General features: G+C 65.1%; 48 protein-coding genes, 1 tRNA gene and 1 pseudogene (1 of these 50 only partly in view). 25 read left to right on the plus strand and 25 right to left on the minus strand.

The annotated features are described in order from the left end of the window. Positions 1–91 precede the first annotated feature (91 nt). Positions 92–1,516, plus strand: a complete 1,425-nt coding sequence (locus CF70_RS01650) for a FapA family protein (RefSeq protein ID WP_349675095.1) — start codon at positions 92–94, stop codon at positions 1,514–1,516. 305 nt (positions 1,517–1,821) lie between these two features. On the opposite strand, the gene CF70_RS01655 is transcribed toward CF70_RS01650, so the two are convergent. Beyond that, complete coding sequence (locus CF70_RS01655) at positions 1,822–2,361, minus strand: hypothetical protein (RefSeq protein ID WP_035859478.1); 540 nt, start codon at positions 2,359–2,361, stop codon at positions 1,822–1,824. A gap of 548 nt (positions 2,362–2,909) precedes the next feature. On the opposite strand from CF70_RS01655, the gene CF70_RS01660 reads away from it, so the two are divergent. After that, complete coding sequence (locus tag CF70_RS01660) at positions 2,910–3,596, plus strand: HAD family hydrolase (RefSeq protein ID WP_051647963.1); 687 nt, start codon at positions 2,910–2,912, stop codon at positions 3,594–3,596. A gap of 364 nt (positions 3,597–3,960) precedes the next feature. On the opposite strand, the gene CF70_RS01670 is transcribed toward CF70_RS01660, so the two are convergent. From CF70_RS01670 to pepN, 3 genes are all read right to left on the minus strand, one after another. Further along, positions 3,961–4,036, minus strand: a tRNA-Thr gene (locus CF70_RS01670). 347 nt (positions 4,037–4,383) lie between these two features. Continuing rightward, positions 4,384–5,400 carry a class 1 fructose-bisphosphatase gene (locus tag CF70_RS01675; RefSeq protein WP_035859480.1) on the minus strand — a complete coding sequence of 339 codons (1,017 nt, stop codon included), beginning with the start codon at positions 5,398–5,400 and terminating at the stop codon, positions 4,384–4,386. A gap of 123 nt (positions 5,401–5,523) precedes the next feature. After that, complete coding sequence (gene pepN, locus CF70_RS01680; RefSeq protein ID WP_035859481.1) at positions 5,524–8,223, minus strand: aminopeptidase N; 2,700 nt, start codon at positions 8,221–8,223, stop codon at positions 5,524–5,526. Between the two features lie 300 nt (positions 8,224–8,523). Here pepN and CF70_RS01685 point away from each other — a divergent pair, with 300 nt between their 5' ends. Next, entirely contained in the window at positions 8,524–9,129 is a 606-nt protein-coding gene (locus CF70_RS01685) for a DUF4136 domain-containing protein (RefSeq protein WP_035859540.1), read from the plus strand. Positions 9,130–9,393: 264 nt separating this feature from the next. Beyond that, positions 9,394–11,715, plus strand: a complete 2,322-nt coding sequence (locus CF70_RS01690; protein WP_035859482.1) for an NADP-dependent malic enzyme — start codon at positions 9,394–9,396, stop codon at positions 11,713–11,715. A gap of 149 nt (positions 11,716–11,864) precedes the next feature. Here CF70_RS01690 and CF70_RS01695 read toward each other — a convergent pair whose 3' ends face one another. From CF70_RS01695 to CF70_RS01720, 6 genes are all read right to left on the minus strand, one after another. Further along, the gene (locus CF70_RS01695; protein WP_035859483.1) at positions 11,865–12,110 is read right to left on the minus strand and encodes a hypothetical protein; all 246 of its coding nucleotides are present in this window, start codon (positions 12,108–12,110) and stop codon (positions 11,865–11,867) included. A 500-nt stretch (positions 12,111–12,610) separates the two neighbouring features. Beyond that, complete coding sequence (locus tag CF70_RS01700) at positions 12,611–13,696, minus strand: porin (RefSeq protein WP_035859484.1); 1,086 nt, start codon at positions 13,694–13,696, stop codon at positions 12,611–12,613. Between the two features lie 167 nt (positions 13,697–13,863). Then, positions 13,864–14,382: a 2-oxo-4-hydroxy-4-carboxy-5-ureidoimidazoline decarboxylase gene (gene uraD, locus CF70_RS01705; RefSeq protein ID WP_035859485.1), complete on the minus strand. Its 519-nt coding sequence runs from the start codon at positions 14,380–14,382 to the stop codon at positions 13,864–13,866. A 44-nt stretch (positions 14,383–14,426) separates the two neighbouring features. Continuing rightward, the gene (gene puuE, locus CF70_RS01710; RefSeq protein WP_035859543.1) at positions 14,427–15,377 is read right to left on the minus strand and encodes an allantoinase PuuE; all 951 of its coding nucleotides are present in this window, start codon (positions 15,375–15,377) and stop codon (positions 14,427–14,429) included. A 49-nt stretch (positions 15,378–15,426) separates the two neighbouring features. Beyond that, positions 15,427–16,833, minus strand: coding sequence for a nucleobase:cation symporter-2 family protein (locus tag CF70_RS01715; protein ID WP_035859486.1), 1,407 nt, complete (start codon positions 16,831–16,833; stop codon positions 15,427–15,429). Between the two features lie 149 nt (positions 16,834–16,982). Further along, entirely contained in the window at positions 16,983–17,726 is a 744-nt protein-coding gene (locus tag CF70_RS01720) for a GntR family transcriptional regulator (protein WP_035859487.1), read from the minus strand. Between the two features lie 315 nt (positions 17,727–18,041). Here CF70_RS01720 and uraH point away from each other — a divergent pair, with 315 nt between their 5' ends. Both uraH and CF70_RS01730 read left to right on the plus strand, forming a co-directional pair. Further along, positions 18,042–18,395: a hydroxyisourate hydrolase gene (gene uraH / locus CF70_RS01725; RefSeq protein WP_035859488.1), complete on the plus strand. Its 354-nt coding sequence runs from the start codon at positions 18,042–18,044 to the stop codon at positions 18,393–18,395. A gap of 30 nt (positions 18,396–18,425) precedes the next feature. Further along, positions 18,426–19,628, plus strand: a complete 1,203-nt coding sequence (locus CF70_RS01730; protein WP_035859489.1) for a urate hydroxylase PuuD — start codon at positions 18,426–18,428, stop codon at positions 19,626–19,628. Positions 19,629–19,810: 182 nt separating this feature from the next. Here CF70_RS01730 and CF70_RS01735 read toward each other — a convergent pair whose 3' ends face one another. Both CF70_RS01735 and CF70_RS01740 read right to left on the minus strand, forming a co-directional pair. After that, positions 19,811–20,422 carry a c-type cytochrome gene (locus tag CF70_RS01735; protein ID WP_035859490.1) on the minus strand — a complete coding sequence of 204 codons (612 nt, stop codon included), beginning with the start codon at positions 20,420–20,422 and terminating at the stop codon, positions 19,811–19,813. A 2-nt stretch (positions 20,423–20,424) separates the two neighbouring features. Next, positions 20,425–22,173 (minus strand): pyrroloquinoline quinone-dependent dehydrogenase, encoded by a 1,749-nt coding sequence (locus CF70_RS01740; protein ID WP_035859491.1) that lies wholly within the window; start codon positions 22,171–22,173, stop codon positions 20,425–20,427. 267 nt (positions 22,174–22,440) lie between these two features. On the opposite strand from CF70_RS01740, the gene CF70_RS01745 reads away from it, so the two are divergent. The 12 genes and pseudogenes from CF70_RS01745 (at position 22,441) to CF70_RS01790 (ending at position 34,850) form a co-directional block, all read left to right on the plus strand. Next, entirely contained in the window at positions 22,441–23,106 is a 666-nt protein-coding gene (locus tag CF70_RS01745) for an ankyrin repeat domain-containing protein (protein ID WP_051647964.1), read from the plus strand. A 243-nt stretch (positions 23,107–23,349) separates the two neighbouring features. After that, complete coding sequence (locus CF70_RS01750) at positions 23,350–23,736, plus strand: response regulator transcription factor (protein WP_035859492.1); 387 nt, start codon at positions 23,350–23,352, stop codon at positions 23,734–23,736. 173 nt (positions 23,737–23,909) lie between these two features. Then, positions 23,910–24,470, plus strand: a complete 561-nt coding sequence (locus CF70_RS01755; protein WP_035859493.1) for a YSC84-related protein — start codon at positions 23,910–23,912, stop codon at positions 24,468–24,470. Between the two features lie 139 nt (positions 24,471–24,609). Next, on the plus strand, positions 24,610–25,083 hold the full coding sequence (locus CF70_RS01760; protein ID WP_035859547.1) for a YMGG-like glycine zipper-containing protein: 474 nt from the start codon (positions 24,610–24,612) through the stop codon (positions 25,081–25,083). Between the two features lie 55 nt (positions 25,084–25,138). Continuing rightward, entirely contained in the window at positions 25,139–25,291 is a 153-nt protein-coding gene (locus CF70_RS36435) for a hypothetical protein (RefSeq protein WP_160172221.1), read from the plus strand. 65 nt (positions 25,292–25,356) lie between these two features. Further along, complete coding sequence (locus CF70_RS01765; RefSeq protein WP_035859494.1) at positions 25,357–26,610, plus strand: efflux RND transporter periplasmic adaptor subunit; 1,254 nt, start codon at positions 25,357–25,359, stop codon at positions 26,608–26,610. Positions 26,611–26,623: 13 nt separating this feature from the next. Then, positions 26,624–29,860, plus strand: coding sequence for an efflux RND transporter permease subunit (locus CF70_RS01770; protein WP_035859495.1), 3,237 nt, complete (start codon positions 26,624–26,626; stop codon positions 29,858–29,860). 1 nt (position 29,861) lies between these two features. Then, positions 29,862–31,340 carry an efflux transporter outer membrane subunit gene (locus CF70_RS01775; protein WP_081861987.1) on the plus strand — a complete coding sequence of 493 codons (1,479 nt, stop codon included), beginning with the start codon at positions 29,862–29,864 and terminating at the stop codon, positions 31,338–31,340. Next, positions 31,337–32,605 (plus strand): paraquat-inducible protein A, encoded by a 1,269-nt coding sequence (locus tag CF70_RS01780; protein WP_035859496.1) that lies wholly within the window; start codon positions 31,337–31,339, stop codon positions 32,603–32,605. Before CF70_RS01775 ends, CF70_RS01780 begins: the two co-directional genes overlap by 4 nt. Continuing rightward, positions 32,589–34,052, plus strand: a 1,464-nt coding sequence (locus CF70_RS01785) for an intermembrane transport protein PqiB (RefSeq protein WP_235184846.1), incomplete at its 3' end; no start/stop codon positions are given. The genes CF70_RS01780 and CF70_RS01785, both read left to right, overlap by 17 nt. Before the next feature lies 1 nt (position 34,053). Then, positions 34,054–34,260, plus strand: a pseudogene (locus CF70_RS37255) (mammalian cell entry protein); the annotation flags it as partial. A gap of 41 nt (positions 34,261–34,301) precedes the next feature. Next, the gene (locus tag CF70_RS01790; protein ID WP_255350627.1) at positions 34,302–34,850 is read left to right on the plus strand and encodes a PqiC family protein; all 549 of its coding nucleotides are present in this window, start codon (positions 34,302–34,304) and stop codon (positions 34,848–34,850) included. A 21-nt stretch (positions 34,851–34,871) separates the two neighbouring features. Here the strand turns inward: CF70_RS01790 and CF70_RS01795 are convergent, their stop codons facing one another. Next, entirely contained in the window at positions 34,872–35,573 is a 702-nt protein-coding gene (locus CF70_RS01795) for a potassium channel family protein (protein ID WP_063830423.1), read from the minus strand. Between the two features lie 360 nt (positions 35,574–35,933). Here CF70_RS01795 and CF70_RS01800 point away from each other — a divergent pair, with 360 nt between their 5' ends. Then, positions 35,934–36,695: a hypothetical protein gene (locus CF70_RS01800; protein ID WP_035859499.1), complete on the plus strand. Its 762-nt coding sequence runs from the start codon at positions 35,934–35,936 to the stop codon at positions 36,693–36,695. A 1-nt stretch (position 36,696) separates the two neighbouring features. Here CF70_RS01800 and CF70_RS01805 read toward each other — a convergent pair whose 3' ends face one another. The 3 genes from CF70_RS01805 to CF70_RS01815 form a co-directional block, all read right to left on the minus strand. Next, a complete protein-coding gene (locus CF70_RS01805) occupies positions 36,697–37,572 on the minus strand; it encodes a transporter (protein ID WP_035859500.1) in 876 nt (291 codons plus the stop codon). Positions 37,573–38,109: 537 nt separating this feature from the next. Then, complete coding sequence (locus tag CF70_RS01810; RefSeq protein ID WP_051647965.1) at positions 38,110–38,784, minus strand: response regulator transcription factor; 675 nt, start codon at positions 38,782–38,784, stop codon at positions 38,110–38,112. Further along, a complete protein-coding gene (locus CF70_RS01815) occupies positions 38,781–40,307 on the minus strand; it encodes a two-component system sensor histidine kinase NtrB (RefSeq protein ID WP_051647966.1) in 1,527 nt (508 codons plus the stop codon). The genes CF70_RS01810 and CF70_RS01815 overlap by 4 nt, the downstream gene beginning before the upstream one ends. Before the next feature lie 683 nt (positions 40,308–40,990). Here CF70_RS01815 and CF70_RS01820 point away from each other — a divergent pair. From CF70_RS01820 to CF70_RS01840, 5 genes are all read left to right on the plus strand, one after another. Continuing rightward, positions 40,991–42,133 (plus strand): patatin-like phospholipase family protein, encoded by a 1,143-nt coding sequence (locus tag CF70_RS01820; RefSeq protein ID WP_035859501.1) that lies wholly within the window; start codon positions 40,991–40,993, stop codon positions 42,131–42,133. Positions 42,134–42,158: 25 nt separating this feature from the next. Further along, the gene (locus CF70_RS01825; RefSeq protein ID WP_035859502.1) at positions 42,159–42,899 is read left to right on the plus strand and encodes an acetoacetate decarboxylase; all 741 of its coding nucleotides are present in this window, start codon (positions 42,159–42,161) and stop codon (positions 42,897–42,899) included. 211 nt (positions 42,900–43,110) lie between these two features. Next, positions 43,111–43,407, plus strand: a complete 297-nt coding sequence (locus CF70_RS01830) for a hypothetical protein (protein WP_035859503.1) — start codon at positions 43,111–43,113, stop codon at positions 43,405–43,407. An 82-nt stretch (positions 43,408–43,489) separates the two neighbouring features. After that, on the plus strand, positions 43,490–44,329 hold the full coding sequence (locus CF70_RS01835) for a DUF2092 domain-containing protein (RefSeq protein WP_235184847.1): 840 nt from the start codon (positions 43,490–43,492) through the stop codon (positions 44,327–44,329). A gap of 11 nt (positions 44,330–44,340) precedes the next feature. After that, positions 44,341–45,123 (plus strand): hypothetical protein, encoded by a 783-nt coding sequence (locus tag CF70_RS01840; RefSeq protein WP_035859557.1) that lies wholly within the window; start codon positions 44,341–44,343, stop codon positions 45,121–45,123. Between the two features lie 6 nt (positions 45,124–45,129). Here the strand turns inward: CF70_RS01840 and CF70_RS01845 are convergent, their stop codons facing one another. From CF70_RS01845 to CF70_RS01860, 4 genes are all read right to left on the minus strand, one after another. Next, entirely contained in the window at positions 45,130–46,470 is a 1,341-nt protein-coding gene (locus CF70_RS01845) for an SLC13 family permease (protein WP_035859505.1), read from the minus strand. Between the two features lie 35 nt (positions 46,471–46,505). Continuing rightward, on the minus strand, positions 46,506–47,543 hold the full coding sequence (locus CF70_RS01850) for an amino acid ABC transporter substrate-binding protein (RefSeq protein WP_035859506.1): 1,038 nt from the start codon (positions 47,541–47,543) through the stop codon (positions 46,506–46,508). Between the two features lie 147 nt (positions 47,544–47,690). After that, positions 47,691–48,788 carry a beta-propeller fold lactonase family protein gene (locus tag CF70_RS01855; RefSeq protein WP_035859559.1) on the minus strand — a complete coding sequence of 366 codons (1,098 nt, stop codon included), beginning with the start codon at positions 48,786–48,788 and terminating at the stop codon, positions 47,691–47,693. Positions 48,789–48,917: 129 nt separating this feature from the next. Further along, positions 48,918–51,236 (minus strand): TonB-dependent receptor, encoded by a 2,319-nt coding sequence (locus CF70_RS01860; RefSeq protein ID WP_035859507.1) that lies wholly within the window; start codon positions 51,234–51,236, stop codon positions 48,918–48,920. 301 nt (positions 51,237–51,537) lie between these two features. On the opposite strand from CF70_RS01860, the gene CF70_RS01865 reads away from it, so the two are divergent. After that, positions 51,538–52,395, plus strand: a complete 858-nt coding sequence (locus CF70_RS01865; RefSeq protein WP_081861991.1) for an NADPH-dependent F420 reductase — start codon at positions 51,538–51,540, stop codon at positions 52,393–52,395. Positions 52,396–52,422: 27 nt separating this feature from the next. Here CF70_RS01865 and CF70_RS01870 read toward each other — a convergent pair whose 3' ends face one another. From CF70_RS01870 to xdhB, 5 genes are all read right to left on the minus strand, one after another. Next, positions 52,423–53,523, minus strand: coding sequence for a fatty acid desaturase (locus tag CF70_RS01870; RefSeq protein WP_035859508.1), 1,101 nt, complete (start codon positions 53,521–53,523; stop codon positions 52,423–52,425). A 175-nt stretch (positions 53,524–53,698) separates the two neighbouring features. Further along, the gene (guaD, locus tag CF70_RS01875; protein ID WP_035859509.1) at positions 53,699–55,030 is read right to left on the minus strand and encodes a guanine deaminase; all 1,332 of its coding nucleotides are present in this window, start codon (positions 55,028–55,030) and stop codon (positions 53,699–53,701) included. Between the two features lie 62 nt (positions 55,031–55,092). Beyond that, positions 55,093–56,139 carry an adenosine deaminase gene (locus CF70_RS01880; RefSeq protein WP_035859510.1) on the minus strand — a complete coding sequence of 349 codons (1,047 nt, stop codon included), beginning with the start codon at positions 56,137–56,139 and terminating at the stop codon, positions 55,093–55,095. After that, on the minus strand, positions 56,136–57,170 hold the full coding sequence (gene xdhC, locus CF70_RS01885) for a xanthine dehydrogenase accessory protein XdhC (protein ID WP_035859511.1): 1,035 nt from the start codon (positions 57,168–57,170) through the stop codon (positions 56,136–56,138). Before xdhC ends, CF70_RS01880 begins: the two co-directional genes overlap by 4 nt. A 69-nt stretch (positions 57,171–57,239) precedes the next feature. Further along, positions 57,240–57,467, minus strand: partial view of a xanthine dehydrogenase molybdopterin binding subunit gene (xdhB, locus tag CF70_RS01890; RefSeq protein WP_035859512.1) — the 3' portion only. Its footprint extends 2,136 nt past the window's final position; the window shows 228 of its 2,364 coding nt (coding positions 2,137–2,364); the start codon falls outside the window, past its right edge — the gene reads right to left on this strand; the stop codon is at positions 57,240–57,242.

The raw sequence follows: 57,467 nt of genomic DNA on the forward strand, positions 1-57,467 counted from the left end.
GGTACTGGCCGGTGGCGGCTGGGCCGAGGCCAGGATGGACGCGGCCGCGATCGGCGCCTTTCTCGCGCAATGCCAGCGTGCCACGGAGGGCATGCCGGTAGAAGCGTTGATCGGCCAGTTGACGGACGGCTACTTCGAACTCAGCGTCAGCAGCGACAACCTGAGCGTACGGCTTAACCTGCTGCCGCCGCAGGGCGGCCGCGCGGTCACGCGGGACGACATCCGCACCGCGCTGGCCGAGCGCGGCGTTGTTGCGGAGCCGGACCGGGAGGTGCTGCGCGGCGCGGTCGAGGCGGGCCTGTGCGACGGACTGGAAATCGCCACGGGACGCGCCGCGCTGCCCGGCACGCCGGCTCGCTTCGAGAGCCTGCTGGCGCCGCGCAAGCCGCTGGTGGCAGAGGATGAAAGCGGCCGCATCGATCTGCGCGACCTGGGATCCTTATTGCTGGTCAACCCAGGTACGCCGCTGATGCGGCGCATCCCGGCGCGTCAGGGTACCGATGGCGTAGATGTCTTCGGCAAGACCGTGGCAGCCGTACCCGCCGCCGATCCGCCGTTCGCGCAAGGCCTGACCGGGGTGGCGCCCGATCCTGCGGATCCGGAGGTCCTGCTGGCGGCTATTTCCGGCTCGCCGGTGTTGTCGGCGCAAGGCGCCAGCGTGAACCCGGTGGTCGATGTCGAGGCGGTGGACATGCACTCAGGCAATGTCACGTTCGACGGCACCCTGCGTGTCAACGGCGACATCAAGACCGGCATGACCGTGCGCGTGACCGGCGACGTGATCGTCAGCGGCACCATCGAGGCCGCCCATGTGGAGGCGGGCGGCAACGTGGTGGTGAAAGGCGGCATCATCGGCAAGGCCGAAGGCACTCACCAGGGCACCGACAACGCCGCCACCGAGGCGCGGGTACGCTGCAAGGGCTCGCTGCATGCGCGCTTTATCGAAAGCGCGGTGGTGGAGGCCGGCACCGAGGTCAAGGTGGAAAGCGGCATTCGCCAAAGCGATGTCGCGGCCGGGAGCAGCATCGTCGCCGGCAGCCCCAAGGGCGGCCAGGGCAATATCACCGGGGGACGCTGCCGGGCGCAACTGGCCGTGCGTACCGCCATCCTCGGCGGCTCCGCAGGCGCGGCCACCATCGTGCAGGTCGGAACCAACCCCTATGCCGAAGCCGAGAAGGCCGAGGCCGAGGCCCAGCGCCAGAAGCTGGAAGCCGAGCAGGGCAAGGTGCAGCAACTGGTCAGCTTCTTCGCCAAGCATCCCGAGAAAGCCGTCGGCGACCTGCGCGAGAAGGCGCGCGCCACGCTGTTCAAGCTCACCCGCGACTCGATCGAACTCGATGCCAGGCTGGCCAAGCTGGCCGAAAAGCTGCGCCCGTCTCCTGAAGCCGTGATCGAGGTAAGCCGGCGTATCCATGGCGGGGTCAGCCTGCACATCGGGCAGAAATCGATGAAGATCATGGAGGACAAGCCGGGCGGCCAGATCCGGTTGGTGGACGATCGCATCGCGCTGGTCTGAAACCCGCTGCCTGGCGGCGTTTTGCGCTCCGCCGGCAGCTGGCTGCTGGTTGGCCGTGCCAGGGGCATGACCATCTCCATCTGGTCAGGTCGCGCGCAAGTCTCGCGGCTCATTTTGCAGAAATTTCTCCTTGTAGATTAGGAAAGGGCTGGCACGTCGGGGCACGGCTACTCGCTAAAGTAGCCACATACCGCTCCTCCCCGGGGTGGTATCCCCGATGAGGGCCCAAGCCCTTGGCCCTCTTTTCATGGCGCTGCATGCTTTTGTATGCGGCGCTTCTTTTTTGCGGCTTCCGCTCCGCAGTGCTACCAGACCCGGATCTTGATCTGCAGCGAAATACAGCCGTCCACCTTGCCCCGCATGGTTGGGACATAGATCAGGTTCGCACCCAGGCGTCCGTATTCGATGCTGATGACCGGCGCGGCCATCGGGGACCAGCCGCCATGATTGATGTCCGGGTACCCGCGCACCGCGCCGGCCATCGCGCCGATCCGGAGCGGGCCCAGGTGCAAGGGCTGCCAGGAGAGGCTCGCGTAAGTGGAGTGTTCGCGCATGCTGTTGCGGTACTCGCCGGCGGACAAGGTGAAATCCTCGCTCACGCGGAAATCGGCGCCGACTCCCCAGTTGTATGCGTTGTAGTGCGCCGTGTGATTGAAGTGATACGAGAGAAACCCTGCGTTCAGCCAGACCTGCGGGCTGAAGGCGGGCGCCGGGGCCTCCGGCGGCGTCGCATCGTCCGCGCGCACGGGTATGTTCCACATGGATGCGCACAAGGCAAACACCATGAGCAGTCCGCGCGGAAAAAGGCGATATCCCGCCGCGCCAGGGACTGGATAGGCATCCATGGCTGCTTCCTTTCTTGTTTTTCGTGGCTGTGGGCGGGCTGGGCGCGTATCAGTCGACGCGTGGGTCCAGCCATCCTGCGCGAGTCCGGCATGGTGCCGGCAGCCCTAGGTGGCGGCGGTATGCATGGTGTTCCCCCGGTTGTGTGGCAATTGCGAACTTGTGCCGCGTGCCTGCCGGCCGGTTCGTCATATTTCGCGGCCACCCGGTCGGGCGGTCCGTGGTTGTACTTATCGTGATACCAGTCTGGTGCTCCGGCGCGTCCGATTCAATCCGTCGAACGCTCTAAGCCTATGGAGGGGATTGGAGGGCAAGCGGTTGTCAACGTCCCGGCCTGCAGGAGCGTTCCGCGCGCCGGACGGGCCAGGATGTGGCAACAAGTATCGGGATTGAAATTAAATGAATATTTTCAAAGGTAATTTCAATCGATTTGCCTGGTCGCAATCTTTCTTCGGCGTGTATGTTTTGCCTGGTAGTGCAATTGGCTCGCCAGGCAGGCCTGGCGATCCCAGGCACGCCGGAGCTGGAATCTGAGTGGGAATGGAATCACATGACCGAATCGCCTGCCTGCTATCGTAACGAGCTGCCTGCGCGGGTTGCGATCTTCGACCTGGATGGGACGATCATCGATGCCGCCGCGGATATTGCGGCGCAGATCAATCTGCTCCTGCAGGCAAGACGCCTCCAGCCTTTGACAGTCGCCGAGGCGACCACGCTGCTCGGAGACGGGCTCAGGGTCTTTGCTTCGCGCGCGTTTCAACTGCGCGGCGCCGAGATCGGGGATGACGAATCCTCGTCGTTCATCCAGGGCTATCTGGATGCACCCGTAGTGCAGACGCGGCTATATCCGGAGGTAAGGAAGGTACTGGCTGAACTGACTGGAGAGGGGTGGCGCCTGGTGGTATGCACCAACAAGATCGAGGCCGCAGCGATCCACATTCTTGAGGAACTCGGCGTTCTCTCATTCTTCGACATAGTCTGCGGCGCCGATACGGTCCCATGCTGCAAGCCGAGCCCGGTGCACCTTCAACATGCCCTGGCGCGTGCCGGCCTGCTGCAGCAGCGTGCTGTGATGATTGGCGACAATCGCGTGGATGTGCTGGCTGCCAGGGCGCTCGGCATACCGTCGGTGTTCGCCGGGTGGGGTTACGGGCACCGCGATACGGGCAAGGAAGCCACAATAGCCGCAGCCCGCTTTGGCGACTTGCCGCCGGTCCTCGCGTTGGTGGCGGGCTGAGCGGCAGGCGCGGGCGAGCCCACTGGCTTCCCGGCGCCGCGCCTGCGCGTATGCTGGCCGCGCCGGCGCGAGCGCTTCGGTTTTACTGATTCTTCAGCGCCGGGAGCACCCGTGTTTCAACCTCTCTGATCCAGGCATCCTTGCAATCGCCGTAGGCGTGCGAGTCATTGGGGGGGCAGGCGCTGGCATCGTGCCTTCTCCTGATCGTTGGCCCGAGCGACGTCGGCGTTCTGGCGAAGGCAATCCCGAAGCGCAAGGTGCCGGACGAGATCCTGCAAGGCGGCCAAGACCGTACCACTGGCTACATGAAGCCCAGAAACAACAAAGCCCAACCGCGATGGCTGGGCTAGGTGCTTGAATCTGTTGGTGCCGAAGAGAGGAATCGAACCCCCGACCTTCTCATTACGAATGAGCTGCTCTACCGACTGAGCTACTTCGGCCACATCGTTCGTAAGACAACCCGAACGAGCCCGCAATAATAGCAGCGTTTATTTTTCCTGTGAACCCCTACGCCAAAAAATTCCTCGGAGCGCACTGCGGTTGCCGCCTCAGGGTGGCGCCGCGGCCATTCGGGTGGCGTTCTTGGCGCAGGCCAGCACGATCACCGCGGTGGATGCCGCGGAGTTTATTCACGATGCAGCGGCCGACCGCACCAACCGTCTGCGACGACGTCGGCCACATGCGGGCGCGTTGTCCGTTGGCGTGAGGGGCAGGGACAAAGCACAAAAAAAAACGGGACCAGCGATTGGCCCCGTTCCTTTCAATGCGTACTGCTTGCTGCCGGCAATCAGCCTGCCGTCTTCTCTTCCTGGTGATAGCGCGTGACGCGTTCCACCTCGTTCTTTGACCCAAGGATCACCGACACGCGCTGGTGCAGTTTCTCCGGCTGGATGTCCAGGATGCGCTCAACACCGTTGGTGGCCGCGCCGCCGGCTTGCTCGACCAGCATGGCCATGGGGTTGGCTTCGTACATCAGGCGCAGCTTGCCGGGTTTTTCCGGTTCGCGCTTGTCCCACGGGTACATGAAGACGCCGCCGCGCGTGAGGATGCGGTGTACGTCGGCCACCATCGAGGCGATCCAGCGCATGTTGAAGTTCTTGCCGCGCGGGCCTTCGTCGCCGGCCAGGCATTCGTCGATATAGCGGCGCACGGGCGGGGCCCAGTGGCGCATGTTGGACATGTTGATCGCGAATTCCTTGGTGTCTTCCGGGATCTTCACGTCGGATTGCGTCAGCACGAAGCTGCCGGCTTCGCGGTCCAGCGTGAACATGTGCACGCCGTTGCCGACCGTCAGCACCAGCGTGGTCTGCGGGCCGTACACGGCGTAGCCGGCGGCGACCTGGCGGCTGCCGGCCTGCATGAAGTCGGTCTCGGTCACGGTCTGGCCCGGCTTGGGCATGTGCAGCACCGAGAAGATGGTGCCGATCGACACGTTCACGTCGATGTTGGAAGAGCCGTCGAGCGGATCGAACAGCAGCAGGTATTCGCCTTTGGGATAGCGGTTCGGGATCTCGTAGAAGCTGTCCATTTCCTCCGAGGCCATGGCGGCGAGGTGGCCGCCCCATTCATTGGCGTCGAGCAGGACTTCGTTGGCGATCACGTCCAGCTTTTGCTGGGTTTCGCCCTGCACGTTGCCGGTGCCGGCCGAGCCGAGGATGCCGGCGAGGGCGCCCTTGCTGACGGAATTCGAAATGGCCTTGCAGGCGCGTGCCACCACTTCGATCAGCAGCCGCAGTTCGGGCTCGATCGTGTTGTGCTTGCGCTGCTCCTCGACCAGGTAGCGGGTGAGGCTGATGCGACTCATGGGGATTCTCCTTGAATGGCGGCAATTCTACATGGGCGTCAGCCCGGCCGGCCACTGGGGCGGGCCCGCGGCCTGCCGGTGGCGGGCGGGGGGCCGCCATCCGCCACCAACCGCTGTGCCGTGCTATGCCGCCAGCGCCTTGCTGACGATCTCGCGGACGTCGCGCGACAGGTCGCTGGCCGCGGCCACCTGCTCCAGCGCCGCGCGCATGCGGTCGCGCAGCGGCAGGGCATATTTCTGCCAGCGGTCCATGACCCGCGCCAGGCGCGAGGCCACCTGCGGGTTGATGGCGCCGAGCGCCAGCACCTGCTCGGCCCAAAAGGCATAGCCCGAGCCGTCCTCGGCATGGAACTGCGCCGGGTTGGCCGCGCAGAAGCTGAAGATCAGCGAGCGCGCGCGGTTGGGGTTGCGCAGGTTGAAGGCCGGATGCTGCATCAGCGCGCGCACGGTATCGATGGTGTGCTTGCCTGCGTGGCCGGCGGCCTGCGGCCCGACGGTGCCGCGCTGCATGCCTTGCAGCGAGAACCATTTGTCGATCACCAGCGCGTCCTGCTCGAAGCGCTGGTAGAAATCCGCCAGCGCGGCTTCGCGCCCCGGCGCGAAGGTGTTCACCATCGCGCTCAGCGCGGCGAAGCGGTCCGTCATATTGTCGGCGGCCTGGTACTGCGCCTCGGCCAGCGCCTGCATGGCGGCGTCGCCGCTGTCGGCCAGGTAGCCCAGCGCCAGGTTGCGCAGTGCGCGCTTGCCGGCGGACACGGCGTCCGGGCTGTAGGCGCCGGGCGTGGCATTGGCTTCGAAGGCGGCCAGCCAGTCGGCCTTCAGCGCGCGCGCCAGCGCTTCGCGCATGAACTGGCGCGCGCGGTGGATGGCGGCCGGATCGGCCACGCCCATGCGCTCGGCGAGGTAGGCCTCGGCCGGCAGCGTCAGCGTCTGTTCGCGGAAGGCGGGGCTGAGTTGCGCATCGTTGAGCACGGTGCGCAGTGCCGCCACCAGTGCCGGGTCGAGCTTGAGTTCGTGGCCTGCCTGGGACTGCGCCACCAGTTGCAGCAGGGCACGCGTGGTCAAGCGCTGGCCGGCTTCCCAGCGGTTGAACGGATCGCTGTCGTGGGCCAGCAGGAAGGTGAGCTGCGCCTCGCTGTAGTCGGCATCGACGATGACCGGCGCGGAGAAGTCGCGCAGCAGCGACGCCAGCGGAGGCTCGGCGCCGCGCGGCAGGTTGACAAAGCGGAAGCTCTGCTCGGCTTCGGTGAAGTCCAGCACGCGCGTGGTGGTGCCGGGCTGGCTTTCGCCTTCGAGCTGCAGCGGCAGGTCTTTCCCGTCGGCGTCGATCAGGCCCAGCGCAAAGGGGATGTGGAAAGGCAGCTTGTCCGGCGTGCCGGGATGCGTTTCGATGCCCACCTTGGGGCAGCTTTGCGACAGCGTCAGCGTCAGGCTGCCGTTGGCGCCGTCCCAGGCGGTGCGCACGGCAACCACCGGTGTGCCGGCCTGGCTGTACCAGCGGCCGAACTGGGTCAGGTCGCGCCCGTTGGCGTCGGCCATGGCCGCACGGAAATCGTCGCAGGTCACGGCCTGCCCGTCATGGCGCCGGAAGTACAGGTCCATGCCCTTGCGGAAACCATCGCGGCCCAGCAGGGTCTGGTACATGCGCACGACTTCGGCGCCTTTTTCATAGACCGTCACGGTGTAGAAGTTGTTGATTTCCTCGTAGCTGTCGGGACGCACCGGGTGTGCCATGGGGCCGGCGTCCTCGGGGAACTGCACCTGGCGCAGCATGCGCACGTCCTCGATGCGCTTGACCGCGCGGCCGGATTCGGAGCCCATCATGTCGGCCGAGAATTCCTGGTCGCGGAATACCGTCAGGCCTTCCTTGAGCGAGAGCTGGAACCAGTCGCGGCAGGTCACGCGGTTGCCGGTCCAGTTGTGGAAATACTCGTGCCCGACCACCGATTCGATATTGCCGAAGTCGGCGTCGGTGGCGGTCTGGGCGTTGGCCAGCACGTACTTGGTGTTGAAGATGTTGAGGCCCTTGTTCTCCATCGCGCCCATGTTGAAGTCGCCCACCGCGACGATCATGAAGCGGTCGAGATCCAGCTCCAGGCCGAAGCGCCGCTCGTCCCAGCGGATCGAGTGGATCAGCGAATCCATGGCGTGGCGCGTCTTGGGCAGGTCCTGCGGCTCCACCCAGACCTGCAGCAGCTTTTCCTTGCCGGAGGCGGAGGCGATGCGTTCCTCGATGCACTCCAGTTTGCCCGCTACCAGCGCGAACAGGTAGGCGGGTTTCTTGAACGGGTCTTCCCAGACGGCTTCGTGGCGCCCGTCCGGCAGCTCGCGCTCGCCGATCAGGTTGCCGTTGGACAGCAGCACGGGGTAGGCCGCGCGTTGCGCGCGCAGCGTGACCCGGAAGGTCGACATCACGTCGGGGCGATCCAGGTAATAGGTGATCTTGCGGAAGCCCTCGGCTTCGCACTGGGTGAAGAAGTTGCCGTTGGACACATAGAGCCCGGACAGCGACGTGTTGGCGGCCGGCTGGCAGGCGGTGACGATTTCCAGCGTGCCTTGCGCGGGCAGTTCGGGCAGGGTCAGGCTGTCCGCTTCCTGGCGCGCGCCATCCAGCGGCTTGCCGTCGAGGCTGACGCCGACCAGTTCCAGTTCCTCGCCGGCCAGCACCAGCGGGCCCGGTCCCTGGCGGGTGAAGCGCAAGGTATTGGTGACCACCGTGCGGGCGGGATCGAGTTCAAGCACAAGGTCGACGTGCTCAAATGCGAAGGCCGGCGGAGTATAGTCTTTGCGGTGGACGGTAACGGGCGTGTCGGTGCGCAGCATGGAAGAATCCTGTCCTCTGTGGGCCACTTTGGGCGGCTTGGTCGCCGTGGGCACGGCGGGAGGGAGGGGCGCAGCCCCTGCCGGGCCGCGCGCCCAGGCACTGAAAAACCCATTGTAGCCAAGCGGCGGGATGACGGCTTGGATGCGCCGCGCCGCCGCGGAATTTCGCCTGCCCGGCACGGTCTGAATCACGTGGCTAACAACAATCGGTGTGGGGGCATCATGACCGGACTATGGTTTTGCAGGAAATGGAGCCGGCTGGCCGGCAGGGGTTTGCGCGGCAGCAGGCTGGCGGCGGGCATGGCCCTGCTTGGCGTGGCGCTGCTGTCCGGCTGCGCCAGCACCATCACCACGGAGGTGACGGCCTTCAGCCAGGGCAACTGGCAGAACGATCCGCCACGCACCTATGCCTTTGATCACGGGGCAGGCAAGGAGGGCCGGTTCGAGGACCAGACCTACGAGCAATGGCTGGCGCAGGCGTTGACGGGGGTCGGCTTCGAACAGGTGGCGCGCCCGCAGGCGCACTACCTCGTCAATATGGAATACGACAGCAACGCGGGGCTGATGCGGGTGCAGGAGACCGTGTACCCGGATCCCTGGTATGGCGGCCCGTACTGGGGGCCTTACTACCGCCCCTGGGGACCCTGGGGCTGGGGTGGTCCGGGCTACTGGCCGCCGCAAACGATCGTGCGCGATGTGCCGGTGACGCAGTCCACGCTGCGCGTGTTCTTCAAGGATGCGGCTACCGGGCGCCGCGTGTACCAGGTTACCGCGCAACACCGCGACGAGAACGCATCCCTGCAGGCGGCGATGCCGTACCTGATCCGCAGCGCCTTCGTGCAGTTTCCTGGCGAGAGCGGCCGGTCCCGGCGGGTGACATTGCCGCTGGATCCGAATGACAAGTAGACATGAGGCAAACGGAGGAGGCTGGGCATTGCCCGCGCGCGGGTAAAAACTGAATTGTCCGGCGAAAGGCCTTAAAACCCTGGATGCACCTCTGGGAGGGGCTTCGCGCCGGGCTTGCGTGAGCTAGAATGACGGCTCGATTTTTCGGCCCGAGCCGCCGGCGCCCGTTTTTGAAAGCTGCAATGGAAGATTCCGGCAAGCACGCCGGATACGACCGGCGCGGCCCCGGCGGGCACTGGCTGGGCCACTTCCTGGACGAGCATAATGACCAGCAAGACCGGCGGTGATGCACCGCAACATGCCCCCAATAGTCCTGAAGCGCAATTGCGCCTGGCCGCGCTGGAATACCACCGCAGCCCGACCAAGGGCAAGATCCAGGTAAACGCGACCAAGGCACTGTCCAACCAGCGCGACCTGTCCCTGGCCTACTCGCCCGGCGTGGCTTACGCCTGCGAGGAAATCGCCAAGGATCCGGCGATGGCCGCCGAGTACACCTCGCGCGGCAACCTGGTGGCTGTGATCACCAACGGTACCGCCGTGCTTGGCATGGGCGATATCGGTCCCCTGGCCGGCAAGCCGGTGATGGAAGGCAAGGGCTGCCTGTTCAAGAAATTCGCCGGCATCGACGTGTTCGACATCGAACTCGATGCGCGCGACCCGGACAAGATCGTCGAGATCGTGGCGGCGCTGGAGCCTACCCTGGGCGGCGTCAACCTCGAGGACATCAAGGCGCCCGAGTGCTTCTACATCGAGAAGAAGCTGCGCGAGCGCATGAATATTCCCGTCTTCCACGACGACCAGCACGGTACCGCCATCATCTCGGCGGCGGCACTGCTCAATGGCCTGAAGGTGGTGGGCAAGGATATCGCCAAGGTCAAGCTGGCGGTATCGGGCGCCGGCGCGGCGGCCATTGCCTGCCTGGACACCATGGTGAGCCTGGGCGTGACCCGCACCAATGTCTCCGTGGTGGATTCCAAGGGCGTGATCTATGTCGGCCGCGACGCCAACATGGAGCCCAACAAGGCCCGCTACGCACAGGAAACCTCGGCCCGCACCCTGGCCGACGTGGTCAACGGCGCCGACGTGTTCCTGGGTTGCTCGGCTGCCGGCGTGCTGACCGCCGAGATGGTCAAGACCATGGCCGACAAGCCCATCATCCTGGCGCTGGCCAACCCGGAACCGGAAATCCGCCCGGAAGTGGCCAAGGCCGCCCGCCCGGACTGCATCATCGCCACCGGCCGTTCGGACTACCCGAACCAGGTCAACAACGTGCTGTGCTTCCCGTACATCTTCCGCGGCGCGCTCGATTGCGGCGCCACCAAGATCACGGAAGAAATGAAGCTGGCCTGCGTCAAGGCCATTGCCGAGCTGGCCGAAGCCGAGCTGAACGACGCCGTTGCCGCCGCCTACGGCGGCCAGGAGCTGAAGTTTGGCCCCGACTACATCATCCCGACGCCGTTCGACCAGCGCCTGATCGAGAAGATCGCGCCGGCGGTGGCCAAGGCCGCTGAAGAATCCGGCGTGGCCACGCGTCCCATCAAGGACCTGGAAGCCTACCGCCAGCAGCTCACCCAGTACGTCTACCATACCGGCCTGATCATGAAGCCGGTGTTCACGGCCGCCAAGGCCGCGCCCAAGCGCGTGGTCTACGCCGAGGGCGAGGAAGAGCGCGTGCTGCGCGCGGTGCAGACCGTGGTGGACGAAGGCCTGGCGCGCCCGATCCTGATCGGCCGTCCGCACGTGATCCAGATGCGCATCGAGAAAGCGGGCTTGCGCCTGAAGGCCGGCGTGGACTTCGAGCTGATCAACCCGGAAGACGATCCGCGCTACCGCGCCTACCACGAGGCCTACCACGCGCTGCGCGGCCGCGACGGTGTGACGCCCGACATGGCCAAGGTGGCGCTGCGCCGCTCCAATACGCTGATCGGCACCATGCTGATGCATATGGGCGACGCCGACGCGCTGCTGTGCGGCACCGTGGGCCGCTTCGAAGCCCACCTGGAGCACGTGCGGGACGTGATCGGCCTGGCGCCGGGCGCCAAGGTGTTTGCCGCGATGAACGCGCTGATGCTTGAGAAGTACACGCTGTTCATCACCGACACCTTCGTCAATGACGACCCCACCGCCGAGGAACTGGCCGCCATCACGCAGCTGGCTGCCGAGGAAATCGCGCGTTTCGGCCAGCATCCGAAGGTGGCGCTGATGTCGCACTCGATGTTCGGCTCGTCGAACCGGCCGTCGGCCCGGAAGATGCGCGCGGCCCAGGAGATCCTGGCCCGCGAGGCGCCGCACCTGGAGGTGGAAGGCGAGATGCAGGGCGACGCCGCCCTGGTCGAGGACGTGCGCCGCCACTTCCTGCCGGGCACCAAGCTGGCTGGCAGCGCCAACCTGCTGGTGATGCCGACGCTGGACGCGGCCAATATCGCCTTCAACCTGCTCAAGATCACGGGCGGACAGGGTGTCACCATTGGTCCGATCCTGCTGGGCGCGGCCAAGCCGGTGCACATCCTCAACCCGCAAGCCACCACGCGCCGCATCGTCAATATGACGGCGGTAGCGGTGGCGGAAGCCAACGCGGCGCGTTGATCCGCGGTGCGGCGGCGCAGCAATACCGCCGCCGGAGCGCACATGCCGCCAGGCATCGCGCAATGAAAACGGGGCTCCTTGGGAGCCCCGTTTTTTGTGACCGGCTTGTCCTGCAGTTCCGCCGGCCCGGAAAAGCTGTGCTTTCTTAGCTACTGCAGCAGGTTGTACTGCTCCCGCATCACGACGATGATGGACTTCGCCGCTGCCAGCCGGGTGGGCAGGTGATCATCGGGCTCGCGCGGAAAATCGACTTCCGCGCTCCAGTTGCAACCGGTGTGGTCGGGTTGGTGCCCACGCATGGCGTGGAGCTCGCATTCGCCGCACTCCGGATTGTTGTTCAGGAACTGGTTCAGGATGGCCATCAACTCCGACCGGGTCTTTGCATCACGACGCATGTGTCACCTCGTCCGTTGCCGTCTTGTTGCCTGGAACCTAAATCTAGGCAGGCATCGGCGGCCTCGCCAATTGAATCGGACTATTAAGCAGCGGCTTTCGATCCCGAATTGCCGGTAGTTTGCCTCTATCGCGCTGCAGCAATTTCCTGTTGCGGCGCGATATATCGATGACATTGACTGGCCAGGCGGACCCGCCAAGTGGTGGCCGCCGGAAATCCGGCGGCGTGAATGGCGCTCGGGCAACCTCAACCACTTCCTGTAACGGCCGGCGCGGCTTTTGCAGCCAGGCCTTTGCGGCCAGTTTCCCGGCATCGGTGAATCGCGCCTCTCCTGACTGCGTGTACCCATGCGCGGGCCTCAACTTGCGTGAGGCTCAAGCGGAATTTGCATCCTGTCCGGTTCTTATTCCTGGCAGCCCGGTTCGAACGGTATCCGGCACACCAAAAAAAACCCGCCACCAGGGCGGGTCTTCAATTCCCGTCGACAAGTCAAGGCAAGCGTCAGAACTTGTGACGCACGCCTACACCGAAGGTGTCGCCGTGCGACAGGCTGGTGATCTTGTCGTAGAAGTAGGCGGCGTAGACGTCGGTGCGCTTGGACAGGTTGTAGTCGTAAGCGACCGCCACCGTGTTGCGCTTGAAGTTCGCGACCGAGTTCTCGGTCTTGTCATAGGCGTAGGACGCCAGGACGTTGCCGGCGCCGATGGGCACCGAGAGGCCGAACTGGCCGTTGGCGTGCTTGATGTCGCCGTTGGGGTTGTTGTTGAGCTCGGTCTTGATGTACTGGCCTTGCGCGAACAGCTTGACGACCTTGAAGTCGTAGCTCAAGCCGCCCTGCACCGCGTTCTGCTTGCTGAAGCCAACCAGCAACGGATTGGCCGAAGCGGTGACGTCACCCGGCGTGCTGTCGAACTTGACCTGCTGGAAGGCCAGCGTGGCAGCGAACGGGCCGTTGAAGTACATCAGGTTGCCGCCCCACTTGTTCTGGCCGGTCGAACCTGCTTTCTCGCCGAAGGAGTAGATCACGTTGGCGGTCAGGCCGCCGAAGTTCGGCGTGCTGTACAGCAGCGAGTTGTTCCAGCCCGAATCGCCGATGATGCCCGGGTCGGCCACGTTGGCTGTGGCGGCGCCGAAGTAGGTGTGGAACACCATCGGCGAGAACACGTAGGAGTCGATCAGCGGGTTGAACAGGATGGTCGACACGAAGTAGGGCGTGGTGTTGCGGCCCAGCTTGAGCGCGCCCAGCTTGTCGTTTTGCAGGCCCACGAAGGCATTGCGGCTGAACATCGAGTCGCCGTCGAAGCGGCCCTGCTTGCCGGTGTCGGTGCGGAAGAAACCGTTCAGGTCGAAGATGGCCTTGGTGCCGCTGCCGAGGTCTTCGGTACCCTTGATACCCCAGTACGAGGTTTGCATGCCGCCCGAATTGGCGACATAGGCGCGGTCGGCCGCGCCGACGTTCTTGACGCCGCCAACGAACATGTCGGCCTGGCCGTACAGCGTGACACTGGATTGCGCCATGGCCGCGCCGCTGAAAAGGGCGGCGGCCGTCGCTGCCAGCTTGAGGGCCGGCTTGATCTGCTTCTGCATTGATGAGTTCTCCGTGGTTGATCCGTTGCGTTCTTTGTGTACTGGGTCCCTGACGGGTTCTATTCGTTTTGATTGCTACTGGCGTGCCCAGGGATAGGGTGTTGCGGGCTCGGCCCGGGCACTGCCTGCTACATCGGTAAGGGGTAACGCAAACTGCTTTTTTTGGTTCAGCCGGATACTAAGTCGTTCAGGCGGAACTGCGCAATCCGATGGATCTGGTTGATGCAAGTTTGCAACTCCGCGGCCGGATCGTTTTCCACGCGCCTTGCGAACTCGCCGATGATGCCGGCGCGGTCATAGCCGCGTACGGCCAGGATGAAAGGAAAACCGAATTTCTCGTTATAGCGGCGGTTGAACGCTTGCAGCTGCTCGAATTCCTCGGCGGAGCATTGATCGAGGCCGGCACCGCTTTGCTCGCGGGTCGACTCGGCGGTCAGCTCACCGCGCACGGCGGCCTTGCCGGCGAGTTCCGGGTGGGCGCGCACCAGCTTGATCTGGGCGGCGTCGCCGGCGCCGTCCACGATGGCGCGCATGGCATCGGCCAGGGTGGCGGCGTTGGCGAAGGGGCGCTGCGTGGCGGCGGCATCGGCCACCCACGGAGAGTGTTCATAGATGCCGCCGAGCACCTGGACAAAGTCGGCGGCCGGCAGGGCATTGAGTTGATCTAGGGAGTAGGTATTGCTCATGGATTGGCTTATCGCTTGGTCGCTTGGTCGCCTGGTCGATTGGCTCAGGCGCGGTTCTTTGCGGAGTAGGGATGGGTCTCGGCCCAGTGGCGCGCGATGTCCACGCGCCGGCAGATCCAGACCTTGTCGTGGCCCTGCACGTAGTCGAGGAAGCGCTGCAGCCCGCGCATGCGCCCCGGCCGGCCCAGCAGGCGGCAGTGCATGCCGACCGAAAGCATCTTGGGGCGGTCCAGCCCCTGCGGGTCGCCTTCGGCGTAGAGCACGTCGAAGGCGTCCTTCAGGTACTGGTAGAACTGCTCGCCGGTGTTGAAGCCTTGCGGCGTGGCGAAGCGCATGTCGTTGGAGTCGAGCGTATAGGGCACCACCAGGTGGGGCTTCTTCTCGCCGCCGGTGACTTCCACCTCGGTCCAGAAGGGCAGGTCGTCCCCGTAGTAGTCCGAGTCGTACAGCAGGCCGCCGTGTTCCACCACCAGGCGGCGCGTGTTGGGGCTGTCGCGGCCGGTGTACCAGCCCAGCGGCAGCGAGCCGGTCAGTTCCTTGATGATCTGCATGCCGATGCGCATGTGCTCACGCTCGGTGGCTTCGTCCATGCCCTGGTAATGGATCCAGCGCCAGCCGTGGCAGGCGATCTCATGGCCGAGTTCGACGAACGCCCGCGTCAGTTCGGGATGGCGCTGCAGCGCCATCGACACGCCGAAGATGGTCAGCGGCAGCCCGCGCTGCTCGAACTCGCGCAGGATGCGCCAGACCCCGGCGCGCGACCCGTACTCGTATACGCCCTCCATGCTCATGTGGCGGTCGGGGTAGGCCGCCGCGCCGATGATCTCCGACAGGAACTGCTCGGAGCCGGCATCGCCGTGCAGCACGTTGTTCTCGCCGCCCTCTTCGTAGTTCAGGACGAACTGCAGCGCAAGGCGCGCGCCGCCCGGCCAGCGGGCGTGCGGCGGCTGGCTGCCGTAACCGATCAGATCGCGTGGATAGTTGTTGTTTGTCATCAGGGTCATGATTCTTCAGGAAGACTGTGCCGGCCGCCGCCGGCAGGACTTATTCCGTGCCGTGCGTATTGGCAGCGGCGTTGCGCATCGCCTCTTCGCGCGACTGGATGCCGTTGAAGAAGACGTTGAGCACCACCGCCACGATGGTCCCCAGCACGATGCCGCTATGGGTGAACGGGTCGGTCCACTTGGGCAGGTACTGGAAGAAGGTCGGCGCCAGTGTCGGGATCATGCCGAAGCCGATCGAGATGGCGACGATGAACAGGTTGAAGCGGTTGCGGTTGAAATCGCAGGAGCCGAGGATGCGGATGCCGGTCGCGGCCACCATGCCGAACATCACGATGCCGGCGCCGCCGAGCACGAACTGCGGTACCGAGGCCACGATGTGCGCCATCTTCGGGAACAGGCCCAGCGCGATCAGGATGATGCCGCCGGCCGCCGCCACATAGCGCGAGCGCACGCCGGTCACGGTCACAAGGCCCACGTTCTGCGAGAACGAAGTGTAGGGGAAGGTGTTGAACACCCCGCCGATCACGGTGCCCAGGCCGTCGGCGCGCAGGCCGCGGGTCAGGTCTTCATTGGACAGGCGCTTGCCGGTGATATCGGCCAGCGCGAGGAACATGCCGGTGGATTCCACCAGGGTGATCAGCATCACCACGCACATCGACAGGGTGGCGGCAACGTCGAACTTGGGAATGCCGAAGTGCAGCGGGGTGATGACCGCGATCAGGCTGGCTTCATCGAGGCCTTCGAAGGAGACCTTGCCCAGCGCCATTGCCACCAGCGTGCCGATCACGATGCCGAGCAGCACCGCGCAGTTGGAGATCAGGCCGCGCCCGTACTTGCTCAGCAGCAGGATCGCCACCAGCACCAGCGCCGCGATGCCGAGGTTGCCCAGGTCGCCGTACGCCAGGTTCGGCACGTCCTTGACCACGCCGTCGATCACGGCACGCGTGGTGGGCTGGCCGCCGGCGGCCCAGTTGATGCCCACGCGCATGAGCGATACGCCGATCAGCGTGATCACCGTGCCGGTCACCACCGGCGGGAACAGGCCGAGCATCCGCCCCATCAGCGGCGCCACCAGGATACCGAACACCCCCGCGGCGATCACTGCGCCGTAGATGCCGAGCAGGCCGACATTGGGATCGGAGCCGATGGCGATCATCGGCGCCACCGAAGCGAAGGTCACGCCCATCATCACCGGCATGCGGATGCCGAACTTCCAGAAGCCGAAGGCCTGGATCAGCGTGGCCAGGCCCGCCGCGAACAGGTCGGCGTTGATCAGGAAGGCGAGCTGGTCCTTGGGCAGCTTGAGCGCGCCGCCAATGATCAGCGGCACCGCCACGGTACCGGCGTACATCACCAGAACGTGCTGCAGGCCGAGCGCAAGCAGCCGGCCCGAAGGCAGCCGCTCGTTGGTTAGATCCGTGGGGACCGTGGTGCTAGCGCTAGTCATGGGTGTGTCTCCTCTCCTTTGGATTTGATGGGAACGCTGCCGGGCGGGGGGGCTCTCGGTATGTGATTCCGGCGGCGCGCCTCATCGGGGACGCGTTGTCATGAGCAGGAATCGGGCCTTGGCCGCGGGTTGGCAGCGGGAACAGCTTGCTAGGTGGAGTGACCCAGCACGCTGCGAAGATCGAAATTGCCCGGTTCGTCCGGCTGGACGCGGTCGGCGCAGGCGCCGAGGTGGTGCGCCATGCGGCTCTGGGCCAGGGCGGCGTCGCCCTGTTCCAGTGCATCGAGAATCTCTTCGTGCTCGTCGAAGGAGCAGGCGTTATTGCCTGGCGCCTCGACGCTGGCAATCATCAGCGTGGTGCGCGAGACCAGCCTGCGCATCATGGTGACCAGCAGCGCGTTGCCGGAGAGCTCGGCCAGCGCGGTATGGAACTCGGCCGACAGGCGGATCCATTTGGGGCGCTCATTGGTGAGGAAAGCCTGGCGCTCGGCCTCCACCATCTTGCGCAGCGGCGCGATCACGCGCTTGACGTCGCGCATGGCGGCAAGCTTTTCCAGCACGGCGCGCTCCAGCATCTGGCGCAGTTCGAACATGTCGTGCGCTTCGTCGGTGGAGGGGCTGGCGATAAAGGCGCCGCGGTTGGGCTCGAGATCGACCATGCCGTCGGCGGCCAAGTGCGCCAGTACCTTGCGCACCGTGTGGCGCGCGGTGGCATAGATTTCGCACAGCGAATGCTCGGTCAGCTTGGTGCGCGGCGGCAGCCGGTGCTCCATGATCGCGTCATAGATCTCGTGATACATGCGCTCCTCAACGGAGCCCTTGCGAGCGGGCTTGATTTCGGTCGGGGCGGCGGTGTCATCGGCACCGCCAATCAGCTTGAGACTCTTGGACATCTTGGCGCCAGCGTATTGGTGAGGAGGGGGAGCGGCGCGCCGCCGGCAGCGGGTAAAAGCAGGGTGGCGCGCCCCAAAAATTGTTGACAATTATTTGGTTATGGCGGCAATATTGTCAACAAAACCGAGCTAGGTTTTCGACAACTCAGGGTAATTCCCGAGTTGCCATACGGAGTGGTGCAAAGCATTGTCGCCCTGCACCAGTCCAGCGCCGGGATGCGTTAGAAATACGTACCGAGCGGGCACCATTCCCACAAATGGTGCTAGTGAAGGCAGCGGCGCCTCTCACAACCCAAAGCCCTAAGGAAGAACAGGATGGGACGCTTGACCACTCATGTACTCGACACCGCAGCCGGCACACCCGGCGCCGGCATGTCGATTACCCTGCATAAAATTGTCGACAATCGCAAGGAGACGCTGAAGACAGTCGTCACCAACCACGATGGCCGTTGCGACCAGCCCCTGCTGGACGGCGACACCATGGCCGCCGGGGTGTACGAACTCGAATTCGGTGCCGGCGATTATTTCCGCACCCAGGGCACGAAGTTGCCCGAGCCAGCTTTCCTCGACGTGGTGACGCTGCGTTTCGGTATTGCCGATACCGCCGCGCACTACCACGTGCCGCTGCTGGTTTCCCCCTGGTCGTACTCGACCTACCGCGGCAGTTGAGCGCGGTACGGGAAACAAAGGAGACAAGACATGGAAGGCTATATCCTCGACTGGGCCAATATGCTGCTGCGGTGGGTGCACGTGATCACCGCGATCGCATGGATCGGTTCCTCGTTCTATTTCGTCTGGCTGGACAACAGCCTGACCCGCCCCGATGACCCCGACCTGCAGGAGAAAGGCGTGGGCGGCGAGCTATGGGCGGTGCACGGCGGCGGCTTCTACAACCCGCAGAAATACCTGAGCGCGCCCAAGACATTGCCGGAGAACCTGCACTGGTTCTACTGGGAGTCCTATTCCACCTGGATGACCGGTTTCGGCCTGCTGGTGGTGCTGTACCTGTTCAACGCCAGCACGTTCCTGGTCGACAAGAACGTCATGGACATGTCGGCGGGCGCGGCGATCGGGTTTGCGCTGTCTTACCTCGGCGTGGGCTGGGTGGTCTACGACTGCATCTGCCGCGTGTTCGGCAAGAGCGACCGCACCGTCGGCATCCTGGTGGCGATCTACGTCGCGCTGGCTGCTTATGTGGCCTGCCACGTGTTCTCGGGCCGCGCGGCGTTCCTGCTGACCGGCGCGATGATCGCCACCATCATGAGCGCCAACGTGCTGGTGTGGATCATTCCCGGCCAGCGCAAGGTGGTTGCCGCGCTGCGCGCCGGCGATCCGGTGGATCCGGTGCATGGCAAGAACGCCAAGCAGCGCAGCGTGCATAACACCTACTTCACGCTGCCGGTGCTGTTCGCCATGCTGTCGAACCACTACAGCATGACCTACAGCTACAGGTACAACTGGGCCGTGCTGGTGCTGATCATGCTGGCCGGCGTGCTGATCCGCCAGTTCTTCATCCTCAAGCACAAGGGCAAGATCAACGTAGCCTGGCCTGCCGCCGGTGTCGCGGTGCTGGCCGTGGTCGCGGTCATGATCGCGCCGCAGCCGCGCGAGACGGTGGCGAACAAGGAAGGCGCTGCCGCGCAGGTGAGCTTTACCAAGGTGCAGGAGGTGATCAACTCGCGCTGCGTCCAGTGCCATGCCGCCGCGCCGAAGATGATGCCGGCCGCCGCCAAGGGCATCAAGCTGGACACGGCCGACGAGATCAAGGCGCACGCGCAGCTGATCTATCAGCAAGCGGTGCAGCAGAAGGCCATGCCGCTTGGCAACGTCACGCAGATCACGGACGACGAACGGGCGCTGCTGGGCCAGTGGTTCGAGGCCGGCGCCAAGACGACCAACTGATCCGCCAACTGATTGACGGGGATCCTCGCGGATCCCCACTGACCGAGCATCGGTGATCGACGGTCCGGTGGCCGTGCAGCTTGCGGCCGGAGGTCCGGACTGACGAGGGTTTGAACGGGGCGCATGCCCCGTTTTTTTGTTTCCGCACGGTGGGCCAGGGGCAGGGGGCAGGGGCCAGGGGCCTATTGCAGGTTCGCTATGTAGTTGGCGAGGTTCTGGATATCCGCGTCTGACAAGCCACGCGCCACGCTGGTCATGTTGCCGGCGTCATTGGTGCGCTTGTGCGCGCGGAAGTCTTCCAGTTGCTTGACGATATAGGCGTACTGCTGTCCGGCCACGCGGGGAATTTCATTCTGCCCGCTGAAGCTGCCGAGATGGCACATGGTGCAGAGCACCTCTTCGGACTTCTTCCTGCCGGCTTCCACTTTTTGCCCGTCTGCCTTGAACTGGGAAGAAATGGGTTTCTGCGCCGCGAAATAATCCGCCAGGTCCAGCATATCCTCGCGCGATAGCGGCGTGGCCATCGGCGTCATCGGCGGGTGGCCGCGGCGGCCTTCCTGGAAGTCCCTTAGCTGCACGTAGATGTAGCGCGCGGTCTGGCCGGCGAGCACCGGATAGCCCGGATTGCCGGGGTTTCCCGTCGGCCCGTGGCACGCCACGCAGGTTTCCGCCTTGCGCTTGCCGGCCTCGGGGTCGGCGCGCGCGATGCCGGCCGCGCATGCCAGCAACACGCACAGAACAAGCGCCATCCCCGGCAGCGCAAACTGCCGGGGCCGTCCGAGGGCGCTGCGCATGCCTATTGCACCGCGAACACCAGCACGGTGTTGCCGCGCTTGAAGTCCAGTTGCGTGTTGCCGCCCGCCGCTACCGCGATGTACTGCTTGCCGCCCACCATGTAGGAAACCGCGGGTGCGTTGACCCCGGCGCCGCACTGGTACTCCCACAGCTTCTTGCCCGTGCTCGCGTCGAAGGCCCTGAACAGGCCGTTGCCTTCCCCGTTGAACACCAGCCCGCCGGCGGTGGCCAGTACGCCGCCGATCAGCGGCTGCTCGGTCTTAAAGTCCCAGGCAACCTTGCCGGTATCGATATTGACGGCGGAGAGCTTGCCCCATTGCGCCTCGGACGGGATGGTCTTGAACGCGCCGCCCAGCCATAGCTTGCCACCGGGGTAGGGCGTCGCTTCCACCTGGTAAGTCATGGGCTGGTGCAGGTTGGCGGCATAGGCCAGCCGCGTCTTCGGGTCGAATGCCATCGGCGACCATTCCACGCCACCGTTGGCGCCCGGCAGCATGCGCGCGCCGGAGGCGGTGGGCAGCGTCCACATGTTCTCCTGCGGGATCATGGCCTGGGAGAAGCGGATCAGATGGCCATCGCGGCGGTCATGCACATAGATGTGGCCGGTCTTGCCGCCGTGGATCACGCCGGGAATCATCTGGCCGCTCTTGTCGCGCACGTCGACCAGGATCGGCGGGCTGGCGGCGTCAAGGTCCCACACGTCATGGGCGACATATTGGGAGTGCCATTTGTAGGCGCCGGTATCCAGGTCGACTGCCACCATCGAGTCGGTATAGAGGTTGTCTCCGGGGCGGATGGCGCCATACAGGTCGGGCGATGGGTTGCCCACCACGAAGATCGCCATCTTGTTCTTGCGGTCGATCGCCGGCGGCATCCAGACGCCGCCACCAAGGGACTTGTAGAAGTCGCCGCCCTTGTCGGCCAGTTGCTTCTTCTCCGCAGCGATGTCGCGCTTCATGTCGCGGCCCGTCGCGTCCATGGTGGCCCAGACGCCTTCATGCCCTTTCTCGGGGATGGTGTAAAAGGTCCACAGCAGCTTGCCGTCGGTGACGCTGTAAGCCTTGAGGAAGCCACGGATGCCGTACTCCCCGCCGTTGGTGCCGATCAGGATCTTGTCGTCCACCACGACCGGCGCCATGGTTTCCGAATAGCCCCGCTCGGGATCGGCGATCTGGGTTTCCCACAGCAACTTGCCGGTCCTGGCGTCGAGCGCGACCAGCTTGGCGTCGAGCGTGCCCATATAGAGACGGTCGCCGCTGACTGCCACGCCGCGATTGTTCGGGCCGCAGCAGAAAGTCGTGATCGGACCCATCTTGTGCTTGTAGTGCCAGAACTCCTTGCCGGTCGCGGCATCGATCGCATAGACGTGGTTGTAGGAGGTGGTCAGGAACATCACGCCGTTGACCACGATCGGCGCCGTCTCCATGGACTCGAGCACGGCGGTCTGGAACTGGAAGGCCGGCTTGAGCCTGGCGACGTTTTTGGTGTTGATCTGGCTGCCCGGGTAATAGCGGGTCTGCAGGTAGGAGCCGTTCGAGTGCAGCCAGTCGTTCGCGTTGCCGCCGGCGGCATCGAGTTGCGCCTGCGTAACCGATGGCAGGGGCCTGGTCATGGCGGCGCCGGTTGTCGTGGCAGCACCCTGGATTTCGTCCGCGCCGAAGGCGACGGTCGCAACGGACGCGGCGCAGGCGGCAAAGGCCAGGAGTAGCAGGGGGAGGGTCAACCGGGAGTGGCTGCGTGCTGAGAGCATGGGGAGCTCCTTTCTTGCATTCATTTGTGCCCCCCGGCTTTCCCAGGACAAAAGCATGTGCGCGTTGCGCACCGAGGCGGCCCGGGGTCAAAAGCAGTATAGGAAAGAGTGCAGGCAAAACAACCTTGTATCGCAATCGCCTGCATAACTGCCGCGCCGCAGCACGCGCTCGGACGTTCCTTGAATTTGCGCGCCTTACGCACCACACTTAGCCGGAAAGCGTGCAGCGATGAGGCTGGCAACATATGCGTGGCGGGGGAGACGGACATGGACGGACGCACAGGATGGCGCGCGGGGATCGCCGCGCTGCTTTGCGGCATTGGCATGTTGTGGCTGCCGGCAAGGGCAGACGACGACATCGGCCTCAATGCCCGCTTGCTCGCGGCCGCCAGGGCGGGCGACGCCGCGGGCGTGCGTGCCACGCTGCAACAAGGCGCGGCGGTGGACGCGCGCAACCGCATTGGCGATACCGCATTGCTCACCGCCAGCAAGCGGGGCCTGACCGAGATGGCGCGCACGCTGGTCGAGCACGGTGCCAATGTCAGCCAGGCCAATGTGCAGGGCGTCACGCCGCTGATGGCCGCGGCCTTTGGCGGCTATGAGGAGATCGTGGCGATGCTGCTGGTGCGCCATCCTGATCTGACAGCCACGGATCGCGTAAACAAGAGCGCCATGGTCTATGCGGCAGGCGAGGGCCACGCAGGGGTGGTGCGGCAGTTGCTGGATGCTGGCGTGGACGTCAACGCCACCTACGGCAACGGGCTCACCGCGCTGATGTGGGCGGCCGGCTACGACCGGGCCGATACGGTGCGCCTGCTGCTCGCCAAAGGTGCCAGGCAGGATCTGCGCGACAATCGCGGACTGACCGCGCGCGAGATCGCGGAGCAGGTGCACGCGTCGAAGGTGGCGAGCTTGCTGGACGCGCCGCGCTGAGCGCCTTGCTTGCGGCGCGGCAGGCCCGGCACCCGATGCCGGCCTGGCCCCCTGTCATGCCGGGATCCCGCTACCGCCTCGTCAGACCGCCTTACGCCGCGGTGCTGGCGGCGCCGGGATGGCGTCCGCATCCTCGCGCGTAGTTGGACCAAAGTCCAATATCTGCGGTCTTCCAACTGTCGTAGTCTTAATCGAGCGTCGAATCAGGTGGGGCCCTGCGGTGCCTGTATGGGGAATTTCGCCATGAGCAAAGTCAAACCGTTCGTCGCCGTGGTTGATGACGACGAATCGGTGCGTCGTGCCATCAAGCGGCTTTTGCGCTCCATCGGGCTGTCGTCGGAAACGTTCAAAACCGGGGATGAGTTCCTGGATATGTTCGATTCCATTCCTTCATATCGCCCGGGCTGTGTCGTGCTCGATGTGCAGATGCCCGGTCTGAACGGGCTTGAGGTCCAGCGGCGGCTCACGGGCAGCGGCATCCCGGTGATCTTCATCACGGCGCATGACGAAGCCGGTGTCCGCGAGCAGGCATTGGCGGCTGGAGCGGCGGCCTATCTGCGCAAGCCGTTTAACGATGAGATCTTTATCAAGGCCGTGCGCACGGCCATCGATTCGACTTCCGATGGGTGAGGAACGCCAGCCGGCTTCGAGCGCCCGGCGAGCGGCTATTGGTTATTGGCTATTGGACCAAGGTCCAATTGCTTTGGCGGGACCCGGATATCACTATGGATGTGACCCGGAAAGAATCTCAGGTGGGAATGCGCTTTACGCCATGTCGTAGTTTTCTGAATGGAGCACGCATCATGATCAAGTACCTTCGGCTCATTCTCGCGATTCCGGTCTTGCTGGTCGCGGTAGCCTGTTCGACCCAGCAGACGTCAACCGTGGGCAATGACCCGCAGCTGGAAGCGGCCGCGCGTGCGGCCCTGACAAAGCTGAATGAGACGAATCCCAGGACCAAGAACCTCCTGACCGCGGCGAAGGGGGTTCTGGTGTTCCCCGACATCATGAAAGCGGGCTTCCTCGTGGGCGCGCAAGGTGGCAACGGCGTGATGTTTGCTCCGGATGGCACGGTGCTGGGGTACTACAACGCCACGGCGGTCTCGTACGGCCTGCAGGCAGGCGCCCAGACCTTCTCACTGGCAATGTTCTTCATGAACGACAAGGCTCTGAGCGATCTCAACGATAGCGACGGGATGTCGGTCGGCGTCGGGCCGAGCGTTGTCGTGGTGGACGAGGGCGTTGCAAAATCCATGACCAGCCAAAACCTGACATCGGACGTCTACGCCTTCATCTATGGGCAGCAGGGATTGATGGCCGGCCTCGGCTTGCAAGGTCAGAAGATCACAAAGCTCAGTCGCTGAGGCGGATCGTGGCGCCCGTTCAGTCGGGGCGCCACTTTCAGCAAGCGCGCGTCGTGTCTGTTCAGTGCGGCGCGCGTTAGCTGCGCGTGGCGACAGACGAGTGCGCCGTTTGGTCAGGAAGTATTGGGAGTTCCACGCCATGCTACGAATGCAGCGAGTCTCAACCGGTCTGATCGCGTGGATGCTGGCGTTCGGTGCTGCCGCGCAGCAGCCCATTATCTATCCGGCTAAAGGGCAGAGTCCGCAGAAGCAAAACTCGGATACGGCCGATTGCCAGTTGTGGGCGAAGCAGAATACGGGGGTGGATCCGGTGGCCATCGCGCAGCAATCCGGTCAACCGAGCGCCCCGCAGCAACAAGGCGGCCGGGTCAGGGGGGCGGCAGGCGGCGCGGCGGTAGGCGCAGCGGTGGGTGCGATCGCGGGCGATGCCGGCAAGGGTGCGGCGGCTGGCGCGGTCACGGGGACAGTGGTCGGCGGCACGCGTCAGCGCCGCAGCAACCAGGCCGCGGCCGAACAGCAGCAAGCGGGCCAGCAGCAGGCTTCTCAGCAGATGGCGACATTCAACCGGGCGGTGGCGGCATGCATGACAGGCCGGGGATACACAGTGCAGTAGAGCAGCAGAGCAGTGGAGCAGTAGAGGGCAGGGCCGGAGAGTTGGGGATCCACAGATGACGACGAAACCAGGGCGAACCGCGTCTGCGACCGCATGGCGCAGTGACGCGGCGGCGATCGTGCTCGACAAGTTCCTCAGCGCAATGGCGCTGACGCGGGTGAATCGGGGGGACGCGCTTGTGTTGCCCGGCAACGGCATGCCGCCGTAGCTGGCTGCGGATCTGGCTTGCTTGCGTTGTGTTCCAGGAGTCCGAGTTCCCAATGGGAGACTCAAATGGTGATCTCACCTTCGCGGATCGTAAACGTCGGTTGCAGGCAAGCGCGCAACCGTGCCCGCCTGCTGGCCGCGTTTTCCGGTGCGACTTTAGTGCTGCTTGCCGGTTGCCATAAGCCGGCGAACGAGTTGCCGCGCGCGGCAATCGAAGTGACGGTCGTGACTGTCGCGCAGCGTGATACGCCGGTCGAATTCGAGTTCACCGCCCAGACGCAAAGCTCGCGCGAGGTCGAGATTCGCGCACGCGTCGATGGCTTCCTGGAGAAGCGCGTCTATACCGAGGGCGCGCTGGTGCGTGCCGGGGAGACGCTCTTCCTGATGGACGCCAAGCCATTCGAAGCGGCGCTCCAGTCGGCAAAGGGCCAGCTCGCGCAGCAGCAGGCCAGGCTCACGGTGACCAAGGCCAATCTGGCACGCGTGATTCCGCTAGCTGCGCAGAATGCTCTCAGCCAGAAGGACCTTGACAACGCGACGGGCAACGAGAAGGAGGCCGAGGCCGCCGTGATCGCCGCCCAGGGCGAGGTCCGGACCGCGGAACTCAACCTGAGCTACACGACGATCAAGTCCCCGCTCCTGGGTGTGTCGAGCTTCGCAAGGCAGCAGGACGGCAGCTATGTGACCGCGGCCGCGACGGGCCTGCTTACCTATGTTTACCAGCTTGACCCCATGTGGGTGAACTTCAGCATCTCCGAAAATGAACTGCTGTCCTATCGCGACCAGGTCGAGAAGGGCCAGTTGCGGTTTCCTCCCAACAATGACTTCGAGGTCACGGTTGTGCTTGCCGATGGCAGCCTGTTCCCTGACCGCGGCCGTATCAACTTCACCAATCCGGCATTCAACACACAAACCGGAACCTTCCTCGTGCGGGCCTCGTTCGCCAACCCGCAAGGCACCCTGCGCCCCGGACAGTTCGTGCGCGCCCGGGTTGCCGGCGCGGTGCGCCCGAATGCGATTCTCGTGCCACGACGTGCCGTGCTGCAGGGTTCCAAGAGCCATTTCGTCTGGACTGTCGACAAAGATTCGAAAGGCCATCAACGGGTTGTCGAACCCGGGGAATGGAACGGTGATGACTGGTTCATCAACGCGGGCCTGAAAGCCGGCGAGCGGATCGTCGTCGACGGCGCCATTCGCGTCGTCGCCGACACGCCGCTGAAAATCACTCAGGCGCCGGCCCAGAAAGCCGCCGCCGATACGCCGCGCAGCGAAGAGCAAAGCCTGTCGCGGCGTCAGTCTGACACTAGCGCGACGAACTGACCGGGCAGGCGAAATGAACATTTCCCATTTCTGCATTGACCGGCCGATCTTCGCGTCGGTCATTTCGATCGTAATCACGCTCGGCGGCGCGCTGGCGATGCTCAACCTGCCCATCGCGCAGTATCCCGACATTACGCCGCCGCAAATTACCGTCTCCGCCACGTACCCCGGTGCTACCGGGGACGTGGTGGCAAACAATGTCGCGGCGCCGATCGAGCAGCAGGTCAACGGCGCGGACAACATGATCTACATGAACTCTTCGAGTTCATCGACCGGCAACTTCACCCTTAACGTCTTTTTCGAGATCGGCACCAACCCCGAGCTTGCCCAGGTCGACGTGCAGAACCGGGTGAACCTGGCGCTGCCGCAATTGCCTTCGTCGGTTCAGGCGCAAGGCATCCAGGTGCAGAAAAAATCCTCGGCGTTCATGATGGTCCTCGCCATCTATTCGCCCAGCGAACGCTACGATGCAACCTACATCGCCAACTACACCAACATCTACGTGCTGGATGCGCTAAAGCGCATACCCGGCGCCAATCAGTCGAGCATCTTCGGTACGCCCGATTACGCGATGCGTATCTGGCTCAAGCCTGACCGCATGGCGCAGCTCGGTATCACGGCCTCCGACGTGCAGAAGGCCGTCGCCAACCAGAACCAGCAGTTCGCGGTCGGCAGCATCGGCCAGTCGCCAACCGGCGCGGCAGTCGAGCAGTCGTTCGCGGTAACCACCACCGGCCGCCTGAGCAATCCGGCCGAGTTCGAGAACATCATCCTGCGCGCGGCGAGCGGCGATGCCGCGATGGTGCGTCTCAAGGACATCGGTCGTGCCGAACTCGGCAGCAAGGACTATTCGATCCGCAGCAAGTTCCAGGGCAAGCCGGCGACGGTGATCGCCGTCTATCAGCAGCCGGGCGCCAATGCGCTCGACGTGTCCAACCAAGTGCGCAAGACGCTGGCGGAAATGAAGAAGTCGTTTCCGGAAGGGCTTGAGTACGAAGTCGCGATGGACACGACCGAGTTCACCCGTGCGTCGATCTCGGACGTCATTCACACCTTCTTCGAAGCGCTCGTGCTGGTGGTGATCGTCGTGTTCGTATTCCTGCAGAGCCTGCGCGCCACGTTGATCCCGGTGCTGGCGGTCCCTGTGTCGATTGTCGGTACCTGCATGGGCATGATGGCGCTCGGGTTTTCGATCAACATGCTGACCTTGTTCGGCATGGTGCTCGCGATCGGCATCGTGGTGGACGACGCCATCGTGGTGATCGAGAACGTCGAACGGAATATGAGCGTTCACAAGCTGAATCCGACGGACGCCGCCAAGCGGGCCATGGACGAAGTCACGGGGCCGGTGATCGCCATCGTGCTTGTGCTGTGCGCGGTATTCGTGCCGGTGGCGTTCCTTGGGGGCATTACCGGACAACTGTACAAGCAGTTCGCCATCACCATTGCGATCTCGGTGGTGTTCTCGGGGCTGGTCGCGCTCACGCTGTCGCCTGCGCTGGCGGCGTTGCTGCTGAAACCCGGACACCATGAAAAGAAGGGCTTCTTCAAGTGGTTCGAGAATGCCTTCGCGCGGATGACCGCTGGCTATACGAACCTGGTGAAGATGGTCATCAAGCGCTTCGCGGTGGCCCTGGTGCTGTTCGTCGGCATGATCGCGCTTGCGGTTGTCATGATGCGGTCGATCCCGACTTCGTTTCTGCCACCCGAGGACCAGGGCTATCTGCTCGGGGCGGTGATCATGCCGGACGCGGCGAGCCTGGATCGCACCGGGGCGGTGTCCCAGCATGTCACCGACTACTTCATGAAGCAGCCGGCCGTGGGCAGCGTCACGGTGGTCGACGGCTATAGCCTGCTCGACAGCCAGAACAAGAATAACGCCGGGGCGTTCTTTATCGGTTTCAAGAGCTTCGACGAGCGCTATAAATTCGCCAACATCAAAACGCAGAACGCGCGCGCCGTGCTGATCGACGCCTACGAGCAACTCTCGAAGGTAAAAGAGGGGATCATCCTGCCGGTCAATCCGCCTTCGATCCCGGGGCTAGGTACGACCGGCGGCACGGAGATGTGGATCCAGAGCAAAGGGGACGGTACCATCCCGCAACTCGCGGGCGTGGTGAATGACTTCATCGCCAAGGCGAAGCAAAGGCCCGAACTGGCCCGTGTCACGTCGACATTCAATGCAGCGGCACAGCAGCTGCTGGTCAACGTGGACCGTGAAAAGGCGGAAACGCTGGGGGTGCCGGTCGAGGAAGTGTACAGCGCGATGCAGACCATGTTCGGCTCGCTGTACGTCTCGCAGTTCAATCGTTCGAGCCGGCTGTGGCAGGTCATTCTGCAGGCGGAGCCGTCCTATCGGCTCAAGCCCGGGGATCTCGACCAGATCTTCGTGCGCGGCAAGACCGGCAACATGGTCCCGATAAAGGCCGTGGTGACCACCAAGTTCGTCACCGGTCCGGATCTGGTGACGCGTTTCAATAATTTCCCGGCGGTCAAGATTACCGCCAATGCGGCCCCGGGATACAGCTCGGGGCAGGTCCTTTCCACGCTGCAAGAGGTGGCGGACGAGGTGATGCCCAACGACTACGGGGTGGGGTGGAGCGGCGAGGCGTACGAAGCCCTGAAGGCCAGCAGCTCGTCGGCGCTTGTGTTCGTGTTCGGCCTGGTCATGGTGTTCCTGATTCTCGCGGCGCAGTACGAGAAGTGGAGCTTGCCGGTGGGCGTGCTGATGGCGGTGCCGTTCGCGCTTTTCGGCGCGTTGCTTGCCATCCTGCTGCGTGGCCTCGAGAACGACGTCTACTTCCAGATCGGCCTGACGATGCTGGTCGCGCTGGCGGCCAAGAACGCGATCCTGATCTTCGAGTTTGCCGTGCTGAACCGGGAGCAGGGGGAGTCGGTCTACGACGCCGCCGTCACGGCGGCGACCGAACGGCTGCGCCCGATTGTGATGACCTCCCTGGCCTTCATCCTGGGCTGCGTGCCGCTGGCGATTGCGCTTGGCGCTTCGGCGAACAGCCGGCATTCGATCGGGACCGGCGTCATTGGCGGCATGCTCGGCGCCACGGTGATCGCGGTGTTTTTCATCCCGATGTTCTTCTACGTGCTCGAAACCATGTCGGAGAAAAAAGGCGGGGGCAAGAAGACTCCCGGTCCGGAAGGCGGCGCGCCTGGCGAGCCGGCACCGGGCTCCATTGGGGCGGGAGCGGGCGGCCCGACGGCCACGCCGTCCGCCAGACGCGAGGACGAATGACATGCGCACTTCGGCTCTTTCGCTAATGGCCTTGCTGACGCTCGGCGGCTGCCTGCTCGGGCCGAACTACCAGCGGCCGGCCGTCAACACGCCGGCTACCTTCCGCTTTGCCGAAGCGGATGCGCAGGATCTCGTCAATACGACCTGGTGGGTGCAGTTCGAGGATCCGGCGCTCAACGATCTGATCGCGACGGCGCTGGCCGAGAACAAGGACGTGAAGATCGCGGCGGCGCGCGTCGAACAGTTTCTCGGGCAGTTCCAGAGCACGCGCTCGCAGTTGTTCCCGCAACTCGGCGCGGGCGCCGGGGCACAGCGTGAGCGTGTGCCGCTAGGGACGGCGGCATTGCCGTCCGGTGTCGGGCAGGTATTCAACCAGTACCAGGCGACGCTCTCCGCAGCATGGGAGATCGATGTCTTCGGCAAGTTGCGCCGCCAGACGGAGTCCGCCCGGGCGAGCCTGCTGGCGAGCGAGGAAGGCAGGCGTGCGACGATCCTGACGCTGGTGGCTTCCGTGGCGTCGTCGTATGTGAACCTGCTGTCGCTCGACCGGCAACTGGAAATCGCCAAGGCGACCGTGGCAAGCCGGGCAGAGTCGGTGCACGTATTCGAGTTGCGCTACAAGGGCGGGGAAGTGTCGCAGATGGAGCTGGCGCAGAGCCAGTCCGAATACGAGTCCTCGCTGTCGACGATTCCGCAGATCGAACTCCAGATTGCGCAACAGGAGGATGCGCTATCCATCCTCCTGGGGCAGAACCCGCAACCGATCCAGCGTGACCGCAGGCTGGACGACCTGGTGTTGCCATTGGTGCCTGCCGGGCTGCCATCCGAACTGCTCGAACGCCGCCCCGACCTGCGGCAGGCCGAGCAGGACCTGATCGCCGCCAACGCGCTGATTGGCGCGGCGCGGGCGCTTTACTTCCCGTCAATCTCGCTGACCGGCGTGTTCGGCACGGCGAGCACCCAGTTCTCGCAACTCTTCACCGGCCCGGCCAGGTTGTGGTCATACGCAGGTGCGGTGACCGTGCCAATCTTTACCGCGGGCAACATCAGCGGGCAGGTCAAGCAGGCCGAGGCGCTGCAGCAACAGGCGCTGTTCACGTACCAGAAGGCAATCCAGGTGGCTTTTCAGGAGGTCGCGGACTCGCTGGTGTCGCTGCAGAAGACGCGCGAAAAACTCGTCGTGCAGGGCCGGCAGGTCGATGCGCTGGCGACCTATGCGCGGCTCGCACGGCTGCGCTACGAGGGCGGATACACAAGCTACATCGAAGTGCTGGATGCCGAACGCAGCCTCTTCAACGCGCAACTGAGCTACGCGCAAGCGCAAGGGACGGTCTTTACCTCAAGCGTGAATCTCTATAAGGCAATGGGTGGCGGCTGGGTGGTCGACGCCGAACGCATGACCTCGGTGGTGTATGGCGACGGCAGCAAAGCCGTGCCGCCGGACGCCTCGCCTTCCGGCACCAGCAAATCACTGCCATGACAGCGGCGCGCCTGATCGCCTGCCACGAGTGCGACCTGCTGCAGCGCGAGACGGCCCTGCCGATCGCCGGCGTCGCACGCTGCCGGCGCTGCGGCGCGGAACTCTATCGAAGCCGCCCGGCGAGCCTCGATCGCGCGCTCGCATTGACGCTCGCCGCGATCGTGCTGTTCATCGTGGCGAACACGTTTCCGGTGGTGGGCCTGTCGGTGAACGGCGACCTCGTCCAGACGACGCTGTTCGGCGCGGTCCGGATCCTCTATCGCGATGGCATGTGGCCACTCGCCGGTCTCGTGTTCGTTACCACGCTCATGATGCCGCTGCTGAGAATGCTGGCGATGACGTATCTCCTGCTGCCGCTGCGGTTGCGGCGGTTGCCGCGCCGGCCCGACCTGGGGTTTCGCATACTGGAACTGGCAGCACCCTGGGGCATGACTGAAGTCCTGATCCTTGGCATGCTGGTCGCTCTGGTCAAACTCGCGCATATCGCCACCGTGGTGACCGGCGTCGCCATGTGGGCGTTCGGGGCGGTGATGCTCCTGCTTGCCGCTGCGGCCTCCGCGTTCGACGTTCGCGATCTGTGGGCCCGGATTGATGCGGCGTCGCACGCAAGGGGAAGCGGCGTGATCGCTGCCTCCGCCACCACGGCGGCCCGCGCGGGCCTGCTGGTCTGCCACAGCTGCGGACTGTTGTCGCGGCCGGCTCCTCATGCCCATGAAGGCAGCTGCCCGCGTTGCGGCACGCATCTGCACTTCCGCAAGCCGGCCAGCATCGCCCGCACCTGGGCGTTCCTGATTGCAGCGATGATCCTGTATATCCCGGCCAACTTGCTGCCCGTGATGGACACGAGCTCGCTCTTCGGCTCGGAGGAGGACACGATCCTGAGCGGTGTGGTCTACCTCTGGACCTCCGGTGCCCGGTTGCTGGCGTGCGTGGTCTTTATTGCGAGTATCGCGGTGCCGATGCTCAAGATCATCGCCATGCTGTTTCTCGTCAGTTCGGCTCAGTTCCACTCGCGGTGGCTGCGTGGGTGGCGGACGCGCATCTATCGCCTGGTGGAGATTGTCGGGCGCTGGTCGATGCTCGACATTTACGTCATCACGCTTCTGGTTGCACTGGTGCAGTTCAGTTCACTGGCGACGATCAAGGCCGGCCCCGCCTCGGTGGCGTTTGGCGCGGTGGTGGTGCTGACGATGTTCGCCGCGATGTCGTTCGACCCGCGTTTGATCTGGGATGCCGTGGAGAAGGATCGTGGCCAATCCTCCTGAACAAAACGACGAACCCGGCTCGCCTGACTTTCCCGAGGTGGCAGTCACGCAGCGCTCGCGCTGGCGCCTGCAACTCGTCTGGCTGGTGCCGCTGGTCGCGGTGCTGATCGGTGGCTGGCTCGCGATGCAGGCGATCCTCCAGAAAGGTCCGACCATCACCATCAGCTTCAACACCGGTGAAGGTATCGAGGCGGGAAAGACCAAGATCAAGTACAAGGATGTAGACATCGGCGTCGTCAAGAGCGTCGCCCTGTCGAAGGACCACCGCGGCGTCATTGCAAGCGCTGAACTGGCCAAGGACGCGACGGATCTGCTGGTCGACGACACCCGCTTCTGGGTGGTGCGGCCGCGCATCTCGGGCGGGACGGTATCGGGCCTGGGCACGCTGTTGTCCGGCTCGTATATCGGCACGGATGTCGGCACCCAGGCCAAGGCGCGGCGCGACTTCGTCGGCCTCGAGATCCCGCCGGTTTTCGCAAAGGACGTCCCCGGGCGGGAGTACGTGCTCAAGAGCGAGGACATGGGCTCGCTCGACATCGGAACGCCCGTTTTCTTCAGGCGCTTGCAGGTCGGCCAGATTTCCTCCTACACCATGGACCCCGACGGAAACGGTGTCACGCTGCGGGTATTTATCAACGCACCCTACGACAAGTACGTGCATGACAATACGCGCTTCTGGCATGCAAGCGGCGTCGATGTGTCGCTCGATACGGGCGGTGTGAAGGTCAATACGCAATCGATGGTGGCGATCCTCATTGGCGGGGTCGCATTTCAATCCCCCGATGATGCGGAGAGCGGGCCGCAGGCCGAGGCCAACGCCCAATTCGACTTGTTCCGGGATCGCGCGGAGGCGATGAAGCGCCATGACAAGATTTCCGAGGCATTCGTGCTGAGCTTCAAGGAGTCGGTACGAGGCCTGACGATCGGCGCGCCTGTCGATTTCCGCGGCATCGTGGTGGGCGAGGTGACAGGCATATATACGCGCTTCGACCGGGAAAAGAAGGAATTCAGCATTCCGGTCGAGGTGCGCCTTTATCCGGAGCGCTTCACGTCGCGCTACGAATCGGGAGTCAAGGGCAAGGGGGGCAGGATCACGGACAACCCTCACGCGCTTGCCATCTGGCTGGTTGAACATGGCTTCCGCGGCCAGCTGAGAACCGGAAACCTGCTGACCGGGCAGCTTTACGTCGCACTGGATTTCTTTCCAGCGGCTCCCAAGGCGACGGTGGACTGGGACGCCAAGCCTCCGGAATTGCCGACCGTTCCTGGTGGCCTGCAGTCGCTTCAGGATTCGATCACAAGCCTGGTTGCCAAGCTCAACAAGGTGCCGTTCGAGGGCATTGGGAAGGATGTCCGCGTGACCTTGCAGAATGTGGACAAGCTGCTCAAGACGCTCGACGCGGAAGTGGCGCCGGAGGCGCGCGCCGCGATCGTTTCGGCGCGCACGNCGGGGGGCGCGCGCCGCGATCGTTTCGGCGCGCACGGCGCTCGATTCGGCAAACACCGCGATGCAGCCGGACTCGGCGCTGCTGCAGAGTACCGCCGATACGATGCGGGAACTGTCGCGCACGGCGGCATCGCTTCGCGCTCTCGCGGACTATCTCGAACGCCATCCGGAAGCGCTGATTCGCGGCAAGACGGAGGACAAGAAGTGATGCGCTCTCTTTTTCTGACAGCTGCGCTACTTGCGGCCTCGATGCTTGGCGGCTGCGCGAGTTCGCCTCAGGCAGCTTTCTATACTCTGAGTCCGGAGGGGGCAATGGCGCCCGTTGACGCCGGTGTTGCGCCACTCGCTGTCTCAATCGGGCTGGTAGCGGTGCCGGAGATTGTCGACCGCCCGCAACTGGTGCTGCGGGTCAATGCGACAGAGGTAAGGATTGACGAGTTCGCGCGCTGGGCCGAGCCGCTGAAGAGCCAGGTTGTGAACGTGATGGCTGCAGACCTGGCCCAGCTCCTTCCCGGTGCGCGTGTTTCAAGCTATCCGCAATGGGCGGACCGGGCGACGGCGTATCAGGTCGCGGTCGACATTCAGCGCTTCGATTCCGCACCGGGCGATGCGGCGACAGTCTCGGTGTTGTGGCTGGTGCGGCCGCCAAAACAGGGAACGCCGGTGAGCGGCCGGAGTATCGTGAGCGAGCCTGCCGGCGCGCCTGGTTACGATGCGCTCGTCGCCGCGCACAGCCGGGCGCTGGCCGCGGTCTGCCGCGATATTGCCGCGGCGATCCGCTCGACGCGTGGCGAGTGACACCACTGGGCGTGGCGCCGATCAGGGACCGGAGCTCTCGCTCGCGACCCGTAGCGACACCAGCCGCGCCAGCACGATCGCCGGATAGAGCTGGCCGATCAGCGCCTCAAGAATGGCAAGCGCCCGTGCAGGATTGGCGATCGGCGTGATGTCACCATAGCCTACCGTCGTCAGCGTGACAAAGCTGAAGTAGAGCCAGACCGAGTGATCTGAAGACGTGTAGGTGTTCGGGATTCCGGCGTAGGCGCCGGGGATGTGAATGCTGACAAGGTGGTCGGCCTCCGCCCAGACGACGCCGATCAGTATGTAGAGGGACACGGCGCCCAGGATCCTGTCGAATGTCACCGTGCCGGGGCTGAAAACCCTGATCCCGATGACCACGCCAAGAAGGCCAAGTGAAATGAGCGCGGTTTCGCCAATTATCATCCCCTGCGCGTGCGCGTGCGCCGGCGCAAAGAGCCATCCCGCCCAGCGCACCAGCAGCGCCGCACCGGCGACCAGCGCGACGATCAGGAACTGCAAGCGGCGGTCCGACACTGCAACCACGCCGGTCAGCAGAATAAGTGACAGGAGCAGCTCCCGCATCAGCCGCGCGTGGAGGCTGTTCGGCGCCACGGAAAACGGCACGAAGAACACAAGCAGGAGGAGCAGGACCAGGAGAGCTACCATGCTGCCGCCGCGTAGTTTCTCCGGGTGCTCACGCCACCATTGCACACGTGCCATAGCCGCTCCCATGCGCGCCGGAGGCGGGCGCAGCCATGCCGGTGGCCACGCATACTCTCGACGCATTCCGGAACGAACTTACCATCGCGGAAGAGCCGGCACCATGGGACCTTGGTCCAATTGCGTCGTCCCGCGCGGGGAGCAAGATATGGGAGTGTCCCTCTTTTCCAATGCCGCTCCATCGCCATGCGTGCCATGGCAATGTGTCCTGCCAGCCATCTGGGGAGCATGCCGCGTAACGCGGTGGGAATCCTGGCGGATCGATGGCCAGGACCGGGTCTGCCGGACTGCCGTAGTGTTGGGTACCTCTTTGGATACCCACGGGCGCCGTGCCCGTGACCACATGCGGAGGGTTGAAGCATGAACCACCTCGTCATCGCCCTGATCGTATTCGGGTGTGTATTCGGCAGTTCGCTGGTTGGCATGTGGGCGCGCGCCATACTGCCGCCACACCACCTCAGTGATCAGTCCATCAATGTTGTCAAGATGGCGACCGGCCTGATCGCAACGATGGCCGCGCTGGTGCTCGGGCTGCTGGTGTCGTCGGCAAAGGGCACGTTTGACACCACCAGCGCCGAGCTGGTGCAGAATTCCGCCAGCGTCATCCACCTCGATCGCGTACTGGCCAAGTATGGGCCGGAAACGCGGGAGGTCCGGGGCTTGCTTAAGAGTATCTACGCTGAAAAGGTCCAGATCCTCGGGTCCGGAGACGCGGCACTGGTGGGCAGGCTGGGCGACGCCGAGGCGGTCGCCAAGCTGGAGGACTTCCAGCGCACGCTGGAGGCACTGGCGCCCCGCGACGATCAACAGCGTCAACTGAAGGCGCAAGCCCTCCAGATTCTCGATACCGCGTTTGCTGCGCGCTGGCTCGCGTTGCTGCAGATGAAGTCTACGATCCCGGTATCCTTGCTGATCGTGCTGGTGCTGTGGCTCTCCATCGTGTTCGGCACCTTTGGCATGTTCGCCGACCGCAACGGGACCATTATTGCCGCCCTGATGTTGTGCGCGCTATCGACTTCGGGGGCGATTTTCCTGATCGAGGAAATGAGCACGCCGCTCAACGGCATGGTCACCGTGTCGCTTGCACCCATGCGCGACGCGCTCGCCCATCTCGGCCAGTAGGTCAGCGGTCAAACCACCGGTATTGAAGCGTAATGGAAACGGTCTGGAAGTTGCCGCCGATGCGTGCTGTCAGCCCACGCGACCACGCGAGCTTCGCGGACCATTGCGCCGCGAGCGGAACGGACAGCGTGGCGCCGTAGCGCACAGTGCGCTGCAGATCCTGGCCCTGAGCGCCATTTACGCTTGTCTGGCCGCCAGTGAAATACGTCACGTCCGTAGCGAGCCAAAGGCCGGGTCGCCAGTTATAGCCTCCGTGCCATTGGAATACAGGCAGCGGTTCCTGGCTGCGCCGACGGCCGCCGAAGAAGTCGTTGTTGTCGGTGAAGAACCACACGCCCGCCATACCCTCCACGAACCAGTTGCCGAGTGGCTGGGACAACCCGATCTCGGGCTTGAATGCCCAACGATTCGAACCCACGTTCACCAGGCGCGATGGCAGGTACTGGCCGGTCGGCGCGACCACGCTGAGGCTGGCGCCGAGTGAAGCGGTGGGGCTGCGTCGCGCGAATTGCTCCGGAGTGAGCGCCTCGCCACCCAGCAGAATCACGGCAAATCTCATCCTGATGTCACCCATGCCTGACCGGTAGGCGTGCCCGGGCGCGCCCTCGACGTTGCCGGTCAGGTCCGCATTGGCGTAAGGAACCAATAACGCGACGCTCGCCGTACGTCCCGCAATCCCGAAGCTATGGGAATAGCCGGCCGCGTAGGTATTGATCGTGGCTTGCAGGTCTGTAACCGGCAGCGAAGGATCCAGCAAGACCTCGCCGCTCGATCGCGCATAGTTGACCAGCAGGAAGTTCGTTCCGACCGGCACGGCGGAATAGGCGCGCGGCTCCATTTCCTGCGCAGACCCGGAGGCTGCCCAAAGGAGGATCATGCCGGCGCTCGCGTACCGGAGGCGCCGCACGGCATGTGTCGTCAATGCTGCCCGCTCCGCGCGCCATCTGCGCGCTTCAGCCGACTTTGATTGCGTGGAGGGCGAGTCAATCGGCATGTCTTTGCCAGAGGCATGGGAAGCCGGTGGAAATGATCTACTCTGTAGCAGAGGATGCGATGGCGCAAGGTGTTTGTGCCGGCCATGACAAGGGGTAGCCATGAGAGTTCTAGCTTTGTTGGCATGCGTGATGCTTTGTTCGAACGCGTTTGCCGAATGCACCACGAACGCGCGTGGTGTTGTCGAGTGCAACAATGGAGAATCGGCTGGTGCATATAACCGGAACACGGGCAACGCCGTCGTATCCGAAAAAAATCAGAATGGCGTGACGACGACAGAGACGAGCAAGGGTGGAGAGGCCAAGACCAAGAATGGCAAGGGCGTATACACGAGTCCGAGCGGGAAGACATGCGCCAAGACTGCCCGTCATCAGGGATGCAACTGAAGATCCACGGATGGGGGCAGGCCCGGCAGGTGCTGTCATGCGGCCGTGACTGACTCAGGGCTCCGGGGCGGGTGAGGGGGCGGAAGCTGGATGCCAGCCTTATCGGTGACCCGCACCAGTTCCGCCAGTGAGTGTGCCTCCATCTTCTTCATCACGCGGGCGCGGTGGACCTTGATGGTCTTTTCGGCGGTGCCCAGTTCGCATGCCATTTGCTTGTTCAGGCGGCCTTCGACCACCAGCGCCAGCACTTCCCGCTCGCGCGGCGTGAGCCGTTCGATACGATTTTGGATCGATTCGATTTCGATTCGGCTCGCGAGCGCTTGCGACGCGCTCCCCAAAGCGGATTCGATGGCATTGAGCAGGTCGGTATCGCTGACCGGCTTCACCAGGAAGTCGGTCGCGCCCGCCTTCATCGCGCTGACGCTCATCGGGATATCGCCGTGTCCGGTGAGGAAGATGATCGACAGCGGCATGCCTGCTCCGCGCAATTCACGCTGAAACTCCAGTCCGTTCAAGTCGGGCAGTTGCACGTCGAGTACCAGGCAGGCGTTGTGGTCCGCGGACGGACCGCATTCGAGGTACGCACGGAACTCGAGCGCCGATCCGAACCCTTCGGCCCGGTAGCCTGCGGAGCGGATCAGGCGCGTCAACGCCCGGCGCACTGCGTCGTCGTCATCCACCACGAAGACGGTTGGTTTGGCGTGGTTCATGGTCGTTGTCCGGAGTGAATCGGCTCGGCCTCGGCGGCGATGGGCAAGGTGAAATGGAAGGTGGCGCCCTGGCCAGTGTTGTTTTCCGCCCAGATACGGCCCCCATGCATTTCAACAATGGTGCGGCTGATCGAGAGCCCGAGCCCGAGCCCGTCGCGCTTCGACGTATAGAACGGCTTGAAGAGCTTGTCCAGCTTGTCGGCGGCGAGGCCGGGCCCGCGATCGCGCACCGAGACGCGCACCATGCCGGCACCATCGAGCGCGGCATCTACCACGATCTCGCGATCATGGGCCGAGCGGGACTCTGTCGCGTGGAAGGCGTTAAGCAACAAATTCAGCACGACCTGTTGCACCTGGACGCTGTCGCCCTGCACGGGGGGCAGGCTGGCATTGATATTCGGCAGCACGCGGATGCCGCGCACGATCGCGTCGCTGTGCACCAGCAGGACCACGTCGCCGATGACGCGGGCAAGGCTGAGGGGCGCCGCCTCGAGTTCGCCTTTCTTGACGAGCGCACGGATCCTGCGAAGCACCTCGCTCGCGCGGTGGTTGTCCTCGACCAGGTCCTGCAGGATCTCGCGCACTTCGGCAAGATTGATCGGCTGCGTCGCCATGAATCGCTGGGCTGCCTGCGCGTTGCTCAGGATGGCCGTGAGCGGCTGGTTCAATTCGTGCGCGAGCGAACTTGCCAGTTCTCCGAGCGTGGAGACGCGCGTCAGGTGGGCGAGCTCTTGCCTGTTGCGCTGCAGTTCGTACCGCTCTGTCCGGTCAATGATGACTGTCAGCGTAAGCGGGTCCCCGTCGGACGAAGTGCGGTTGGCTGTGATTTCCGCCGGGAATTCGGTGCCATCCTTGCGCCGCGCGAACAGGTCACGCGTACCACCTGTCGCTCCGGCCGGCGGCGCGTGCACCGTGCGGGCGCGGCGGGCGGGATCGGTGGCGCCCTGCAATCCAGGAACGAGTGTGTCCGCGCTAGCGCCGATCAGCTCATCCTGGCGATAGCCGAAGAGCGTTTCCACGCCGGCATTGGCCAGCACGATCCTGCCATGCGCATTCGTCATCAGTATGGCGAACGGCAGCAGTTCCAGCGTGCGGCGCAATGTCTCCTCGCGCGGGCTTTCATGCAGATCACCGCTTGCTTGCGTGGGGACATCATGCGGCGCAAGGTGAACGGCGATTCGCCGGAACCGCTCGGCGGCCGCGAGGCGCGCGCGGATGGGGCGCCAGCTCTGCCGCCAGTACTGGCGAGATCCTGGCGCCTCGCGAGGGCACGGCTGTTCCGCGGGCGCTCCTGCGGCCTGCTGCTCCCGGGTTGCGTTGGCGACACGGGTGACACGGGCGCGCAGGAAGTCAAAAGTAAGAGGAAAAGGCCGGTGCGGCGGTCTTGCGGCGCCAGGGCCCGGGTTGATCGGCGCATCCCTGGTTGCGGGCGCCTGGCGGTCGCGCGCGCGTCGGAACTGCAGCATCAACAGCAATGCGATGAGCGCAGCCTCCAGGACGGCAGCGGTCTGAACGATGGTCATGGCGCCGTGCTCCCCTGTCAGTGGTTCGCGCGGCCTGCGCGAACCCGCTGCCGTCGGCAAGCCGGCGAGCAGACGAGCAACTCAGCGCGCATGCGGTCGAATCAGGCGGTTGCACCGTTGCAACAAGGTGCTCGTTACCGGACATCTCCGCTGGGCCATGAAGCGAACCTGTCCCATACCCCTCTTTGATTTCTTGCTCCACTGCGTTCCTGAAACACAACGCAATGCCGTTTCTGCTGGCGGATACTGGCTTGCGACAGGTCGCCGGGGTGAATGAAGCGTCACTGGCGGCCAGGGCGAACCGGTTATCAAGTGGAATATAGGCAAAAAAAGTTTAGGCGCTGTCGTCCCTTTGTAAAAGGCATTAGTCTCGATTGCGAAAGTTACGAAAGCGGCGTTACCCGAACGGGTGAGGCCTGCCGGATGCTCGAATTCGCGGTCGAATGGGACCAAGGTCCAATTGCCGGCACATTGCACGCGGACTATTTTTTCAAGGGAGTGGTACTTGGCTGGCCGCATGGTCCCGCTTTCCGCTTCTGGTGCCTGCGTTTGCCACGGCGGGCCAGGCCGGCGCCAGGGAGCCTGGCTGTGCGCACGGCCCTGAGCGCGGCGCTGTCGTCGCGGGTGAAGCGCTCCACAATCTCACCACGTCTCACCACCGGCCCCATTCCCCGGGAACGATCATGGCGCAGCCAAAAAAAGCGACCCCTTCGGATGCAGCCGCGCTCGGGGGAAAGTTCGACCATACGATTCTCGTCCTGCAAGGCGGCGGCGCGCTGGGTGCGTACCAGGCGGGCATCTTTGCTGGACTCGCCGACTGCGGCCTGATGCCTGACTGGGTTGCCGGCGTTTCGATCGGGGCGATCAATGCCGCGCTGATCGCAGGCAATGCGCCGGAGCGCCGCGTGGAGCGCCTGAGCGAATTCTGGGACCGGATGTCGGCGCATGCGCCATTTGTTCCACCTGCCTACCTGGATCCGTGGCGTCCGATGCTGAATGCCTTCAGCGCGGCATCCGCGGTAACGTTCGGGGTTCCTGGCTTCTTCACGCCACGGGTTCCCCCGCCTTTCCTGGCACCCGACGGCAGCATTGAAGCCCTGAGTTTCTATGACACACGGCCGCTCAAGGCAACACTCGAGAAACTGGTCGACTTCGATGTGATCAACCGCAAGGATGTGCGGCTCTCGCTGGGTTCGGTCAACCTGCGCTCCGGGAACTCGGTCTACTTCGACAACGCGCAGATGCAGATCGGGCCCGAGCACGTGATGGCGAGCGGTGCGCTGCCACCGGGATTCCCGCCCGTGGAGGTGGACGGGGAACTGTACTGGGATGGCGGCATCGTTTCGAACTCGCCGCTGTGGTACATCGTCGACGAGAACTTCCGGTTGGGGGCGCTGGTCTTGCAGGTCGATGTATTCAGCGGGGCGGGCGAGATGCCGCAGAACCTGCGGCAGGTCCAGGAACGAGTCAAGGACATCCAGTATGCAAGCAAGACGCGCTTCAACACGACGCGCGTCAGGGAAATCGAAAGCCTTCGCGGCGCACTGCGCCGTGTGATCGACAAATTGCCCAAGGCGCTGCAGTCGGATCCGGATGTGGAGCGGCTCACGGCGATCAGCACGCGCGGCACAGTCGCGCTGCTGCATTTCATCAACCGGCACAACACGCAATCCTCCGATTTCAAGGACTACGAGTTCTCGCGCGCCACGGTGACCGACCTGTGGAACGGCGGGCTTGAGGACGCACGCAGCGCCGTCGCCAGTCCGAAGTGGAAGGAAGCGTTGGCGCTTACCAGCGGGATCGGCATTTACGACATGACCTCGTAGCGCCCCGTCAACAGGAACACACGCCATGACCGAAGCAGAGATCAAGAGGCTCGCCTTCGCGATGCCGCTCACGAGTCCCGCGTTCCCGCCGGGCCCCTATCGTTTTATCAATCGCGAGTTTCTGATCGTTACCTACCGGACCGATCCCGCCGCGCTGGCTGCCGTCATTCCCGCTCCGCTGGAGATGAGCGACCCGGTCGTAAAGTTTGAATTTATCCGGATGCCGGATTCGACCGGCTTCGGCGACTATACGGAAAGCGGCCAGGTGATCCCGGTGCGCTTTCGCGGCGAAACCGGCGGCTACGTGCACGCGATGTTTCTCGACGATGGATCGCCGATCGCGGCGGGCCGCGAAATCTGGGGCTTTCCCAAGAAGCTGGCATCGCCGCGGCTGCGCATCGAAAAGGATACGATCGGCGGCGTGTTGCGCTACGGGCCGGTCCCGATAGCCGTGGCGACGATGGGGTACAAGCACAGGGCGCTTGACCACGGCAAGATCCTGGCATCGCTGTCGGCCCCCAATTTCCTGCTCAAGATCATTCCGCATGTGGATGGCACTGCCCGCATTTGCGAACTGGTGCGCTACTTCTGCGAAGACATCACCGTGAAGGGGGCCTGGGAGGGGCCGGCCGGGCTGGAACTGTTTCATCACGCGCTCGCGCCGGTTGCGTCGCTGCCGGTGCTCGAAGTGATCTCGGGTGTGCATATCATGACCGACCTGACGCTCGGGCTGGGCACTGTGGTCCACGATTATCTCGCCGCGTGATGGCGGTCTCGCGCATTGGACCATGGTCCTATATCGGCCCCCCCGCGGGTTGCATAGTCTATGGATGGAATGGCTCTTCCCTGGCGTGTGGTCGTGACGGACCCGTGCCGAGGGAATCCAGGGCCAGGTAGCGCGTCCGGAAGCATAAGCGATATTCCCGGCGCATCTGCTGCCTCGTCACCATCATCGATACGACGAAGTGAGGAAGATCATGACCAGGCGTCTGCTGTGGTTTGCGGTGGTGCCGGCGCTGCTGTTTGCGGGTGTCGCCAGGGCTCAGTACCCGATCATGAACGAGGTCGCCGAGAAGCTCGTTCAAAAGTACCAGCGCGCGTCCTGCGAGCAGCTATGGCAGGAGAAAGCCCAGAAACAGGGGCAGCCGAAGCCCGCGAAGGAGCAGGAAGCCGTGCAGTTGCTGCGCGACGATCCGCAGATGCGCAGCGCGTTCATCAACAGAGTGGCGGGGCCGATTGTCAACAAGATGTTCGAGTGCGGCATGATTCCATGATCGCCGTCGGTTGCTACACCAGGCTGAATCACTCACCGAGACCGCGATGATTAACGAGAGATTGCTGTTGCGCGCAACCTTTGTGGCGCTGGGCCTGCTGTTGTCCGCGAACGGCATTGCTCAGCAGTCACAGCCAGCGCAGAAGACGCCGAAGGCCGCCGCCAAGCGGGTGCCCAAGGCCGCCGCGCCGACGTTCCAGGCCGGCATCGAACCACGCGCGGTAGACCTCCTCAAAGGGGCGAGTGCCCGCCTGGCCGCTGCCAGGACAATGGCTTTCACGGCGGTCGTTTCCTATGAGAGTCCCAGCCGCCTCGGTCCTCCGCTCGTCTATTCCACCAAATCGCAGGTGGTGATGCAGCGGCCGGACAAGCTCAAGATCGTCACGCTCGGCGACGGGCCGCCCTCTGAGTTCTACTATGACGGCAAGAGCATGATGGCGCTTGCGCCAGCCGAGAACCTCGTCGCCGTCGCGGACGCGCCACCGACCATCGACGCCGCGCTGCAGAAGGCCTACGATACCGCGGCGATCTATTTCCCGTTCACCGATGTGATCGTCACGGATCCCTACAAGGACATCGCCGACGGACTGAAGACCGCGTTCTATATCGGTCAGTCAGGTGTGGTCGGGAATACAACAACGGACATGGTGGCGTATGTCACCGGGGATGTATTCGTGCAAGCCTGGATCGGCACGCAGGACAAGCTGCCGCGCCGCATCTACGCCGTCTACCTCAATGACCGTACCCGCTTGCGCCATGTGCTGGAACTCTCCAACTGGGAACTGGACGCCGCCGTTCCCGCAAATGCCTTCGTTTCGGCCAGCGCGGCCGGCGCGGCACGGATTGCGTTTGAGCCGCCGGATGCAAAGGGTGGGCCGGGAATGAAGCCTCCTCCGAAGTTCAAGCCTGCCAAGGGGCAATGATGAGGCGCATCATGAAGAAAGCCGTCATGCATCTGATGGGGCTGCTGATCCCGGCGCTAGTGACCGGTCCCGCGGGGGCGTGGTCGCACGCCAACTATCGCGGAGGCAGCACATCGCACGAGCCCGGCTCGGATTCCACGACCCGGAGCAACGCCTGGGGTGGCAGCGAAACGCACACCTACGGGGAGGGCACGACCGCGACCGGCCGCTACGGCGGCACGGCCACGCACGCGGAAGGCTCGGGGCAGACGACAGCCACCAACCGCTACGGCGGGACCGCGACCCACACCTACGGCCAGGGTACCAGCGCCACGAGTGCGTCCGGTGGCACGGCGTATCACGCCACGGGTTCCGGCTATACGAGCTATACGAGCGCCTCGGGGGCGACGGCTTACCACAGTCCCTACTATGGCGCGACGTACCCCGCATACCATCCGCCGGTCGTCGTGAACAACTACGGGTCCGGGTGCTACAACTGCGGCGGCTGGTCCACCGCCGGCGCCGCCGCGGCGGGTGTGGTGGTCGGCGCGGCGGCAGGGGCAGCCGTGGCATCGGCCAATACGGCCGCCGCGACATCCAATGCCTACAACGCCGGCGTGGTCGCCGGGGCGACGGCTGCCGCCGCCCCGGCCAGCACGGCGTTTGCGATGGGGGCGATCTACCCGACGCTGCCGGCGGGCTGCATCACGCCCACGGTTCAGGGCGGCACATACTATTTGTGCGGCAACACGTGGTTCAAGCCCTCCTACGGCGCCAACGGCGTCTACTACCGCGTGGTGCCGACGCCGGCCTGAGCATCGTCAGCGCATCAACCGCGTCAGCACGATGACATAGACCGCCGACGCCGCGAGCTGGGCCACGGTGATCGGCAGTCCATAGCGCATATATGTGGCGAACGTGACCGGCTTGCCCTCGCGCGCGCAGATGCCGGCGGCCACGATGTTGGCCGATGCGCCGATGAGGGTGGCATTGCCGCCGAGCGTTGCGCCGAACATCATGCCGACGAACACCGGAATCGTGGCCGCCGGCCACTGGGTGAACTGTTCGGCAAGCGCTGCGTCGGGCACCACTTCCGCCGCGACCAGGTAGCCCTTGACCATCAGGATCGACGCCGCCGCAACGGGAACGTTGGCCAGCAGGCTGGAAAGCAGGCCGATGGCCGCAATCATCACTAGTGCAACGAGCGTCAGCTGGGTGCCGAACGACGCCTGGAGCTTCAGCGCCATGATCTGGATCAGCCCCGTCTTGGTCACCGCTTGCACCAGGCAGAAGATGCACCCCAGGAACAACAGCGTCTTCCAGTCGACGTCCCGCAGCACACTGTCGGTCGGCTCGAAGCGGGCTTCATATCCGACCAGCAGGGCGAGGGCACTGGCAATCATCGCGACCGTGGGCGGCACGAGCCGCGTGGGCAGGTGCTCGCCGAAAACGAACAGCCCCACCATCGTCAACAGGACGGCGAGCGAGAGCGCGGCGTAGACGGGCCGCTCGAGCTGCCGCGGCTGCGCGCGCGGCGGCAACGGACGCCGCAAGCGCCAAAGGTCCGGCATCAGCAGCGGCAGCAGGGGGACGATGACGAGCAAGGCGACGACGCCACCCAGGCTCACGCGGTGGAGGTACTCGCCAAACGTCATGCCGATCGAACTGCCCACGAGAAATGTCGCCGGATCTCCCACCAGTGTCAGCAGGCCGGCGGAATTGCTCACGATGGCGGTCAGCACCATCGGTCCGACAATGTCCACTTCCAGGGCGACGGCAACCCGGATGATGATGGGCGCGATCAGGATGACCGTGGTCGCGTTCGGCAGGAAGGCGCACAGGGGCGCGACCAGCGCGATCAGTAGCAGCAGGAACCGTCTGCCGCTTCCGCCCGTGGCGCTCAGGTACAGGTCGCCGATGCGGTCGAAGATACCGGTGGTGGACAGGATGCGCGCCACCACCATGCCACCGAACAGCAGACTGATCGGCCCACCGGAGGTGCGGGTGGCGCTCAGCAGATCCTGCTCGTTCAGGATCCCCAGGGCGATCAGGACGCACACGCCGATCAGGGCGGCCACCGCCATGTCCATCAGGTTGAAGGCGATGGCGAGAATCACGGCCCCGAATACGCCAAGGACGATGTAGATCTGCAGTTCGCTCATGCGGCGGCCTCCGCTGCCCGTTGCATCGATGGGACCTAGCGCACCGGTGGCGCGTACATCAGGCCACCCTGTGTCCAGAGCCGGTTAAGTCCGCGTTCGAGACCGAGCGGGCTTTTCGCGCCGAGATTGCGATCGAACAATTCTCCGTAGTTGCCCACGCTCTGCACCGCGCGCGCGGCCCAGCCGGGCTCGACGCCGAGCGCCTGGCTGGCGTCCGCGCCGGCTTCGAATGCGCTGGCCACCGCCGGATCCCGCATGCGTTCACTCGCGCTGGCTTGCGTGATCCCGGCTTCTTCCGCGGCAATGAGCGAGAAGAGTACCCAACGGACAAGCGTCAGCCAGCGCTGGTCGTCATTGCGCACGACCGGTCCGAGCGGTTCCTTCGATATCCGCTCGGGCAGGATGACATAGGCTTGCGACCCATCCCGGACGCGCACGCGCGCCGCCGCAAGTTGGGAAGCGTCCGCGGTGTAGGCGCTGCAGCGCCCCGAGAAAAAGGCGTCGGCCACCTCCGTTGCGGAGTCCACGACGAGCGGTTTCACGCTCAGGCGATTCGCCGCGGAGTAGGTCGCCAGATGGTCTTCGCTGGACGTACCCTTTTCGACGCAGACCGTGGCGTGATCGAGTCCCGCAATCGACCGGATCCCGTTTTGCCTGGACACCATGAACGCCTGGCCGTCGTAATAGAGAATGCCGGCGAACTGCACGCGCAGCGTGCTCTCGCGCGCCAGGGTCCACGTGGTGTTGCGGCTGAGCAGGTCCACCACGCCGGTGCGCAGTGCCGGGAACCTGCCCGAAGCCTTCAGCGGAACGAATGTCACCTTGTCCGCCTGGCCCAGGGCCGCGGCCGCTACGGCGCGGCAGAAATCGACGTCGATGCCTGACCAGCGGCCCGAGGCGTCCTTCGCCGAGAACCCCGCAATGCCTTCGCTGACGCCGCAGCGCAGCGTGCCGCGCGCCCTGGCCTGCGCAAGCGTATCGCCGTCCGCGGCATGCGCCGGCAACCCGGTGGCCATGAGCCACGGAAGCGTACCCAGCAAGAGCACTCTGACGACGCGCCGAAGGAGGGGCATGCAGGCTCCTGAGCCAGTCTCGACATGGAATTGCGCACCAGACTGATTCACTTTGTCCGCGATTCCCTGGTGCGTCAATTGGCCTTTCGGCCTATATGCGGGCGATCCACGAACGCCGGCGCGATGAGAAATCGTGTGCCCTGGCGTTCATGGCGCATCCAGCGTCCCGGGGCTTTTCGGGAAGGTGACGATGCCCCAGGTCAGCGCGACGCCGGCGATTTCCCGCAGCGGCTGGTAGCTGCGCGCGTCGACCACATAGACCGCGTTCGAGCGGCCGCAGGCGATCAGCAGCCGCGCGTCGTCGGGGGTGAAGCTGAAGTGCCAGCAGCGCTTGCCCGTAGCGATGTTGGCGATATTTTCATAGCTGCCCGCATCGAAGACCTGGATGGTGTCGGCACGCGAGGCCGCGACGAACAGGCGTTCGCCGGCGCGGTCGAACGCGACCCCGTAGGGCCCGGCGCGCGTCGGCACCGTGCGCAGGACGCGGTAGTCGGCCGCGTCGAGCACCAGGAATGCGTTCGCCGATTCGAGCGTGACGATATAGCGCCGCCCATCCGGGCTCACCTTGATGCCGCGCGGCCGCGATCCCGGCGGCGTCTTGAGCAGATTGAGGCGGCGGCCGCTGGCGCGCTCGTAGACCGAGACGGTGTCGTCGCCCTCGTTGGTGACCAGCAGCAGGCGAGCGTCCGGCGAGAACTCGATGCCTTCCGTTTCCAGCCCGCTGGGGATGGCGCGCGTGACGCGCCAGTCCTTGAGATCGATCACCGCGATTTCCGCCGGGACCGGGGCGCCGTCGCGGGCCTGGGCTGGCTTGCCGGCTGCCGGCGCGGGTTCCGCTCCGGGTGGCCCGTTGCGCTCGCCGGGCTCGTAGGTGACGAAGGCCTGCCCGCCGGACACGCGCACGAATTCCGGGTTCTTGCCGATCGGTATGCGCCTGACCAGCTGGCCGTCGCGCGTGTCGATGACGGACAGGTCGCTGGTGCCCTTGTTGGCGGCCAGCAGGTAGCGGCCATCCGCGCTGATGCCGATGCCGCGCGGACCCTTGCCGCCGGTGTCCAGGGTGCGCGCGATTTCGAGCCGGCCGAGGTCAATCACCGCGATGCCGCCGGTCTCGCTGGATACATAGGCCGTGGCGGGCTGGGAGACAGGCGTCTGTGCGCGCCACGCGCACGCGGCGCAGGCGAGCGCGGCACACAGCGCCAGCGTGGTCCGGCCCGGCCTGCGATATTCCCTTTCCGTGGCCATGCGCGCCTCCCGATTGCGTTGCTCGCCGTGACGGCCGGCTTCACGCCATCCAGGGATGGCAATCATGCGTCGCTCTATTCTTGGCGAGGGTGTGGTCGCTGCCAAGGAATTTCGGTGCGCCGGTAGCCGCTAACGTCCATCCCATTCGTAGCGCACCCCAACCAGGAACAGCCGCGGCGCGCCCGGCGCGACGAAGCGCTCGGCCGGCACCGACGCGCCGGGCTGCAACAGCGTGCCGCCGGGAAATACACTGAGGCCTGCTTGTCCATAGGTTTCATAGCGGCGGTCGAATATATTGTCCACCCGCGCATAGAGCTGCCAGCGCGGGTCGACCTGCCAGCTTGCGCGCAGGTTGAACAGGGCGAAGCCGGCGGTGCTGGCGAGGCGCGGATCCTGTGCGGTCAAGGCACCGTCTTCATTGCCGGCAACGGGCCGCGAGGACGAAACGATCATGGAGCCGCCGAGCGTGACGGTTTCCGTCGCGCGCCAGTCCACGCCGAGCTTGAAACTGTGCAGCGGCACGCCGGCCATGCGGGTGCCGGGGCGCACGTTGACGGGCGCCGCGAACGGCGTCTGGATCTGGCCGTCGGCCTGGTAGGTGGCTTGCAGGTAGCTGTAGCCGGCGCGCAGCGTCAGACGGCCGAGGCGCTGGCGCAAGCCGAGTTCCAGGCCCTGGCTGCGGGTCTTGGGAAAGTTCGTGAAGAAGCCGAGCGGGCTGACCGGCGAGCGCTCGAACAGGATGTCGTCGCGCCTGTCGCTGCGGTACAGCGCCAGCGTCAGGTCGGTGGCATCGGCGGCTTTCCAGCGGCCGCCGAATTCGTACGTGCGCGACACCACCTGCCGCAGGTAAGGATCGGCCTGCAGGCCGGTGGGCAGCTGGCAGGCATTGGCCGGGTCGGCACAGCCAAGCTCGATGGCGGTGGGCATGCGCGTGCCCTGCGAGGCCGAGGCGAAAACGGTGAGGCCGCTCAGCAACTGGTGCGAGAGGCCGAGCGCGGGGTTGAGCCGCGAGAACGTGAAGCTCTCGTCGGAGGCATTCGGCAAAGTCATCTCGGTGCGCGTGCGCGAAGTGTTCCAGCGTGCGCTCGCGGTGAGATAACTGTGCGGCAACAGCTTGATGGTGTCCGATGCATACAGGCTGAAGGTGGTGGTGCGGCCATCGAGCGAGGCCGCGGTGGTGGGCGAGGAAGCAGGGTCCGCCACCGCCACGCGATCTGCGTTGAATGTGGCCGGCTGTGTGTCCTGGCGGTATGCGGCGCGGCTCAGCGCGGCCGCGGCGCCCAGTACCGCGCTGTGGATGTCGCCGGTATGCGACCACTGCGCGGACAGGCCGTAGTCATGCGTGTTGACGGTCGAGGTATTGAACACGGCGTTGGCAGGCGCATTGCCGGGCTGGCACCCGTCGTCGCCGGCGTTGCCCTGGCAGTCGAGCAGGCGGTCCAGGTAGGCGCCGCTGACGTCGCCCGTGGTTGCCTGCGAGCGTCCCACGCGCAGATAGGCGGTCAGTGCCAGCTGGTCTTCGGCATTGAACTGGTGTGCGCCGTTCAGCGTCGCCTGGAGCGCGCGTGTGCGCGTGATGTCCGGCGCGGTGTAGATGGCATTGCGCTGGACGCCATAGATGCTGTCCGGCAGCAAGCCGTTGCCGGACAGGCTGCTGGTGCTGCCAAGCAGGCTCACGCTCCATTGCGTGTCCGTGGTGGAGCGGCCTACCTTGGCGAAGAGATTGCCCAGCCAGCTGCCGGAAAGTTCGCGCCACCCGTCCTCCCGGAATCCCGTGCCCGCGACGAAGGCGTGCCAGCCGTCGCCCAGCATCTGCCCGGCGCTGACATCCAGCCGCGCGCGGCCGTGGCTGCCGACGCTCAGGTCGGCTTCCACGCCGGGGTGTGTCTCGCCGGACTTGGTGGTCAGCGCCAGCGCGCCGCCGAGCGCGTTGAGCCCGTACAGCGGATTGCTGCCCGGCACCAGCGTAATGGTGCTGATGGCGGCCTCGGGGATCGCGGTCCAGTCGACCACGTCGCCAAGCGCCGAATTCTGGCGTACGCCGTCGAGGTAGAGCGCCAGGCCCTGGCCCGCGCCAAGGGTGGACGAGAGCCGGTAGCCGCGGTAGAGGATGTCCTTCAGGTACGGGTTGCCTTGCACGTCGTTGATCACGACGCTCTCCATGTTCTCGCCGAGGAACGAGGACAGGTTGCCGGATTTGGCGCGCTCCATGTCGGCATCCGTGGCGGTCTGCACATTGCCGGGAAACGCCTCGCGCGGGATGGAGAACGAGGGCAGCGGCGCGGGCGCGACCACGGTGACTTCCTTGAGGTTGTGTACCTCGTCGACGGGCAAGTCCAGCGCCGTTTCGGCGGCCAGAGCCACCGGGGCGCCGGCTGCCAGCGCCAGCAGTGTGCACCTCGCCGCCGTCCGGCCTGGGCTGCGCGCTCGGGGGAGGGCGGGTGCCATTACCTTCTCCGTGGGGACAAGGACGCAAGCGCACGGATTCCGGCGCACGGTCACCAAGGCATCGCGCAGGCCGACGCCGTCCAGGGTGATGCAAGTGATACTTACTGTAGTGCACGGCCCGGCGCATGCCAAATCGAACCGGCGGCCGCGCAGGCGGCTTGTCGCGGGTGCTGCATTTTTCGCCTAGAGTTTGAAGGTGCCCCCGAAAGCGCTTCGCCACGCACCGGGCTTTCTGAAGGGCGGGGCGCTCCGTTTTGCTGTGTCGCAGCATCGTGATCCTCACCGGATCGAGGAGTTCGCCATGCCGTTTCCCGATCGTCCCGTATTCGGGCCTGGCCGTGCGGATCGCACCGGCTTCGCCGGGGCCGCCGCCGTGGCTTGCGCCGGTCAGGCCGGTACGGTTGACCGGCGCCGCCGCTTGCTATGCGGCAGTCTCGGTTTTGCCCTGCTCGCGCTTGGCGTGTTGCCCGTGCGCTTGCGCGCGCAGGCGAGCCCGGATGGCGGCCCGATTCCCATCGGTGTGATCGGCTCCGGCCGTATCGGAGGAACGGTCGGCGGCTTGTGGGTGCGCGCGGGACATCCTGTGATGTTCTCCTCGCGTCATCCTGAAGAGCTCAAGCCGCTCGTCGACAAGCTCGGCCCGCTCGCCCGCGCGGGCACGGTGGCCGAGGCGCTGGCCTTTTCCAAGGTGATTTTCCTGGCCGTTCCATACAAGGCCTTGCCCGATATCGCCGCCGAGCATGGCAAGGCCTTTGCCGGCAAGATCGTGGTGGATGCGACCAATGCCATCCGGGCGCGCGATGGCGCCATCGCGGAAGAAGCGTCGCGCAAGGGCATCGGCATTACCACTGCAAAGTACCTGCGCGGCGCGCGCATCGTTCGTGCCTTCAACTTCATGGGCGCCACCAAATTCGCGAGCGAGCATCACCGCGCCGAGGGGCTGATTGCCGTGCCGATCGCGGCCGACGATCCCGCCGCGCTGCACGTTGGCGAGCAACTGGTGCGGGATGCCGGCTTCGAACCGGTGGTGATCGGGCGGCTGGCGACGGCTGACAGCTTTGCGCCGGGCGGCCCGCTGTTCCACCAGATCGGTTCGGCCGATGCCATGCGGGCGCGGATGGCGGAGGTCAGCGGCAAGGCGGCCGCGGAGCCGAAGTAACCCCGGCGGCTGGCCGGGGCGCGGCGCTTATGCCGGCACGGGCGCGTTGGCGCTGGTCTGCCGGCCCCGGAAGTCCGTCCAGCACAGCGCCTTGAAGTCGTACAGCTTGCAGCGGCGCGCGGTCTGGAAGTACCAGCGCCAGGTGAAGTTCTGGATGATGATGCGGCCCGGCAGCGCGTGTTCGAGCAACGCCTGCGCGCGCTTGAGGCGGTACAGCGGCACGCTCATGTCCACGTGATGGGCGGTGTGCTCCATGATGTGATGCAGGGCCGCGCCGATGCCGTAGCGGAAGCGCAGGTGCACGGTGGTGGAGACGAAAGGCTGGGCGCGTGCCCACATGGTCTTGGTCTCGTACCAGGCCACGCTGGTATGGGTGTGGTGCACGTAGAGCACGAAGCCCACGGTGAAATTCCATACCAGGAAGGGCACGACGAAGCCCAGGCCCACCAGCAGCGCGACCGACTGGCCGCTGGCCACCGCCAGCCCGGCCAGCGCGCCGATCCAGGCGGCGCCGAAGATCGCCACCAGCGTGCAGTCCCACATGAAGACAGCACGGCGCGTGGGCATCTGGCGGCGGCTGGGGAAGAACATCTTGAACCACCAGATCTCGACCAGGTAGTACAGGCCCGCGCCGAAGCCGTTGCGGTAGACGCGCTCCAGCGCGCGGCGCCAGCGCGGCAGCGCCTGGAATTCCTCGAGCGAGTAGGGTGCCCAGACGAAGTCGAAGCCCTTGAGGTTGGAATAGCCGTGGTGGACCACGTTATGGCCGACTTCCCACAGGCTGTAGGGCGTGAGCGACGGCAGGAAGGTCAGCCGCCCCAGCCATTTGTTGAGGCCGCGCCGGGGCGTCAGGCTCTGGTGGCAGGCATCGTGGCCGATGATGAACAGGCGGGCGATGATGATGCCGGTCAGCACGCCCGCCGCCAGCTTGGCGAGCCAGTGGGAGAACATCACCACCCCGGCCAGCGCGGCCACGAACAGCGCCGTATCCAGCGCGAACAGCGCCAGCGCGCGCGAGGTGCTGCGCTGTCCCAGCGGGATCAGCCAGCCGCGGATGATCTTGCGCGAGGGCAGGGGCGCTTCAGGGGAAATCGGCTCCGGAAAGGGGGCTTGCTGCGTGGCAATCATTCAAAAACCTTCAGTTGTCGAACGCGGGGTCGGGCACCTGGCTGTGCCCGGGACTGGCGATGCACGGCCACAGGGGCCGACGGTGTGACAGCTTAGAAGGATTGCGTGACAGGGGTGTTGATCCGGGTCAAGCCGGCGTGGCCAGGACCCGGTGCTTCCTGGTGAAAAGTGATGGTTAATGCGCGACGGAGGCCGGCGCGCTTGCCGGCTCGCCCATCACATAGACCTCATCGATCACACGGTCGTCGCCCAGCATGGCGAAGGCGAACAGTTGCTCTTCCAGCGTCTCCGAGCGCTCGCTGCGGCGGGCGATCAGCGGCGTGGCCTGCGGATCGAGCACGATGAAATCGGCCTCGCAGCCCGGCGTGAAGCTGCCCACGCGCTCGCTCCAGCCCAGCGCGTCGGCGGCGGCGCGGGTGGCCAGGTAGAACATGCGCAGCGCGGTGAGGTGATAGCCGCCCATGCGCGCCACCTTGTGCGCGGCATTCATGGTGCGCAGCATCGAGAACGAGGTGCCGCCGCCCACGTCGGTCGCCAGCGTCACGTTGAGGCGATGGGCGTCGGACTGGTGGAAATCGTAGAAGCCGCTGCCCAGGAACAGGTTGGAGGTGGGGCAGTGCGCCACCGCGGCGCCACTGTCGGCCAGGCGCTTGCGGTCGTCCTGGTCGAGGTAGATGGCGTGGCCGTAGAACGCGCCCGGACGCAGCAGGCCGTAGTGATCGTAGATATCGAGATAGCTGCGTGCCTGCGGGAACAGTTCGGCGACCCACTTCACTTCGTCGCGGTTTTCCGCCACATGGGTCTGGATATAGGCGTCGGGATAGGCCTTGGCCAGTTCGCCGCAGGCAGCCAGCTGCGCCTCGCTGGAGGTCGGCGCGAAGCGCGGCGTGATCGCGTACGACAGGCGGTTCTTGCCGTGCCAGCGCGAGATCAGGTCGGCCGAATCGCGCGCGCCGGACTCGGCGGTGTCGCGCAGGAATTCGGGGCAGTTGCGGTCCATCAGCACCTTGCCGGTCACCAGGCGCAGGTTGCGCCGGTCCGCTTCGGCGAACAGCGCGTCGGCCGAGGCCATGTGCACGGTGCTCCAGGCCACGGCGCTGGTGGTGCCGTTGCGCAGCAGTTCGTCGGCAAAGAAGCCCGCCACCGCCGCCGCGTACTCCGGATCGGCAAAGCGGCGCTCCTCGGGGAAGGTGTAGGTTTCCAGCCAGTGCAGCAGGCCGGGCGAGGGCGAGGCGATGATGTCGGTCTGCGGGTAATGCACGTGGGTGTCGATAAAACCGGGCACGATCAGCTTGCCGCGGCGGTCGATCACTTCGGCGCCGGCCGGGATCTGCGCGGCCAGCTCGGCGTAGTCGCCGACCGCGGCGACATGCCCGGCGGTGACAACCAGCACCCCGTCTTCCCAATACTGATACGCGTCGTCATGAAACTGCGGATCGCGCAGGAAGTGCAGCACGCGGCCACGGATGGCGCGGGTGATGGACGGGGTGGGGGGCGTGGTCGTCATAGCGATGTCTCGTCGTGCGCCGGCGCGCGCGTGGCGCGCCGGCATCTTGGTGTGAACCGCGCTCAGGCCGTGGAGGCCGTCGCGGGCAGGGGGGATTGCCAGAAGTGGTCGACTTCGGCGAGGAAGGCGGCCTTCTGCGTGGCGGGCAGGAAGGACGCCTCGAAACTATTGCGCGCCAGCTTGTGGCCGTCGTCCGCGGTCAGCGGCAGGGCTTCGAAGGTGGCTTCCCAGTTGGCGTTCATATAGCCGCCGAAATAAGCGGGGTCGTCGGAGTGCAGCGTGACCAGCACGCCGGCTTCCAGCAGGCGGTGCAGCGAGTGGTCGCGCAGGTCGGGATAGACCTTGAGCTTCTGGTTGGACAGCGGGCACACCGTCAGCGCCACGCGCTCGCGGGCCAGCCGCTCCACCAGGGCGGGGTCGTCGATGGCGCGCACGCCGTGGTCGATGCGTTCCACCTTGAGGATGTCGAGCGCGTCAGTGACATACTGCGCCGGGCCTTCCTCGCCGGCGTGCGCCACCAGCCGCAGGCCCAGCTCGCGGGCGCGGGCGAAGACGCGGGCGAATTTCTCCGGCGGGTTGCCCTGCTCGGAGGAATCCAGGCCCACGCCGACGAAACGGTCGCGGTAGGGCAGCGCCGCTTCCAGCGTGGCGAAGGCGTCTTCCTCGGACAGGTGGCGCAGGAAGCAGAGGATCAGGCTGCTGGAGAAATCGAACTGGGTGCGGGCCTGGGCCAGGGCGTCGGAGATGCCGTCGATCACCACGCCGATGGGCACGCCGCGTGCGGTGTGGGTCTGCGGGTCGAAGAAGATCTCGGCGTGGCGCACGTTGTCGGCCACGGCGCGCTGCACGTAGGCCATCGTCATGTCGAAGAAATCGTCCTCGGTCAGCAGCACGCTGGCGCCGGCGTAATAAATGTCCAGGAAGGATTGCAGGTCGGTGAAGGCGTAGGCTTCGCGCAGGGCTTCCACGCTGGCATACGGCAGCTTGACCTTGTTGTGCTGGGCCAGCCGGAAGATCAGCTCGGGCTCGAGCGTGCCTTCGATATGGACGTGCAGTTCTGCCTTGGGCGTCAGGCGGATACGGTCTGCGAGCGCGGCATCGAGCGTCATGGGGTTCCTTTTGCGGTCTTGGTTTGCGTCGTGTTCGCCGCCTGGCCGCCGCGGTTGGCGCTCAGCGCGCCCAGATGGGCGAGACGCTGGTCGCGAACCTGCAGCAACTGGGCGACGATGGCAACCGCAATCATAGCCGGAGCCTTGTCCGTGATGCCGGAGACGCCCATCGGGCACGTCATTTCCGCAAAGCGGGCAGGGTCAATCCCGTGCTCCGCCATGCGATGCTCGAAGCGCGCGCGCTTGGTCTTGGAACCGATCAGGCCGAAATAGGCAAAGTCATTGCGCCGCAAGATCCGCTCGCACAGCGTCTGGTCCAGGGCGTGGCTGTGCGTCATCACCAGGAAATAGCTACCGGGCGGGGCATGGTCGACCACCGCTTCGGGGGTATCCGTGGCTTCCGGGGTGACGTTGTCGGGCAGGTCCGGCGGGAACAAGGTGTCGCGCTCATCCACCCAGTGCACCCGGCACGGCAGGTTGGCCAGCACCTTGACCAGCGCGTGGCCGACGTGGCCGGCGCCGAACAGCACCACCTGCAGTTCATCGGGCACCATGACGTCGGTCCAGGCGCCATCCTTTTGCAAGCTCACCGAGGGCGTGACAGCCTGCGTCGCCGCGTGCCGCACCGGACCGGCCGCCGGCACGGTGCGCGTGAGCGCGCGCCCGGCGGAGAAGGCGGCCTGCACCGCATCGAGCCAGGGCAGGTCGGGCTCGCCGAGCACCTCGAAGGCGAGCTGGACCACGCCGCCGCAGCATTGGCCCAGGGCCGGGCCCAGGGGGATGCGCACGATCTGCCGCGTCGCATCGCGTTCGGCCAGCATGGTGCGCGCGATCTCCATGCCGCGCCATTCCAGATGGCCGCCGCCGATGGTGCCCACCAGGTCGTCGGCGGTCACCAGCATGCGCACGCCCGCCTCGCGCGGGGCCGAGCCTCTTACTTCGGCGATGGTGACCATCGCCACCGGCACGCCGGCGCGCACCAGGCGGGTGGCGTCGGCGAAGCGGAAGGGTTTGAGGGGCGCGTCCTGCATGGTGATGCCTTTTTAGGTTGATGCTTTGGGTGAGGCTGGTTACGTCACTACGGGGTCAGAGGGTGCGGCTCACTGCGCCACCGGCGCAGCCGCCCGCACCGCATCCACCGCATCCAGGATCGCCTCGCTCGTCGCAGGCGCCACCAGCGGCGGGTTCACCTTGTAATCCCCGACGCTGGCCACCGCATCGCGAATCGCGAAGAACACCGAGAACGGCAGCAGCAGCGGCGGCTCGCCCACCGCCTTCGAGCGATGGATGCTGTCTTCCGCGTTGTCGTTCTCGAACAACCGCACGGT

The sequence above is a fragment of the Cupriavidus sp. SK-3 genome, from assembly GCF_000611145.1.
GTDB lineage: Bacteria > Pseudomonadota > Gammaproteobacteria > Burkholderiales > Burkholderiaceae > Cupriavidus.

Excerpts from the sequence above, each read along its gene's own strand:
- CF70_RS01830 (WP_035859503.1), top strand. The coding sequence starts at position 43,111 with ATGACCAGGCGTCTGCTGTGGTTTGCGGTGGTGCCGGCGCTGCTGTTT.
- puuE (WP_035859543.1), bottom strand. The coding sequence starts at position 15,377 with ATGACAAACAACAACTATCCACGCGATCTGATCGGTTACGGCAGCCAG.
- CF70_RS01700 (WP_035859484.1), bottom strand. The coding sequence starts at position 13,696 with ATGCAGAAGCAGATCAAGCCGGCCCTCAAGCTGGCAGCGACGGCCGCC.
- CF70_RS01845 (WP_035859505.1), bottom strand. The coding sequence starts at position 46,470 with ATGAGCGAACTGCAGATCTACATCGTCCTTGGCGTATTCGGGGCCGTG.
- CF70_RS01865 (WP_081861991.1), top strand. The coding sequence starts at position 51,538 with ATGCCGTTTCCCGATCGTCCCGTATTCGGGCCTGGCCGTGCGGATCGC.
- CF70_RS36435 (WP_160172221.1), top strand. The coding sequence starts at position 25,139 with ATGACGACGAAACCAGGGCGAACCGCGTCTGCGACCGCATGGCGCAGT.
- CF70_RS01780 (WP_035859496.1), top strand. The coding sequence starts at position 31,337 with ATGACAGCGGCGCGCCTGATCGCCTGCCACGAGTGCGACCTGCTGCAG.
- CF70_RS01820 (WP_035859501.1), top strand. The coding sequence starts at position 40,991 with ATGGCGCAGCCAAAAAAAGCGACCCCTTCGGATGCAGCCGCGCTCGGG.
- CF70_RS01750 (WP_035859492.1), top strand. The coding sequence starts at position 23,350 with ATGAGCAAAGTCAAACCGTTCGTCGCCGTGGTTGATGACGACGAATCG.
- CF70_RS01730 (WP_035859489.1), top strand. The coding sequence starts at position 18,426 with ATGGAAGGCTATATCCTCGACTGGGCCAATATGCTGCTGCGGTGGGTG.
- CF70_RS01690 (WP_035859482.1), top strand. The coding sequence starts at position 9,394 with ATGACCAGCAAGACCGGCGGTGATGCACCGCAACATGCCCCCAATAGT.
- CF70_RS01770 (WP_035859495.1), top strand. The coding sequence starts at position 26,624 with ATGAACATTTCCCATTTCTGCATTGACCGGCCGATCTTCGCGTCGGTC.
- CF70_RS01840 (WP_035859557.1), top strand. The coding sequence starts at position 44,341 with ATGAAGAAAGCCGTCATGCATCTGATGGGGCTGCTGATCCCGGCGCTA.
- CF70_RS01660 (WP_051647963.1), top strand. The coding sequence starts at position 2,910 with ATGACCGAATCGCCTGCCTGCTATCGTAACGAGCTGCCTGCGCGGGTT.
- CF70_RS01855 (WP_035859559.1), bottom strand. The coding sequence starts at position 48,788 with ATGGCCACGGAAAGGGAATATCGCAGGCCGGGCCGGACCACGCTGGCG.
- xdhC (WP_035859511.1), bottom strand. The coding sequence starts at position 57,170 with ATGCAGGACGCGCCCCTCAAACCCTTCCGCTTCGCCGACGCCACCCGC.
- CF70_RS01815 (WP_051647966.1), bottom strand. The coding sequence starts at position 40,307 with ATGACCATCGTTCAGACCGCTGCCGTCCTGGAGGCTGCGCTCATCGCA.
- CF70_RS01760 (WP_035859547.1), top strand. The coding sequence starts at position 24,610 with ATGCTACGAATGCAGCGAGTCTCAACCGGTCTGATCGCGTGGATGCTG.
- CF70_RS01695 (WP_035859483.1), bottom strand. The coding sequence starts at position 12,110 with ATGCGTCGTGATGCAAAGACCCGGTCGGAGTTGATGGCCATCCTGAAC.
- CF70_RS01675 (WP_035859480.1), bottom strand. The coding sequence starts at position 5,400 with ATGAGTCGCATCAGCCTCACCCGCTACCTGGTCGAGGAGCAGCGCAAG.
- CF70_RS01870 (WP_035859508.1), bottom strand. The coding sequence starts at position 53,523 with ATGATTGCCACGCAGCAAGCCCCCTTTCCGGAGCCGATTTCCCCTGAA.
- CF70_RS01805 (WP_035859500.1), bottom strand. The coding sequence starts at position 37,572 with ATGATCCTCCTTTGGGCAGCCTCCGGGTCTGCGCAGGAAATGGAGCCG.
- CF70_RS01795 (WP_063830423.1), bottom strand. The coding sequence starts at position 35,573 with ATGGCACGTGTGCAATGGTGGCGTGAGCACCCGGAGAAACTACGCGGC.
- CF70_RS01755 (WP_035859493.1), top strand. The coding sequence starts at position 23,910 with ATGATCAAGTACCTTCGGCTCATTCTCGCGATTCCGGTCTTGCTGGTC.
- CF70_RS01745 (WP_051647964.1), top strand. The coding sequence starts at position 22,441 with ATGGACGGACGCACAGGATGGCGCGCGGGGATCGCCGCGCTGCTTTGC.
- uraD (WP_035859485.1), bottom strand. The coding sequence starts at position 14,382 with ATGAGCAATACCTACTCCCTAGATCAACTCAATGCCCTGCCGGCCGCC.
- CF70_RS01765 (WP_035859494.1), top strand. The coding sequence starts at position 25,357 with ATGGTGATCTCACCTTCGCGGATCGTAAACGTCGGTTGCAGGCAAGCG.
- CF70_RS01685 (WP_035859540.1), top strand. The coding sequence starts at position 8,524 with ATGGCCCTGCTTGGCGTGGCGCTGCTGTCCGGCTGCGCCAGCACCATC.
- uraH (WP_035859488.1), top strand. The coding sequence starts at position 18,042 with ATGGGACGCTTGACCACTCATGTACTCGACACCGCAGCCGGCACACCC.
- CF70_RS01800 (WP_035859499.1), top strand. The coding sequence starts at position 35,934 with ATGAACCACCTCGTCATCGCCCTGATCGTATTCGGGTGTGTATTCGGC.
- CF70_RS01775 (WP_081861987.1), top strand. The coding sequence starts at position 29,862 with ATGCGCACTTCGGCTCTTTCGCTAATGGCCTTGCTGACGCTCGGCGGC.
- CF70_RS01735 (WP_035859490.1), bottom strand. The coding sequence starts at position 20,422 with ATGCGCAGCGCCCTCGGACGGCCCCGGCAGTTTGCGCTGCCGGGGATG.
- CF70_RS01655 (WP_035859478.1), bottom strand. The coding sequence starts at position 2,361 with ATGGATGCCTATCCAGTCCCTGGCGCGGCGGGATATCGCCTTTTTCCG.
- CF70_RS01650 (WP_349675095.1), top strand. The coding sequence starts at position 92 with ATGCCGGTAGAAGCGTTGATCGGCCAGTTGACGGACGGCTACTTCGAA.
- CF70_RS01880 (WP_035859510.1), bottom strand. The coding sequence starts at position 56,139 with ATGACGCTCGATGCCGCGCTCGCAGACCGTATCCGCCTGACGCCCAAG.
- CF70_RS01715 (WP_035859486.1), bottom strand. The coding sequence starts at position 16,833 with ATGACTAGCGCTAGCACCACGGTCCCCACGGATCTAACCAACGAGCGG.
- guaD (WP_035859509.1), bottom strand. The coding sequence starts at position 55,030 with ATGACGACCACGCCCCCCACCCCGTCCATCACCCGCGCCATCCGTGGC.
- CF70_RS01810 (WP_051647965.1), bottom strand. The coding sequence starts at position 38,784 with ATGAACCACGCCAAACCAACCGTCTTCGTGGTGGATGACGACGACGCA.
- CF70_RS01790 (WP_255350627.1), top strand. The coding sequence starts at position 34,302 with ATGCTTGGCGGCTGCGCGAGTTCGCCTCAGGCAGCTTTCTATACTCTG.
- CF70_RS01825 (WP_035859502.1), top strand. The coding sequence starts at position 42,159 with ATGACCGAAGCAGAGATCAAGAGGCTCGCCTTCGCGATGCCGCTCACG.
- CF70_RS01720 (WP_035859487.1), bottom strand. The coding sequence starts at position 17,726 with ATGTCCAAGAGTCTCAAGCTGATTGGCGGTGCCGATGACACCGCCGCC.
- pepN (WP_035859481.1), bottom strand. The coding sequence starts at position 8,223 with ATGCTGCGCACCGACACGCCCGTTACCGTCCACCGCAAAGACTATACT.
- CF70_RS01740 (WP_035859491.1), bottom strand. The coding sequence starts at position 22,173 with ATGCTCTCAGCACGCAGCCACTCCCGGTTGACCCTCCCCCTGCTACTC.
- CF70_RS01850 (WP_035859506.1), bottom strand. The coding sequence starts at position 47,543 with ATGCCCCTCCTTCGGCGCGTCGTCAGAGTGCTCTTGCTGGGTACGCTT.
- CF70_RS01860 (WP_035859507.1), bottom strand. The coding sequence starts at position 51,236 with ATGGCACCCGCCCTCCCCCGAGCGCGCAGCCCAGGCCGGACGGCGGCG.